Source organism: Arthrobacter sp. NyZ413, assembly GCF_049390645.1.
GTDB lineage: Bacteria > Actinomycetota > Actinomycetes > Actinomycetales > Micrococcaceae > Arthrobacter.
The window spans coordinates 4,172,673-4,228,298 of the sequence record NZ_CP155434.1; the positions used below are offsets into that span (position 1 = coordinate 4,172,673).

A 55,626-nucleotide genomic window follows, 5' to 3' on the forward strand; every position below is an offset into this window, starting at 1 on the left:
TCGGCGGGGCGAAGAACCACGCCATCATCCTGCCCGACGCCGACCTCGACAACGCTGCCGACCACGTGGCCGCCGCCGCGTTCGGCTCCGCCGGGCAGCGCTGCATGGCGATCTCCGTCGCCGTCGCCGTCGGAGACGCCGCGGACGCACTGGTGGGCAAGGTCCGCGAACGCGCCCTCGCGATCACGGTGGACAACGGCACCGCACCGGGTGCCGACATGGGACCGGTCATCACCCCGGCCTCGAAAGAGTTCATCCTCAAGACCGTCACCGAAGCCGAAACCGCCGGCGCGGCCATGGTCGTGGACGGCCGCGACCTCATCGTCCCCGGCCACGAGGACGGGTTCTGGGTCGGACCCACCGTGATCGACCACGTCACCACCGCGATGAGCGCCTACACCGAGGAAATCTTCGGACCCGTGCTCGTCGTGGTCCGCGTCGACACCCTCGAGGACGGCATCAAACTGATCAATGCCAACCCCTACGGCAACGGCACCGCGATCTTCACCTCCAACGGCGCCGCCGCCCGCAAATTCCAGCGCTCCGTGGACGTCGGCATGATCGGCATCAACGTCCCCCTGCCCGTGCCGGTCGCGTACTACTCCTTCGGCGGCTGGAAAGCATCCCTGTTTGGCGACAAGCACATCTACGGACCTGAGGGAGTCTCCTTCTACACCCGCGGCAAAGTCATCACCTCCCGCTGGCCCGAAACCCACCACGCCTCCGGCGCCTCCTACAACTTCCCCTCCAACTAACCCGGCATAAAGAGGAAGGCAGCGATAAATTCGCTGCCTCCCTCTTTGTCGTTTGTGCCACAGTTCGTTGCGCCACACGTTCAGGGGGCGTGGTCAGATCCTGGGCCTTCCAGCCCACCGCCGCGCCTTCAGTGCTGCGTGCAGTTCAAGCCGTATCGCCCCGCCCAAAGGATCGGCACCGATGAGCTGGCGGATCCTGCCAAGCCTGTTGTAAATGCTGCTCCGATGCAGGTGCAGCTTAGTGGCTACGTCCTGGACAGAACCGTCGCTGTCATAGAGCAATTCGAGGACGGGCAACAGTTCTCCGTTGCGGTCATGGTCCTCGAGGGCGCGGAAGTGGACAGATCCGGCGTCGTCCCAACCGCCCGGAGCCTGCAGGCGATCAAACAATTGGTAGATTCCCACCGAACGGCTGTCCACCAGCTCGCCAAGGGTCGGATCGACGGCGGCCGCCTGGGCCGCAAGTTTCGACTGCCGGTAGGCCGCGGCCATCTGGCGGACTACGGAGAACGGCTCGCTGATGCCCAGGATCACGCGATCGACTTTCCGTCCCGCCCGCTTCGCGAGCTCCAACTGGTAATGCACCAAGACTTGCGCGTGCTCAGCCCTGCCTCCCGTTTCGCGGAAAAGGAGCACTGAATGCGTCTCAGTGCCTGCGCTGAACAGCACCGAATCGACGCCGATGGTGGCCTGCAGTGCGGCCGAACGGTGGGTCAGGGTGGCGGCGATGGGATCGGAGACTCCGCCGAGGTCGCCGGCGTCCAGCGCCGTGACCAACTGCCACGGACCCCGCCCTTGGACCTCTTTCCAACCCGCAACCCCGGAAACCGCATTGGATTCCCCGCCGCAGGCCGCCAGGAATTCCTGTTCTTTGCGGCGGCGGAACTCCGACTCCGCGGTGTTTGAGTCGAGCAAGAGCGCCGCAAGGAGGTCCAGCTCGTCCCGGACACCGGGCAATTCGGCGAGGATCGCCGTCGCGGTTTGCTCGTCAAGGTCCTGCTGGACCCAGAGGTAGCCGACGCGGAAGCCGCGCACCAGCAGCGGGACGCAAACGCGTCCAACCATGCCCAGTTCTTCGTTTGCCGGCACGACGACGGGACGCACCGCCGTCGCGATCCCGTGCGAAAGTTGCCACGCACTGACGTCCACGGGAACCTTCTTGCTCAACAGGAAATTCACGCGCACGCGGTCGGCATGGGACTGGTTGGAACTATAGGCGAGGAGGACGCCGTCGAGGTCTTCCAAGGAAAGGCCGCGGCCCAGCTTGAGCGCGACGTCCTCGACGATCTTCTCCACATCCTGCTGCATGGGGCAAGGGTACTTTGCCAAACGGACATCAGGCGACACCTGACGCTCCGCAGCTCGACAAATGTCGATCCGGGAAAGGCAAAAACCCCGGAATTACGCGGATTTCTGCGCAGGCGAACAGCCCGTTTCCTGTCGCTTGGCTCACAGCGGATTTATTCTGGAACCACAGTCCCCGCACGGAAAAAGGCCGACAAAGCCTTTCGAACATGGAGCCCAAAATGATCATCGGTGTCCCCAAAGAGATCAAGAACAACGAATTCCGCGTCGCCATCACGGCCGCCGGCGTTCACGAGTTCCGCACCCACGGCCACACGGTGCTGGTGGAGCGCGGCGCAGGCCTTGGCTCCGGTATCACCGACGAGGAATACGCTGTTGCCGGCGCCGAAATGGTGGCCGAAGCCGACGACGTCTGGGCACGTGCGGACATGGTCATGAAGGTCAAGGAACCCATCAAGGCTGAATACCACCGCTTCCGCAAGGGCCTGATCCTCTTCACCTACCTGCACCTGGCGGCCGAGCCCGAACTGACACAGGAACTCATCAACTCCGGCGTCACGGCCATCGCTTACGAAACCGTGCAGGAAGGCCGGACGCTGCCGTTGCTGGCACCCATGTCCGAGGTCGCGGGCCGCCTGTCGGTGGTCGTCGGCGCTTCTTCCCTCATGGCGCCGGCCGGCGGCAAAGGAGTCCTGCTGGGCGGCGTCCCGGGCGTCCGTCCCGCGAAGGTGGTTGTCCTCGGCGCCGGCGTGGCCGGAACCAACGCCGCCGCCATGGCCCTCGGACTCGGCGCCGACGTTACCATCATGGACATCAACATCAACCGCCTGCGCGAACTCGACGCCCTCTACCAGGGCCGACTGAAGACGGTGGCCTCCAACAAGTACGAGATCGAGAAATCGGTGGTCGACGCCGACCTCGTCATCGGTTCCGTGCTGATCCCCGGCGCCAAGGCCCCCAAGCTGGTCACCAACGAACTCGTCTCCCGCATGAAGCCCGGCTCCGTGCTGGTGGACATCGCCGTGGACCAGGGCGGCTGCTTCGAAGACACCCACCCCACCACCCACCAGGAACCCACGTACAAGGTCCACAACTCGATCTTCTACTGCGTCGCCAACATGCCCGGCGCCGTTCCGAACACTTCCACGTACGCACTGACCAACGTCACCCTGCGCTACGCCGTGGCACTTGCCAACCTCGGGGTCAAAGCCGCGTTCGACCGCGACCCCGCCCTCGCCGCAGGCCTCAACATCGCAGGAGGCCACGTGGCACACCACTCGGTATCCGAGGCGCACAACCTGCCCCTCGTCGCCGACTGGCACAACCTGGTTTCCGCCTAGGTTTCACCCGAAAGGGCCCGACGGCGGGGTGCGGCTTCCACGAGAAGCGGCACCCCGCCGTCGGGGTTTAAGTGCGGGCCGGTCGGGTTTCAATGCGGGCCGGTCGCGCCTTAAAGTTGGCGTCCGCGCCTGTCCCAGGCAGCTCGACGGGCCTCTTCGGCGTCCCCAAAGCGTTTGTCGTGATGGCGGACGAGGAGTAGCCAGGCGAGGCCTGCTCAAGGAGCCATGAGAGCTCCAAGCGAGACGTAATCGGCGAAGTCCCAGGACCACCGGATGTGGGTGAAGAGTAATCCGCCGCCGTTCTTTTGTCGGGGCCCGTCGCTTGATTCCAGTTCCGTCGCTTGATGGTCCGGCATGGCGAACAAGAACTGCGCCGTTCGTGCGGGTCCTTTAATGTCGGGGGTCCGTGGAACGCTGTGGTTATGGACGGGAATGGGGGACCGGTTTTGCGGACGCGGCAGCACGGGACCCACCGCGCCTTCGGTTGTGGCTCGGGCTACGTAAGTCGACGACGTCGGCCGCAACCCCGGCGCTTGCGCGGCGGAATCTAAAAGAAGCTCCGGAATCTGAAACAAGAACCGTGGCGGGTCGGGCGGGGCTTATTTTGTCGGTGCCTTCTGGAAGGCTTTGGTTATGGACGGGATCGGGGGATCGGTTTTGCGGACGCGGCAGCTTCGGACCGGCGCGTACCGGGTGGTGGTTCGCATGACGCAGGTCGACGACGCCGGCCGAAATCCCGTCGCTTATGCTGCGGAATGTAAAGAAGCTCCGGAATCTGAAACAAGAACCGTAGTGGGTTGTGCGGGGCTTATTTTGTCGGTGCCTTCTGGGAGGCTTTGGTTATGGACGGGATCGGGGGATCGGTTTTGCGGACGCGGCAGCTTCGGACCGGCGCGTATCGGGTGGTGGTTCGCATGACGCAGGTCGACGACGCCGGCCGAAATCCCGGCGCTTGTTGCGGCGGAATCTAAATCATGAACCGGTTTTTCAAACAAGAACCGTCGCCGGTCGGGCGGGGCTTATTTTGTCGGGGGTCCGTGGGAGGCTTTGGTTATGGACGGGATCGGGGGATCGGTTTTGTGGACGCGGCAGCCTGCGACGGGGCGCGTACCGGGGTGGTGGTTCGCCTGACGCAGGTCGACGATGCCGGCCGCGATCCCGGCGCTTGTTGCGGCGGAATCTGAATCATGAACCGGTTTTTCAAACAAGAACCGTCGCCGGTCGGGCGGGGCTTATTTTGTCGGGGGTCCGTGGGAGGCTTTGGTTATGGACGAGATCGGGGGATCGGTTTTGCGGACGCGGCAGCTTCGGACGGACATGCCTTCGGGTGATGGTCCGCGTGATGCTGCCGTTCCTGCTGCCGGCGTTCGTGCTGCCGGCGTTCGTGGTGCCGGCGTTCGTGCTGCCGGCGTTCGTGGTGCCGGCGTTCGTGGTGCCGGGTCGCCGGTCGCTGCTCTTCCCGGGACGGATCCCGGTCCAGTTCCTGGTGCCGATGCCTTCGCCTTGATCGAGGCGGCGATCGCGGCAGTGACGGCGTTCCGTCCCGGCACCCACAACCCATCTGCCGACGCCGCGTTGGCCGCTACCGCTTTGGCCGGCACCGCCGGCACCGGCACCGCCGGCACGAGCAACCCCGGCAGTAGTGGCCCGGGCACCGGCAACCCTTTCGCCGACACCGCCGGCAGCACCGGGATTACCGGTGTCGCGGGGGTGGGGGCGGTGTTGATTGGTCAGTTGCGGTTGTTGGAGGATTTGAAGTCAGCGATCGCCGGGGCGCAGGCCCGGATCACCGTCGCGTTCGACACTGCCCAGCGCCGGACCCACGCCGGGCAGGGGGTCCCTGCCGCGGAGCAAGGCAAGGGCGTCGGCGCGCAGGTCGCGCTGGCCAGACGGGAATCCCCCGCCAAAGGCTCCCGCCTCCTCGGCCTGGCGAAGGCGCTGGTGGTGGAGATGCCCCGGACCCTGGCCGCCCTGGACACCGGACAACTCAACGAATGGCGCGCCACACTGCTGGTCAAGGAAACCGCCTGCCTCAGCGCGGAGGACCGGGCCGGGGTCGACGCCGAACTCGCCCCGGACACCGGAACCCTGCACGGCGCCGGAGACCGCGCCGTGACCGCCGCCGCACGGGCAGCCGCGTACCGGCGTGACCCGGGCACGGTCACCCGCCGCGCCGCCCGCGCCGTGACCGAGAGGCACGTCAGCCTGCGCCCGGCCCCGGACACCATGACGTACCTGACCGCGCTGCTGCCCGTGGCCCAGGGCGTGGCCGTGCACGCCGCCCTGACCCGGCACGCAGACACCCTCCGCTCCGGCGGGGAGACCCGCTCCCGCGGGCAAGTCATGGCCGACACCCTCGTCGAACGCACCACCGGCACCCGGGCCGGGATCACCGGCATCGACCTCCACCTCGTCATGACCGACCGCACCCTCCTCCAAGGCCACACCGAACCGGCACGGATCCCCGGCTACGGCATCATCCCCGCCACCTGGGCCAGAACCCTCCTCACCACCAACCCCGGACCCACCCAAACCAACCCCGAACCCGGACACCCCGGCGACAACAACGGCGACACCGGACCCGACACCGAAAACAACGGCGTCACCGAAACCGGGTCTGATGCAGGAGGCAGCACCGGACCCGGCGGAACCGGAGACAGGCAAGAACTCGGAGATAGGACCGGTCAGGCCGGGCACGAACCCGGTCCCGGGCGAAGAAACCGGACCGGAACCGGCAAAGACGGGCCGGACCACCGGACCAGACGCAGCCACCGGGCAGGCCAAGAACACAGCGCCAGTCACGAACACAGCGCCGGCCAGGAACACAGCGCCGGTCAGGAACGCGGTGCGGGGGCCGGGCACGCCGCGGCCGCCGAGGCGCTCCGCCCCGGACCGGGCAACCACCAGCCCGGGGAAGCAGAGTTCAAGGTCTGGTTGCGGCGGCTCTTCACCGCGCCCGGAAGCGGCGAACTCGTCGCCGCCGATTCGAAGGCCAGACTCTTCCCGCCCGGGCTCAGGCGCCTCATCCAGGTCCGGGACAACACCTGCCGCACCCCCTACTGCGACGCGCCCATCCGGCATCTGGACCACATCCTGGCCTGGCACCTGGGCGGAACCACCACCCAAAACAACGGCGCAGGACTCTGCGAAGCCTGCAACCACACCAAAGAACTCCCCGGCTGGACAACCCGCACCCGAAATCCACACCCCGGACACCGGCACACCTTCGAACTCCTCACCCCCACCGGGCACAGCTACCAAACAACAGCCCCGCCCCTGCCCGGCACACCCCACACCCCGGACACGGACCCCGACACCCAAATCTCACCCTTCGAAACCACCGCCCTCCACCACTGGGACGACCGGAACCACCACCACAAACCACACCACCAACCACAACTCCGCAAACCCGCCTAAAAACAGCCGGCCCGCCCAAAAGAACAGCCGGCCGCCTAAAAAGAACAGAACAGCCGGCCAGAAAACAACCAGCACGCCCAAAAACAGCGTGCACGGCCCCCTCCCGCACTGCATCAAGCTGCCAAGCACCGACCACTGCACTCGTCACCGCGCGGTATAAGACCCGACGGCGGGGGCGGCCTCCGCACGAAGCCGCCTCCCGCCGTCGGGATTGGGTTGCTACTTGGCGGATTGGGTTGCGTGTCCGCCGAACTGATGGCGGAGTGCTGACACCATCTTCATCGCGGGAGAGCTGTCCTCACGCGACGCGAAGCGGGCGAACAGGGCCGCGGTGATGACTGGCGCCGGAACCGCGTTGGCGATGGCTTCCTCCACGGTCCAGCGGCCTTCACCCGAATCTTCAACGTAGTCCCCGAGTTTCTCCAGGCCCGGATCCTCGTCAAGTGCTTTGACCAGCAGGTCCAGCAGCCAGGATCGAACAACTGTGCCCTTCTGCCAAGCGGCGAAGGTCCCGGGCAGGTCAGTGATGATGTCCTTGGATGCGAGAAGTTGGTAGCCCTCGGCGTAAGCCTGCATCAGGCCATATTCAATGCCGTTGTGCACCATTTTGGCGTAGTGGCCGGCGCCTACTCCGCCGACGTGGACGAAGCTATCGGCCCGTTCGCCTTCCGGGCGCAGGGCGTCAATGATCGGCAGCGCCCGCTCGATATCTGCGGCGGTACCTCCGGCCATCAGGCCGTAACCGTTCTGCAGCCCCCAAACACCGCCGGATACACCACAGTCCACGAAGTGAATGCCCTTGGCCGTGAGCAGTTCGGCATGCTTCTGGTCTTCAGTGAACCTGGAATTGCCTCCGTCGATCACCATGTCGCCGCGGTCAAGCTTCTCGGCAAGCTCGCTAATGGTTGCACCCGTGATGTCCCCGGCAGGTACCATCACCCAGATAATCCGAGGGGCCGGCACTTTCGTGAGAAGGTCGTCCACCGAGGCGACGTCGGTGACGTCCGGGTTCCGGTCGTAGCCGGTTACCTCCACCCCGCCCCTGCGCAGCCGTTCTCGCATGTTGAAACCCATTTTTCCAAGGCCGATCAGTCCGATGTGCATCGCAATACTCTTTCCTGAGCTGGTAGTGGGACGATCACCGGATTCAGCGGGTTCGGAACATTCGGGCCGCACCGTCACTACTGGTTGGGGGTATACATGGTTTCGGTCCCCGGCTCTGCTTCGGGGCAGCGCCGGGGACCGAAGATTGTGGAACTGGTTTTTGCTGCAGGGGGTTATTTGCCGGTGCTGCAGTGTCCGGTGTCGGTGGTGGTGGTTTCCCTGGGGAGGTTCAGGGTGGGGTTTTGGTTGAAGAAGCCGTGGGGTTCGAGCATGAACCCGATGTTTTGCCGGGGCATGACGGGCCAGTCTTCCAGGCGGACGACGTGGTGCATGCCGAAGGTGTACCAGACGACCAGGTCTTGATCGACGATGTTCCGGTCGGCTTGGGTCCAGGCGGGCAGTCCGTCCCCGCCGGTGGACTGGTTGGGGTATTCCCCGGCCGGGAAGCGTTGTTCCCGGGTGTAGGGGGTGACCCAGAGGTTGTTGCGGGCGAACTGGGCGCGTTGGGAGACGTGGGCGCGGTCGTCCGCGGCGAGGGTGATCGCGTTGTCCGGGATCAGCCGGTACGCGACGGGTTCGTCCACGATGTTTTTCTTGGCGTGGTTGACGATTTTCCAGAACCGGTGTTTGGACGTGTCGGCCTTGCGGATGGCTGCTTGTTCGGTTTCCAGGAGCCGGTCCACGGCTTTGAACGCGGTGAACGTCGGGTTGTGTTCCGGGATCACGGTGTCGACTTCGTAGACGGAGTTGTTCACGCCGTCGACTTCGAAGTCCATCCGGACGTTGAAGATGTGCTGGTGGATCGGGCCGTACAGGCCGTCGTTGTTCAGGGTCTGGCCGTACGGGCTCTTCTGGTCCGGGTGTTGCCCGGCGGTGGACAGGATGCCGGTGGCCTTGACCAGGAACTCGATGGACCCGTCCAGGAACAGGTGCCAGTAGAACGCGTATTCGTAGTTCGCGACCGTGGCGATGAAGGAAATCACGAGTTTGCGGTTCCGGCGGGTCTCGGCCGTGCCCTCACGGAAGTCAAAGTGCTTCCACAAGATGGAGTCGTCTTCTTCGTGCATGCAGATCGCGTTCTCGATCGTGAGCGGGTTGCCCAGCGAGTCGGTGGTGATCCCGTCGAAGTACTTGATTTCCCCGGTGCAGTCACAGCCCAGGGTCAGGGAGTTGGCCATGTTGCCGATGTTGTACTCGCCCGAGTCGAACGCGTTCTTCTTCGCCTGTACCGGGGCCGGGTCCCCGTACGGGACGACCATCTCGGCCAGCGAGGCACGGTTGATCACCGGGCGGTCCACGCCCTGGTCACGGAACTTCAGCTGGTGCAGCACCAGGCCCTCGCGCGGGGTGAACCCGACCCGGAAGGACCAGTCCGCCCAGCGGACGTGGTTGCCGGTGACCGTGAACGAGGCCCCCTCGGGCTGGGTGATGGAGATCGGCTTCAGATCCGTCCGGGCTTCCCCGACGTACTTGGGCAGGTAATTACCCCGCGCGGCCGGGACCGGGATCGCCTCGTTGTCCTCAATCCTCGCGACCTGACCGGAGGACAGGTCATAGATCACCACCAGGTTCTCGATCGGGTGCGCGTACGGGGAATCATCCGGCTCGTCCCGGACGAACACCAGGGCACGCATCAGGCGCCGGCCCTGCGCGTCCTCACCGAACCAGCCCACGCTCCAGGGCTCGAAACACACCAGGTCCAGGTCCGTCAGGCCGCGCTTGGCCAGCGCCTCGATCACCCGCGGGTCCTTCTTGCAGTTGACCTCGCACTCATCAAACTCATCCAACATGAACGGCGGCTGCACCCCCTTGGCCAGCTGCGTCCAGGAGGACACCAGGCCCCCGTCCAGATCCACCACGGCCTCGAACGCGGACCCCGACGCACGGTCAATCAACACCGCATCCGCCTCACGCACCACCGCCGCACCGGCCCGCAACTCAGCCTTGCCCGGCTCCCGCAACTCCACACTGCCAAACCGGAACGACTCCGCAGCAGCCGGACCCTCCTTCAAAATAGCCACCGCACGCGAAATCTCCGCCCGCGACAAAGGATCCAAAGGATGCGCCGTACCCACGGCAGATTCAACCTCACTGTTGATGGTCATGCTTCTCCTCTAATAACCAGGTCCTGGAACAGGACGCGTTGATAGGTTCTTGCACAGGTCGAGCCTGGCTGCATACGTCGGGCTTGCTGTTCGGCTTGCAAGTGTCAGCGGGACCCCAGGCGGGCCGCCAGCGTGATGCCGGTCACTTGCATTCTTTCCATGAGGAAAAAACTACGTCAGCAAATTCACCTCGACGAGACTTTTGTGAAAATTTACGTGAGAAATTCAGATCGAGAAATTCTCGCTCCAGTTAACATGCTGGAAACATTCGAGAAACACAGCCCGGTATCACCGGGCGCGGCGCTAGGCGTCACCCAGAACGGCGCTTAGGCGACGATCTTCTCGCGGGTTTCGCCGAAGGGGACGCTCTCATGCAGGGCCAAGGTGTAACGGCCGGGTTCATGCCGGGTGACCAGGATGCCCGCGGAGCGCTGTGGCCGCTGGCGAAGCATGGCCTCGGCGTTGTCGAGCATTTCATAGAGGCGCCCCGCGTCGCTGACAACGACTTCGACGGGCTCTGCGACCAAACTAAGCATGATGTAACACCTTTTCTTCCGGGGATCAGGGGCCCCCAACTCACCAACCCTTGATACTGACGACCCAGGCTTCCGGAGCCCTCCTCGATGAAGGTTCCGACTGGCCCTCCACCGGGCCCGCCGGCGTGATCCCGGTCACCTGCATTTCTTTGTGACAACAAAACTACGTCAGGGAATTGATCGCGGCGAGGTTTTTATTGAATTTTTCGTGAGAACTTCCGGAGCCTATTTCCTCACCCGAATTAACATGTTGGAAACATTTGGAAACCATCCCCGATGCTAACGTTTTGCATCTCGGGCGGGCTTGTGTCCCACATAAGCAGCGCGACCTGCCCACCGGAGGAAAGTTGGTACCCAGTGTCTGTCCGCGTCGATCGCTTCATTAAGCCCCGCTCCCCTGTGGAAGGGCTAAGCCGGCGGAAATTGTCCTTCCTGCCCGTCTTCGCCCAGGCTGTAGCCGGCGTCGCACCCGCCGGGGCCATGTCCGTCATTCCCGCCTTGGTCTTTCCGGGCCTCGTTTCCGGATCCGCGGGACCGAACCTGCTAATGACTTTCGGAACGGCGATGGCGGTCATCGTGCTGGTGTCCTTGTCCCTCAGGCCGATGGCTAAAAGGATGGCTGCCGTCAGCGGGTTGTACAGCTACACCGCGAAGGGACTCGGCCCCGTACCAGCCATCACCGCCGGATGGTCTGCAATGTTCGGTTATGCCCTCGTAGCCATGGCGAGCCTTCTTGTCGTAGGCACCTACACGACGGAACTCTTCAGCAACCTCGGGATTCCGATAACGAACCCCGGCGTCCTCGTGGTGCTGATCGTCCTTGTCTCCGGCGGCGCCGCCACGTTCCTCATGGTGAGGGGAGTCCATGTTTCGGCGTGGATCACTTTGCTGATGGAATCCCTCTCCATCGCTGTCCTCGCCGTCCTCATGATCGTCTACTTCGTCCTCAACGCCCCCAAGCTCAGCCTCGGGAGCGCTGTGGCGTGGAACGGCAACTTCGACTCGTTGGCAATTGGAGTGGTCGTGGCCGTGAGTGCGTTCGTGGGATTCGAAAGCCCCACCACACTGGGCGGGGAAGCCTACAAGCCGTTCATCAGCGTGCCGCGGGCCATCACCTGGACCCCCATCCTGATGGGAACCCTTTGCCTTCTCGCTGTGACAGCCCAGGACGCTGCCCTCAAAGAAGCTCCCCTGAACGTCACAACCAGTTCCACTCCCCTGTCAGGCCTGTTTTCACAGACGTCCGCGGCGTTCGCGGCGGCCCTGGACCTGGGAATCGCCGCGTCCTGGTTTGCGTGCTCAATCGCGTCCGTCAATGCGCTAGTCCGAATCCTCTTCTGCATGGGAAGGGAGGGCGTAGCGCCGCGAAACGTCGGCCGCACGCATCCGGTCTTCCGCACGCCTTCGTCGGCCATCTTGACCGTCATGCCGGTGATCGTGCTTGTCCCGATCGTCATCATTGTCTCGGGAGCGAGCCCCACCGAAGGACTAGTGAACCTCTTCATCCTGGGCGCCTACGGGTACCTCGGGTCCTACATCCTCGCCAGCGCATCCATGCCGTTCTTCCTGCGCCGGATCGGCGAGGCAACGTTCGGTAACTGGGTGCTCGGCGCGGCAACTTCGCTCGCACTTGGGGCTCTTTTTTGGACAGCGGCAAGCGTGTCCCTGCGGGCGGGCAACCTGCAGACCGTTATCTACGTCGCGGTGCTCCTCGCGAGCGTCATATACGCGAGGCTGCTCCATCGCCGCTCGCCGAAACGGTTGGATTCCGTGGGTGTCTACGACGAGCCGCGGGAATCCGATCTTTTCCACGGCCAGCCCAATCCCTGACCCTCGGATGAAATCTACGGTTTGACGGGAAGACTCGGCAGGAGGTTCGACGGAACCGGCTGCGGCAGGGTAATTCCCGGACCCGGAACCACCGGCGACGGAACAGTGATCGGCGCCGGTTTGGCCTTGGAGATGTCGTCCAAGCCTTTGTGAAGATTCGAGGGCGTACCGGGCGTTGTGGTTTCCGAAGTCGACCGCGGCCCGGGCTGCTCACTGCTCCGGGGAGCGTCCGGCGCAGTCGGCGTCGGTGCCGGCGTGACCGCCGAGTTCGAATCCCCCGCAGGCGTCAGGCGAGAATCCGAAGGCGTCACCGGCGTCTGCGGAGCCTTGGCACCCGAACCGGGCACAAACTGTGAAACCACGGTTCCCACAACGGTCTCCAAGTGTTGAATCGTGCCCGGGATGCCGCCGTCGGACGCTGCGGCGGCGGTGGCACCCGCCGCCAGGGATGCGGCCACGGCCAATGCGGCGATTCCGGCACGGCGCTTACGACGACGGCGCGCGGCCAGTTCGTCGAAGGGCGCGGCTTCGGCGGTGGAAGGGTGGGTTGTGGCAGCTTGGGCGGTCGGGCTCATCAGGGCGAGGACCGCGGCCGAGGGCCGGGGCCGGCTGCTCGCAAGGGCACGCAACTCCAGGAGCTCGTCGCGGATCTCGTACGCTTCGTCGAGTCCGGCCTCGGCAAGGAGGCGATCGATGCCTTCCTCTGCCTGTGATGCGGATTTTTCGCTCATGATGTGCCGTTCCTTAAGAGTGCGCGTTCTCTGAGTGCGCTCAATGCCCTACGCTGCAATTGCTTGACGGCCCCTTGGGACTTGCCCATGATGTCCGCTGTTTCTTCCACCGACAGGTCCGCGACGACCCTCAGGGCCAGGACTTCCCGGTAGTCGGTGCTGAGCTCGGCCAGTAGATCGGTGACGCCGAGGCCTCCGTCATGGCCGAACGCCTGGTCTTCGGCCGATGGCGCGCTGCGCGCATCCAGGTCTGGTTCGTAAGGCGCCGGTTCAGGGGCACGCTCGCGCTTCCGGTAATGGTCCACCATTCGGGCGTGCGCTATGGAAAAGAGCAGGGTTTTGGCCCCTTGGAGTCCTCCGTGCAAGGAACCGAGTTTGGGATAGAGGGCCAGGAAGACGTCTTGCGTGACCGCCTCGGGGTCGTCCACTCCGCGGGCTCGCAGGTAGCCGAATATGGGGCCGGAGAAGTTGTTGTAGGCAGCCGTGAAGAGCAGGGCGGGATCATTATCGTCCGCCTGCAAGTATTCATCAGCCAAAGGGTCAAGCACCCGCGACCCCTCCATCCCACGCAGCTCGGTCCTCATCCAGGCCAGGGAATCGACCGCCGCTGCCGTCTATTGCGTCGCGGGGCTCCTTGTCATCAAGCCAAGGAGCCCCGCCATTCCAGCGTAACTGTCGCGTTACTTCTGAACGGAATCGGCCGGCACCTTCACCGGAACGGTGGGGAGCTGGGAGGGCACTGCGGGAGTGGCCGGCACAGCAGGAACAGCCGGTACCGAAGGAACGGTGGGAACCGCCGGAACCGCGGGCTTGGCAACCGCGTTGGCGTTGGCGTCCGCGTTGGCGTTCGCGGAGACGGAAGCGCCGGCCACAACGGCTTCGCAGTGCGTCTTGACGTTCGCTTCGCCGCCGGCCGCGACAACCAGCGAGGAGAATCCGGGCACCTTGGAATCGGCCGTCAGGCCACCGTTGAGCAGCGCGGTGCAGAGGCCAAGGGCGTCGGGCGAGGTTGCCGTGGCTGCGATGTCGGCGGCTTTTGCCTTCGCGTCGTCAACGGCGTCGGTCGCTTTGGTCTTGGCATCGTTGACGGCGTCAGCGGCCTTTGCCTTCGCGGCATCCGTGGCGTTTGAGGCAGCGTCAGTCGCCTTTGCCGTTGCGGCATTTGCGGCGTCGGAAGCGGCGTCCGATGCCTTCGAGACCACCGGCGCCGGAGCCCCGACCAGTTCGTGGGCACCCTGCTGGAGTCCGCTCGGCAGTGCTCCGTTGAATGCGGCGACACCGGTTCCGCCAACTGCGACGGCTCCGGCGGCCAGGACGCCCGCGGCGACTTTGCTGGTGGCAAGGACAGTGAACAAGGACATGAGACCTCCGACAAACGTTTTTGGACTACCCCGGCCGCGGCTTGGTCGCGGCCGGATGATCAAGTGCGGACGTGGCCCGCACTCCCCTTACATCGTTGGCGGTCCCGGAGAAGTTACTCCGGTTTCAAAAAACTTTTAATGGGTTACGTCGCCAGGGCCCTCGCCTTTTCAATCAGCTTCAGTATTTCGACCGGGCCGGCCGGATCCACCGGGAGGGGCAAAGCGGAGGCGGCACCGCCGTCGTCGATCTTTTCAGCGAGGATCCGGTAGAACTCCTGGTAGGCACCGCGTTCGGTGGGAACGGTAGTCCGTTCGCCATCGACTTCCAGGATTCCGTAGTGGTGCGGATCGTCGACGCCGTAAGCCCCGGCCGTGGGCAGCCCGCCTGCCGCTATGAACGGTTCCTGCGGGTCGATGCCGTATTTCACGAAGCCGCCCTTGCTGCCCAGGATCCGGAATCGCGGGGCATGCAATTGGCTGTTGGCGTTGGCGGTGACGTGGCTGATGACGCCGGACTCGTGTTTCAGGACGAGGAAAACGTCGTCATCTGCCCGTTCCTGGGGCCGCCGACGCAGGATTTCGGCGTGGACCAGCTCGGCGGGACCGAACATCAGCCACGACAAGTCCAGCAAATGGGTGCCGAGGTCGAAAAGCAGCCCGCCGCCGTCGTCGGCTGTCGCTTGGGCCTTCCACTCCTTGCTGATGGCGGGCGCCCACCGTTCCATCGACGCTTCGCACCGCATGATTTCGCCTAGCGTCCCGGCGTCGAGCAGCTTTTTCACGGTCAGGGCATCGCCATCCCACCGGCGGTTCTGGTAGACGGTCAGCACGCGGCCGAGCCTCCCGGCCAGTTCGATCAGCTCCTGGCCCTGCGCACTGGTGACCGCGAACGGCTTATCGACGACGACGTCGAGCCCGGCTTCCAGCGCGGCTTTCGCAAGCGGGTGGTGGGTTGCGGGCGGGGTTCCGAGGATGACGAGGTCCAGCTGAGGAGCGAGTGCCAGGACGTCGTCGGGGGTGTCCACGAGCTTCACGTTGGGGTACCGGTGCAGCGCTTTTGCTTTGCGGCCGGCGTCCGAGGTGGCGATCACGTCGAGTGAATACGCGGGATTGCTTGCGATGAACGGCGCGTGGAAGACGCTGCCGGACAGTCCGTAGCCGACGACGGCGGTGCGGATGGGTGTGTGGGTCATGTCGCCACCGTACCCGGCCAGGACAGCGCCGCGAAGGGTTTTGTCAGCCATCTTTCAGGAGGCGCGTGACGAGTTCGCGCCATGAGGCCGCGAGTCGCTCCGGCGGAATTCCGTGCTCCCGGAGGGCGTGCAGTACCCGTTCCGGGTCGAGGGAGGCGCCGAGCGAGAGGGCCAGGAGCCAGGGGTCGCGGTCCAGTCCGGCTTCGCGGAGCAACATCTCGATGTGCCTGTGCCACAGCACAACGGGCGGGGCATCGTGGCGGTTTTGCGGAGAATGTTCCGAGGCGGCGCGGGCAAGTTCACCGAATTCCTCGACGAATTTGATGCGGGCTTCGCCAAACGCAATGAGCCGTTCGAGCGGCGGGGCTCCGGGGCCGAGCGGAGGCGGGCCAAAGATGAATTGGCGTTGGAATTCGGATTCGGAATCGCTCAGCAGCGTCATCATGAGTCCGGCCCTGCTGCCGAACCGCCGGAAAACAGTGCCCTTTCCGACGTCCGCCCTGCAGGCGAGCATGTCCATCGTGAACGCGTCCACCCCGCATTCGTTGACTAGCTCCCGCGCGGCGTGGAGGAGCCGTTCTCGGTTGCGCGCGGCGTCGCTGCGTTCCGTCGGCGCCCCGAACGGCAGCTCAGGCCTGATGGGGATGAGGCTCACAAAAAACATTCTAGACCCGGGAATATTAACCGGACTGTAGTCCGTTTAGATCTAACGAAGGCGGAAAACGCCTCAGAAACCGAGCGTCTGCGGCACGGGCCGCAGCCAGACCCAAGGAGTTCCCATGTCCAAGAACACCGTCCTCGCCCTTGTCGGCAGCCTTCGCGCCGATTCCCACAACCGCAAGCTCGCCGAAGCCATCCAGCTCAACGCTCCGGAAGGCGTGGACGTCCTGATCCACGAGTCCCTCGGCAACATTCCGTTCTACAACGAAGACATCGACGTCGAGGGCCAGGTTCCCGCCGAAGCCGCCGCCCTGCGCGCTGCCGCCTCCGCCGCGGACGAGATCCTCCTCGTCACCCCCGAGCACAACGGCACCATGCCGGCATCCCTCAAGAACGCGATCGATTGGCTGTCCCGCCCGTTCGGCGCAGGCGCCCTGGCCGGCAAGCCGACCGCCGTCGTCGGAACCGCTTTCGGCCAGTTCGGCGGCGTCTGGGCCCAGGACGAAGCCCGCAAGGCTGTGGGAATCGCCGGCGCCAAGGTCCTCGAAGACGTCAAGCTCGCCGTCCCCGGTTCCATGATCCGCTTCGCTGAGCTGCACCCGAAGGACGACGCCGAGGTTGTCGAGCAGATCAAGGGTATCTTCGAGCCGCTGACCGCTGCCCAGGAAGAAGAAGTCGCGGCCTGATTGCCGGACACGCCGGGGCGTCCGAGGCATTCGGGCGCCCCGGCCGCGTGCGCTAGCTAGCGCTCCCCGAACAACGCGTCCATTTCGGCGTAGCTGCGCGTTCCGGCCAGCTCGGACCAATTGCCGTCGCCGAGCACTTCCGCCGCCAGCCTGGCGACGGCCTCATAGGCGGCCCTCGCGGTACTGCCGCCGAGGCTGATTCGCCGCACGCCGGCGTCGTACAGCTCTCCCGGGGACGGCGAACCCAAGCCGGCCAGCGCATTCAGGGGCAGGTCGATCCGGCGGGACAGCTCGTGCAGGACGTGGAGGTCCGTCACCCCGGGAACGAAAACCCCGTCCGCGCCGGCTTGCTCGTAGGCCTCGGCCCTCCGCAGGGTTTCCTCGTAGGCCGCGTCCCCGAGGCTGCGCGACCAGTAGGTGTCGGTGCGCGCGTTGATGAACAAGCCAACGCCCGCGTCCTCGGCGGCCTGCCGGATCAGCGATATACGCTTCGAGTGTTCGGCCATGTCAGTGAGCGGCTTCTCGGCAGAATCCTCGATATTGATCCCGACGGCGCCCGCGTCCAGGACTGCGCGAATGGTCGCCTGCAACTCCTCGTCGGTTCGCCCGTACCCCGTCTCGATATCCGCTGTCACCGGAAGCTTGGTGGCGGAAACTATCCGCGACAGCGCTTCCATCGCGAGCTGCCGCGAAAGGTGGTCCCCGTCCTGGTACCCCATGCTCCAGGAGATTGCCGAGCTGGAGGTGGCCACCGCCGTCGCACCCGCTTCTTCGACCATCCGCGCGGACGCCGCGTCCCACACGTTCACCAGGACCAATGGCCCGTGCTGCGCCTCGTGGAGTTCCTTGAAGCGAAGGGCCTTGGATTCGAGTTCCGGATGCGTCGTCATGGCTCTATTCCAGCCGCCAGTTGCCCGAACGTAAAGCATGCGCCCTCCAATCCCCCGTGCTCGATGAAACATATGTTGCTCATTTGACAACTCTCGGGGGTATCCTTTCAGTGTGACCCACGAAACATTGGATGCCGGGCCGGAGCTGCCCGCGGAAGCAATTGACGCAATAGAGCGCGCAGCCATTGCCGCCCACCGCCACGAGGAACTCTTCTCGGAGCGCGCCGCCAACATCAAGCAGTCCGCAGTACGTGACGTGTTCGATATTTCAATGCGGCCCGGGCTCGTCTCCCTCGCCGGCGGAAACCCGTACCTGCAGTCCCTGCCCCTCGAAAAACTGGGCGACACCGCCGCGCGGATCATTGCCGAAGAAGGCATGACCGCCCTCCAATACGGGGGCGGACAGGGCACCGAGGAACTGCGTACCCAGATCTGCGAAATCATGGCTGCGGAGGGGATCATCGACGCCCGCCCCGGGAACGTGGTCATCACGGCGGGTTCCCAATCAGCCCAGGATGTGGCAACCAAGGTGTTCTGCAATCCGGGCGACGTTGTACTGGTTGAAAACCCTACATACGTGGGCGCGTTGAACACGTTCGAGGCGTACCAGGTCCAGGTAGAGGCCGTGGACATGGACGACGACGGACTCATCCCCGAACTGCTCGAGGCCAAGATCGCCGAGCTTCAGGCCAAGGGCAAATCGATCAAGTTCCTCTATACGATCCCCAACTTCAACAACCCTTCCGGAATCACACTCGCCCCTGCCCGTAGGCAGCGGATCGTGGATATATGCCGGAATGCGAATATCTTGGTCCTGGAAGACAACCCCTACGGCCTCTTGCGCTTCGACGGCAACCCGCTCGCACCGATGCGTGCCGCCAACCCGGACGATGTGATCTACATGGGGTCATTCTCGAAGATCTTCGCTCCGGGCCTGCGGATCGGCTGGGCCCTTGTCCCCGAACACCTGCAAAGGCGCTTCTACCTCGCGTCCGAGGCCGTCACGCTGTGCCCGCCCACCCTCAACCAGATGATCATCTCGGCGTACCTCCGGGACTACGACTGGCAAGGACAAATCGACACCTACCGGGCGCTCTACGAGGAACGGTGCAAGGCCATGCTGGCGGCCCTGGAGGAGTACATGCCTCCCGGACTGGACTGGACAAGGCCGGACGGCGGCTTCTTCGTCTGGGTTACCGTGCCCGAAGGCGTGGACACCTACCCTTTGCTCAAGAAGGCGATCGACGCTGGCGTTGTCTTCATCCCCGGCGCGGCGTTCACCCACTCGGACCAACCGTCCAACAAACTTAGACTGGCTTTCAGCGCAGTGCCGCCTGAAGCGATCACCGAAGGTATCCGGCGGTTGGCGCCAGTGCTGCGCGAGGCGATCAACGTTATGGACAAAGGAGTTTCAGCATGAGCGGAATCGTAGTAGTCGGCGTGGACGGCAGTGAGACCGCGATGAGGGCAGCCGAGACTGCGAAGGAGCTGGCCACCGCTTTGGGAGCGACCCTCCGCGTGGTGACGGCCTTTGACAAGAAGCGCACCGAAGTAGTGGAGAGCGGCGGCGACAAGTGGATCCTCTCGGATGCCGACGAAGCCGAAAAAATCGCACTCGACGTGGCTACCAAGCTCGCCGACGGCAAACTGGGCATCAGCTACACCGCGGCGTTCGGCAAGCCCGGCGAAGCCTTGATCCAAGAGGCGGAACGCATCGGGGCAGACCTGATCGTCGTCGGAAACCGCCGGATGCAGGGGCTCGGACGAGTGCTGGGCAGCGTCGCCAACACCGTTGCCCACAATGCTCCGTGCGACGTCTACATCGCCAAGACGGACGAACCCTAACCCTCTGAGTGGGGCCCGGCATATGGCGGGCCCCACTCGGACTTGACGGGAATCACGCGTCGTGGTGGGCGGTCTCACCCGGCCCAACGCCGTTTTTGGCCTTTGGGACAAGCGGACGCCCGTAAAATTGAAGAGGCCCCCAAGGGCGCGAGCCGCCCCAACACAACGACCCATAGGGGATCCTCTTGCTTGCTTTGCAACCGCGCCAGCGCGTCGGACACGACATCCTTCTTGCCCGTCACGGCCACCACATCAGTTCCATGCGTTTCGACCGCGCCAATGACCGCATTGTGGCAGTGCTCGACGACGGCTCCGTGGACACCGCGCCCAACCTCATCTCCCCGGCACTCAAAATGCCGGAGACGTTCCGGAGCATCCTGCGATCGGACTGGAAGCTGATCCTCGTTGCCAGCACCGCTATGTTGGCCATCGGAGCCCTGGCGATGATGCTGTCCTTCGGGATGATCGGCACCATGACCGACCAGCAGTTGCGCGACCTCGCGATCACCTACACCTCGTACTAGGCCAGCCAGCCTCGCAGGACCCACCACAGTCCTGCAATCACGATCCCGCCGAACAGCGAGCCGGCGATCACCTGGCCCACGGTGTGGTCACGAAGCACCACCCGTGACCACCCGACTGCGGGCACCAAGAGCAGCAACGGCCACCAAGCCGGGCCGAACATCAGCACTGCCATGACTGCCGCCGAAGATATTGCAGATGCATGCCCGCTGATTTTCCACACCAAGCTGACCGCGGCGAGCACCGCGATCCCGCCGATCAAGGCAAGGATCATCGCTGAGACGCTCACCGGAGCATGAACAGCGTTAAGCACCAGCAGGCCGACAAAAACGGACACCAGCGCAAGCATCAGAAGCGGCGCTCGATCCCTGCGGTTGCTGACATGGTGGTCGCTTAGCTTGCCTAGCCGCACCATGAGAAGGACGTAGGCGAGCGGCAGCAGGCAAACAAAGAATGCCGCGAGGAGCCCGTACCACATGGTCCCGGGGAATCCGGGTTCCACCGCCGGGCTGATCAGCAGCATCACCGATACCACTACTGGCGGCTGGAAGACCTCGGTGAGGACCCGGGCAACTTGGTGCCGGGTCCCCGAAGAGTTTCCGATCTCAGTCAAGCAGCAACGCCGGTTCTTCGAGGATCGATGCGACGTCCGCCATGAAGCGGGCAGAGAGATCCCCATCCACTACCCTGTGGTCGAACGAACCGCCCAGCGTTGTGATCCACCGCGGAATGACTTCCCCGTCAAGCACCCAGGGCTTCTGCTTGATGGTGCCGAACGCGACGATCGCGACTTCGCCCGGGTTGATGATCGGCGTTCCGGTATCGATGCCGAGCGCTCCGATGTTGGTGATGGTCAACGACCCACCCTGCATTTCCGCCGGCTGGGTCTTGCCGGCCCGCGCCGTGCTGGCAAGCTCGTTGAGCGCCAGCGCGAGTTCCTTGAGGGAAAGGTCCTGGGCGTCCTTGATGTTCGGAACCATGAGCCCGCGCGGAGTAGCCGCCGCAATTCCAAGGTTCATGTAGTGCTTCACATGGATCTCGGCACCGCCCTGGCCATCAGCGTTTTCCACCCACGCCGCGTTGACGCTCGGATTGCGCGCGGCGGCCCAGATGACGGCTTTCGAAAGGATGAGGAGGGGCGAAACTTTGATGCCCTCGAAGTCGCGGGAAGCCTTGAGCCGCTTCACGAACTCCATGGTGCGGCTCGCATCGACGTCCACGAAGATGCTCACGTGCGGCGCGGTGAATGCCGACTCCACCATCGCCTTGGCAGTCGCCTTGCGGACGCCCTTCACCGGAATCCGTTCAATCCGCTGCTCCTGCGGCTTCTTGGACGCACCCCAGAACCTGTCCGCGCGATCCACTTCCGCATCGCGCTGGGACTGGTAGCTGACCAAGTCTTCCCGCGTGACCTCGCCATGTGCACCCGTGGGAACAACATCCGCCAGGTCGATGCCCAGATCCCGGGCAATCTTCCGGACCGGAGGCTTTGCCAGGACACGGCTCACCAAGCCGGAAACTGTTGCGCTCAGGCCCGTGAAACCGGGGGCCTGAACACCGCCTTGCGCACCAGTGGGTGAAGGCGCGACGGTAGGGGCCGGGGTTGGGGGCGCGACGGCGGGAGCCGGGGTTGGGGGCGCTGGCGTCGGAGCCGGCGGTACTGCTGCCTCGCCGGTCGGCTGCCCGGATGAGGCGGGGCCGGTAGCGCCTTCGGGACGCTTGCGCGGGCGGCGCTTGACGGCGTCGGCTTTGGGGCCCGAGCCGACCAGCGGACCGCCTGCAGGACCGGCGTCGGAAGTGTCGCCGTCGGGCAGTTTGCCGTACATCGGTGACTCGGCTGCCGGCTGGGCAGGTGCGACGGCGGGCTGCGCCGGCGCGGCTGCGGGCTGCGCGGGCGCGGCGGGCGCCTGGACCGTTTCCGGTTCGCCGGACGCGCTGTCCGAAATGCCGATGATCGCTGTTCCGACCTCGACTGTGATTCCTTCGGCGACGAGGATCTCGGCCACGGTGCCCGCATAGGGCGAGGGCAATTCCACCAGGGACTTGGCGGTTTCGATCTCGCAGATGACGTCGTTGATTGCCACGGTGTCGCCGGCCTTGACCTTCCAGGAGACGATTTCCGCCTCGGTAAGGCCTTCGCCGACGTCCGGCAGGTTGAATTTCTTAACAGTCACTTTGGTCCTCGATTTTCGGCTGTCCCGCGGCCGGGGCGGCGGGTGCAATCAGGGGCGGCTAGTAGGCCAGGGAACGGTCCAGGGCTTCAAGGATCTTGTCGATGTCCGGCAAGTAGTCCTCCTCGACCTTCGCGACGGGATAGGGCATGTGGAAGCCGCCCACCCGGATGACGGGAGCCTCAAGGTGGAGGAAGGCACGCTCGCTGATGCGTGCAGCGATCTCGCCACCGAGCCCGCCGAACGTCGGCGCCTCGTGCGCGACAATCAGCCTGCCGGTCTTCTTGACCGAGCCGGTCACGGTGTCGAAGTCGATGGGGGAAAGCGAACGGAGGTCAATCACTTCGACGCTGTGACCGTCCTCTTCTGCGGCCGCAGCGGCCGCCAAGGCGACCGGGACCAACGGGCCATAGGCCACGATGGTGGCGTCCGTCCCTTCGCGCAGGACGTGCGCCTGGAACGGATCCGACGCCAACCCTGCGCTTTCGGTGTCGACTTCGCCCTTGAGCCAGTACCGGCGCTTTGGTTCGAAGACAATTACGGGGTCCATGCATTCGACGGCTTGCTGGATCATCCAGTAGGCATCGTGGGCGCTGGAGGGCGTAATGATGCGCAGGCCGGGAGTGTGGGCGAACAGCGCTTCCGGCGATTCCGAATGATGCTCGATCGAACCGATACCACCGCCGTACGGAATGCGGATAACCACCGGTGCCGTCAGCTTGCCCCCGCTGCGTGCGTGCATCTTGGCAAGCTGTGTGGTGATCTGGTTGAAGCCCGGGAAGACGAACCCGTCGAACTGGATTTCACAGATGGGACGGTATCCGCGAAGGGCCAGGCCGATCGCCGTCCCGATGATTCCGGATTCGGCCAGCGGGGTGTCCACAACACGGTCCGCGCCGAAGTCCTTGATGAGCCCGTCAGTCACCCTGTAGACGCCGCCGAGCGGGCCGATGTCCTCACCCATCAGGAGCGACTTCGGGTTGTTGGTCAGGGAAGCACGAAGGCCTTCGTTGATGGCCTTGGCAATAGTCATGGTGGTCATCAGTTGCCCGCCTCCTGCTCATCGTCGCCTTCGAAACCGGCGGAGTATTCCTCGAACCACGCGAGTTCCTCAGCCACCAAGGGGTGGGCTTCCGCGTAGACCCGGGCGAAGGATTCGCGGATGTCGGGTGATTGAAGGTTTTGGGTGGTAGCGCGGACATGAGCTGCCAATTTGTCTCCGTCAAGCTTGACTTGCTCGAAGAAAGCTTCGTCCGCCAGACCCTCGCTGCGAAGGTATTTCTCCAAGCGATCGAGCGGATCCTTTGCCCGCCAGGCGTGCTCTTCGTCAGACCCGCGGTACTTTGTTGGATCGTCAGCGGTGGTGTGCGCGCCTACACGGTACGTATAGGCCTCAATCAGCACAGGACCGCGGCCTTCACGAGCATGTTCGAGCGCCCACTCGGTGACGGCATGGACAGCAATGACGTCGTTGCCGTCCACCCGGATGCCTGGGAAACCGTATCCCTTGGCCCTGTTTGAGAGCGGGATCTTGGTTTGCACCTCGGTGGGAACGGAGATGGCCCAGTGGTTGTTCTGGCAGAAGAAAACCACCGGCGCGTTGTAGGAAGCAGCGAACACCATGGATTCATGGACGTCACCCTCGGAACTTGCGCCATCACCGAAGTAGGCGACAACGGCAGCCTTGGGCTCGTTGGCCCCGGAAGCCTCGGCGAGCTTTTGGTCCCGCTGGATTCCCATGGCATAGCCGACTGAATGGAGGGTCTGGGCCGCGAGAACCAACGTGTAGAGATGGAAATTGTTCTCCCGGGGATCCCAACCGCCATTCGAGATTCCGCGGAAAAGCTTCAACAATTCAGCGAGGTCAACGTTGCGGGTGAGGGCAACGCCGTGCTCACGGTAGGACGGGAAGATGTAATCCTGGCGCTGCGTAGCCCGGCCCGAGCCGATTTGCGCGGCCTCCTGGCCGGTCAAGGGCACCCACAACGCCAGTTCGCCTTGCCGTTGGAGGGCAGTGGCTTCCTGGTCGAAGCGGCGGACCTTTGCCATGTCTGCATAGAAGCCGCGCAACTGTTCCGGATCAAGCCGCTTGGCGTAGTCCGAGAAGACAGGATCCGTTCCAAGCTTTCCGTCCGGCCCCAGCAGCTGGATCATCTCGGCCGCGGGATCGCCAATGGCTTCCCCCGAGGAAGACTGCAGGTTCAGTCCCGTTCCGTCGATCCCGGGGGTGGGCGTTTGAGTTGAGCCCATTCCGTCTCCTTGCCTGCTGCAGCCAGTCGCTGAGCAATAATTCGCTGATATATGCCATTTAAGGAATGCATTCCGGAAATGGCATATCTTGGCTTTCGTCCCTTACTTTATCCGCAGTAGGTGGCGCTGGGGCATTTGTTAACCGCTAGGAAGCCCGTGGCGCTTTTGTATAGGACGCACAGAGTTCCAAGAACCGGGTATTGGCTTCGACTTCGCCGATGCTGACCCGCACGCCGTCGTTGCCGAAGGCCCGGACGGACAAAGCCTGCTCACCGGCCAATGCCGCAAACTCGCCGCTGTTCTCACCCAAATTCAGCCAGACAAAGTTCCCCTGGGCGTCCGGAACAAACCACCCGAGATCCCGCAAGCCTGCCGTCACCCGGTCCCGTTCCTCCACCAGGCTTTGTACCCTTTCCACAACCTGGTCGAAGTGCTCGAGCGATGTAATAGCCGCTCGTTCAGCAATCTGGGAAACCGCGAAGGGCGTGGCCGCGACGCGCAGATACTGCGTAAGTTCCGCCCCGGAAACGCTGTAACCGACGCGCAGGCCTGCCAATCCGTGGGCCTTCGAGAATGTGCGAAGGACTACGACATTTGGGTATTTGCGGTACAGCTTGATGCCATCCACCGCATTCCCGTCCCGGACAAACTCCTGGTAGGCCTCGTCAATGACAACGACCACGCCGGCCGGCACCGATTGGATGAACCGTTCAGTTTCCTCTGTAGTGAGGATCGGACCAGTGGGATTGTTCGGCGTGCACAGCAAGATGACCTTGGTTCGGACCGTCACTGCGGCCGCCATCGCCTGGAGGTCGTGGCGTCCGTCCGGAAGCAATGGAATCTGGACGCTTTCCGCCCCGGCCAGGCCAACGCAGATGGGGTAGGCCTCGAATGACCGCCAGGCATAGATGACTTCATCGGCCTTACCGTCGTGGTTCTGTCCGGCAAACGTCGAAAGAATCTGGGTCAGTGCGCCGAGGCTTCCGGCTCCCGTGACGACGTCGTCCGCCGGGATCCCCAGGAATTCTGCGAGCGCGGTGCGCAACTTGGTGGACAAAGGGTCCGGGTACCGGTTGATGTCCGACTGGTCGGCAATGGCGTCAAGGACTGCCGGAATGGGAGGCAACGGGTTTTCGTTCGAAGACAGCTTGAAGCTGGTCAGGCCCTCTATGGCCACGGGAGGCTTGCCGGCCACATATTTGGGGAGCCGGTCCACCACCGGCCGAGGGCGCACGCCTTCCGGTGCGTTGTCAGAAGAATTCATGAAACCAGCCTACTTGCAGGCCCGCGGCGGTCCTGCGGGCGAACTTCCCCGGAGCGGAAGACAGCAGCGTATGACAGCATGGGGCGCATGCGTTCATTCATTATGCGTGTCCTCATTAACGGGCTGGCGCTCTGGGTCGCCAGCTGGATTTTGCCTGGGATGGACATCACCACCTCGGCAACCACCAACGCAGTCACCAAGGCCGGGTTTGCGCAAGGCAGCGACGTCCTCGGCCTGATCCTGGCCTATCTCTTCATCGGGCTGATATTCGGCGTGGTCAACGCTTTTGTGCGCCCTCTGGTCAGCTTCCTTTCCCTGCCGATCACCGTCCTCACCCTCGGTCTGTTCACGATCGTCATCAATGCCGCCATGCTGTACCTGACGGCTTGGGTGAGCAGCTACACCCCGGTCCACCTCATCATCGACAGCTTCTTTTGGACGGCAATCATCGCAGCGATCATCATCAGCGTGATTTCCGTAGTCGCCAGCAAGATTTCGGGTGCCAACCGCCGATAATCCCTCATCTCCCTCCGGAGCGGGAGCGAATGTCGGAGGGCTTGGCGCGGGGCACTTTTTGCTCAGCGCGGGCCGCTGTGGGCTCAGCACCGACCACATCGGGCCCAGCACCTCTCGGAGCATGCAGGGCCGGGGCACGGCGGAGCTTGAATCTTTGCGATCTGACCATCCCGCCGACACCGAGCACGCCACCCAAGGCGGCCGTTGAAGCCACGAGCGAAGGATCAGTACTCTTCCGCACGAGTTCTGCCCCTTCGGCGTATCGTGACAGCTTGTGCTCAGGTCCTATCCCAGGATCTTCACCGGGCGCGAGGGTAACCGCATTCGTCAGGGTCACTGTGACCCTGTCCTTGGTGTCCGGATTCATTTTGCCGTCGGCTCCGGGCACCCAGTCGTTTTGATGCTCCATGTGCAGGCTCCCAATGCCTGCCTCAGGTGTGATCCCTCCGACGGGCGAGCCCGCTGTCACAACAAACTTGAGGTTGTACTGGGCGAGGAATGCTTTGTCCTGACTCAGGTTCATGGCATGGATTCCACCCTGGCTATGCCCCACGGCCACCACAACATCCCCGGCTTCCGCGCCTGCCTCGCGCAAGGCTTGGCGAATGGCTTGGCTGGTTTCGGCGGAGCCATAGCCCAAGGCTTCGACAATGCCCGCCTCGTCCAAGGGATTGTCGCCGCCGGGCTGCCCTCCAGGGTGGGCAGGCTGGGTGCCGGGAATCAGGACCACCCATGCACGCTGGCCGGCATTGTCCACTTGGAGCACTTCGATTTCTCCCTCCGAGCTGGACGAAACTTGGTCGAGTACCTTTAGCAAGCCGGGCGCCGACAGGTCGACATTCCTGGTACTTTCCTCGCCCCGGCTGACTGAAACGGCACGCGGCATCAAATGGGCGAGCCCGGGCGCCGCTGCAATTCCCCGCAGGATCCCCCCGGTATCGCTTGGTCCGACAGTGGCACCAACGGTTCCAGCTACGCCTGGTTCAAGGCCCAACATCAGTGCGAAGGCTTGAGGCAAATCCCTCATAACACCCTCGGTGGCATCGCGGTGCGGGAGACTGACGAGATCCGGGCCGGCCCCCAAGGCAGCCATTCCCAGGCCGATTCGCATCATGATGGCCGCGTGCGACTCTGCGTACTCGTACTCGCGGTGGCTCGCCCTGACATCGGTGGATATTTTCTGGAGTTGTTCACGGACCCGTGCGATTTCCCTGCCAGCGTCTCCCACGGCTGCGAACGCTTTGGTTCCGTTGTAGTAAGCGGAGGATTGGTGCGGCAAAAGGGCCAGGCTTAGGAGCGCGGCTTCCGATTCGACGGATTGGAGTAAACAGACGACGTCGTCCAGTGCGGACGCGCCCGAGAGCAATTCCTCGAACTGAAAGGACAGGCCTCCCACGCCGCCGCGAATGCGCAAGGGACCGTCCGATCCGGGCGCACGAGGCATAAGCGTCTCACCGGGGACACCGGGAGGAAGTTCGACCATTAGAGACCGTCCCCGGAGGAGGCGATGTCCTGGGCATGCTGAAAAGTCGCGGCAGCGGCATCACGCAAAGAATCGAGCCCTCGACGCAGCGAAACCGATTGCACGGCCAGTGTTGCCCGGTAGGCACGGCCGGCTGGCGACTCCCACTGTTCCAATTGGAGCTGTGCGAGCTTGGCAAGTGCGGCGTCCACCTGGTCTGCGGAGACGACCGCACGCCGGGCAAGTTGCTGGACTTGCTCACATTGTTGGACTCCCGCATTTTGTTGGAGGTCAAACCCAAAGGGGTCCGGGCTGGTTCCTGGATTGGCCATCAACGTGACACTCAAAGCGTTCCCCTCAATTTGTTGGATTGCTGTTGGCTCCGACGCTACGAGCGCCGCGTGCGGTCCGGAACCTCACGTGGGGGCTATGTGGACAAGTTCGGGAAATCCGGCTGTCGAGGAGGAGACAACTGCGTTGTGCACATACAAGAGAACCGCTTAATGGCGCAGGCCGAGTTCATGAAAGAATTGCCTCATGCCTGAAACCGTTGCCGCCGCTGTTACCCGTACGCCCTCCGGACGCTTGGCCCTTGCCGCCTCTCCGGAGCCGATCGCCCTGGGCCCGCTCGACGGCCGGTACCAGTCCGCCGTTGCAACCCTTGTCGATTACCTGTCCGAGGCCGCACTAAACCGTGACCGCGTGGCGGTAGAGGTCGAGTGGCTCATTCACCTGACCAGCAACAGCGTCCTCCCCGGTGCGGGCCCCCTGACCGCCGAACAGCAGGAAAAGCTGCGTGCCATTGTCACCGAGTTCGATGCCGCCTCGGTCGCGGAACTCGCCGAAATCGAGGCCGTTACGGTCCACGATGTCAAAGCGGTCGAATACTACATCGGACGCCGCCTGCCCGCCATCGGGATTGAAAACCTGACGGCAATGGTTCACTTCGGCTGCACTTCGGAAGACATCAACAACCTCTCCTATGCCTTGGGTGTCAAGGGCGCGGTCGAAGATGTTTGGCTGCCCGCCGCCACCGCCTTGGTCAAGCAAATCGAAGCGATGGCAGAGGCGAATCGCTCAGTCCCGATGCTGTCCCGCACCCACGGCCAGCCGGCGACACCCACCACGCTCGGCAAGGAACTCGCGGTTATTGCCCATCGCTTGAACCGCCAGTTGGATCGGATTGCCAAGACCGAATACCTGGGCAAGATCAATGGCGCCACCGGCACCTACGCCGCACATGTCGCTTCCGTTCCGGGTGCAGACTGGGAAGCCGTAGCCCGCTCCTTCGTCGAAAGCCTCGGCCTGACGTGGAACCCGCTGACAACGCAAATCGAGAGCCACGACTGGCAGGCTGAACTGTACGCTGACGTCGCGCGCTTCAACCGCATCCTGCACAACGTCTGCACGGACATCTGGAGCTACATCTCCATTGGCTACTTCCGCCAGATTCCGGTTGCCGGCGCCACCGGTTCCTCCACCATGCCGCACAAGGTCAACCCGATCCGATTCGAAAACGCCGAAGCCAACCTGGAGATCTCCAACGGACTGCTGGACACCCTCGCCGCCACTTTGGTGACTTCCCGCTGGCAGCGCGACCTCACGGATTCGTCCTCGCAGCGCAACATCGGAGTCGCTTTCGGACACTCGCTCCTGGCAATTTCGAACGTTGCCAAGGGACTGAAGGCACTGGATGTCGCAGAAGACGTCCTGGCTGCCGACCTCGACACCAACTGGGAAGTCCTGGGCGAAGCCATCCAGATGGTCATGCGCGCAGAGGCAATCGCCGGCGTGGAAGGCATGGAAAACCCGTACGAGCGCCTCAAGGACCTCACCCGCGGTCAAAGGGTCGATGCTGACCGCATGCAGGAGTTCGTCTCGGGACTGGGTTTGTCCGCGGAGGCCGAAGCGCGGCTACTCGCCCTGACTCCGGGCAAGTACACGGGCATCGCGAACCGGTTGGTCGACCACCTGAAGTAAGCAGCTATCGGCGGGCCAGGTGTGAAACCCCGGCCCGCCACCGCGGAGATGGCCGACTCGACGTAAGAAATCGACGTAAGGAACTGTGTCAGCATGAGGCTTTTGCTTATACGCCATGGACAGACTCCCGGCAATGTCCTGGGTCAATTGGATACGGCTTTCCCTGGGCCGGGATTGACCGAGCTCGGCGAACGCCAAGCCGCGGCGCTCCCCCGTTCCCTCGGCAGCCAGGACATCACGGCGATCTACGCGTCCTCGCTCATCCGAACCCAACTGACAGCTGCCCCGCTCGCGCAGGCTTTGAGCCTTGAACCGATCGTGTTGGATGGCATCCAGGAAATCGACGCGGGCACGTTGGAAAAGCGGACCGACCACGAAGCGCATCACATATACATGAGCACAGTCTTCGACTGGACAGAGGGCAAGCTTGACGCTCGCATGCCCGGCGCCGGCGATGGCCACGAGTTCTTTGACCGCTATGACGCAGCTATCGCCAAAGTGGTTGCGGCAGGCGACGAGACAGCCGTCGTGGTGAGCCACGGGGCTGCAATCCGGTGCTGGGCGGGCAGCCGCGCCACCGATGTGGACAGGGACTTCGCGGCCGCGCACCAGCTGCAGAACACCGGCATCGTTGTCATGGAAGGCGACCCCGAGTCCGGCTGGCGCCTGCTGCACTGGGATCAAAGCCCCGTTGGCGGCTTGGCTTTGGCCGACCTCACCGCCGAAGATCCGACCGGCGAGACAGTCGAATAGCGCGGCCTGCCGCCGCCCGCGACCCTCAAGCGGCCTGACACCGCCCTCAACCCGCGGGCCGTACGTATTTCTCCGGACGCTTACGCGCAGGAAACACGGCAGTAACCACCGCTTCCTAGGCTTGAGATGCATAACCCCCTTCGGCGAAAGAGGTTCCGATGCAAACCAATCCGCGACTCAACATCAGGCAAGTTACGTGGGCAAACCCCGTCGGGGCTGACCTTCGGGCGGCGCAACAGGCGGAATTGGACGCGCGCTTTGGCACCTCGGACCACGAAGCCGGCCCTGCGCCGTCGGAAGCGGATACCGCCGTCTTCGTAGTGGCTTACGAAAAGTGCTCGGGCCAGCCCCTCGGATGTGGCGGCCTCAGGATCCTGGACGCCGAGACCGCCGAAATCAAGCGTCTCTATGTCGTTCCATATGCCAGGGGTTCGAGGGTTGCCAGTTCCATTCTTGCCGCCCTCGAAGCACAGGCCCACGCCCACGGGTTCAGCGTCATCAAGGCGGAAGCGGGATCAGCACAATCGGACGGCCGGAGCTTCTACGAAAGCGCGGGCTTCGCGGCAGTGCCCAACTTTGGACCGTACGTCGGGGCTGACAACTCGCAGTGCTATGCCAAACCGATCGATTCACGCAGCGCAGCGCACACGGCAATGGCCTGAACCGCGTTATTCGTAGCTGCGGCCGCCTTGTCCCAAGTGGGCGCGGTTGAGGGCTTCGATTTCCTCATCGCTCAGCTCGTCGAAGCTTCGGGCCTCATGCTTGTCACTCCGCGAAAACCGCACGAACATCAGGATGATGAGGGGAAGGTCCACTGTCTCGGCGAGGAACCACATGAGGTCACCGGCGAGTTGCTGGTCCCGCAAGGGTGACGGGAACCAGCCGGGTTGGTTTCCGAGGACCGAGGATGCGCCGTCAAGGATTCCAGGGCTAAGCCGCATCAGCACGCCGGGCACAGCGTCCGCGAGCAGCTCGATGAACACGAAAATGAACTCGACCACAATCAACGAGCCCGTGCGCCCGGCGCCGTCTTCCATGATGGGAACCGACATGAAGAGCCCCATCACGGGCACCACCACGGTCAGGATGACATCGGCGGCCGGATTGGTACGGAGCACGTAGAAGAAAGGCGTCAGGAAGATCGTGAACATCGCCAGGCCCAAGAGCGCCGCCACGAGCGTGTTGCTGAGCATGCGGACGAGCCGATGCCCGAGGACCGCCTCTACACGCGCCGCTCCAGCGGACCCCAAGGTCTGCCTTGCCAAGGTCAATGGCTTGCCGAGCCCCACCAGCAGCGGAACCACGAACAAGTAGGACGTCACCTTCAGTGTGAAGGCCCACCGGAGGTCGTGGCTGTACGCCCCCGGGAAACCGAAGCTGAGCGCGGCAAAGCTGCCCAGGCCCAGGACAAAGAAAGCGATCGAATTCCAGAGGGGCCAGCGGAGATTCCGACGCCTTGCCGCAACGAGGCCCTTTGAATAGAAAAATGCCGCAAGCACAAGGATGATCAGCGCGGGCCAGTTCATCGTCCATGCACCCAGGACAACACCCAACGGTGGCATGGTCACCGCCCCCGGCCGGAAGGCAACGGGGAAAGCTGTCCAAGGATCGGGGCAGCGAGCACCCAAGCACGAGGCCGGACGGTCAGTCCGAAGCAGGGATTATCGAATGTCATGGCTTCCTCCAGCGCGTTCCCGGCGTGCCGCATGGTGCGCGAATCGGCGTGTGGTGCTGTGCCCTGGACCGGGTGCACCCTATCCATGTTACGGAGTCGCGCAAACCATGGCACACCGCGGAAGACGCAGGCCCCCAACTCCGCTAATCTCGCCATATGGAAAAGGCTGACATCACATTCCGGACCCGCAAATGGATTCGTCCGGAGGACCTCAATGCCAACGGCACGCTGTTTGGTGGAAGCCTGTTGAAATGGATCGATGAGGAAGCGGCGATCTACGCCATCCTGCAGCTAGGAAACGGCCGGGCCGTGACCAAGTACATCTCCGAAATCAACTTCGTCAGCTCGGCCGTGCAGGGCGATTTGGTGGAAATGGGGTTGACCGCGGTCCGCTTCGGTCGGACATCGCTGACGATGCGGGCCGAGGTGCGCAACATGATCACGCGCCAAAGCATCCTGACCATCGATCAAATCGTATTCGTCAACCTCGGCGAGGACGGTCGCCCCGAACCGCACGGTTACACCGAAATCACTTACGACCGCGACCGCATCCCCACGCACCACCTGACGCAAGCGCTCCCCCAAGACTGAACGCCCGACGTCGGGCACTCACCTAAGATGCCCCCGGAAACGGGTGCTGGCGGCCGCGAAAATCGCGGCCGCCAGCCTATATTTTCCGGCGACGGGAGTGTGTGCCGCCGGAAACTTCGGGTCGCCTCCGCGAAGCGAGGCGGAGGCGCTTCAGCGCCGGTCGAAGGTGAGGCCGCCGGGAACCTGGAACGTGGGCATCAGTTCAAGCATGCCGACGTTGACGTGGCGCGGGGTTTCGATCGCGTAGTCCAGGGCGTTGACGATGTCGTCGGTGGTCAGCGATTCGTAGCCTTCGTAGTAGGTCTTCCATGCCTCTTCCATGGCCTCGGGGCTTCCGCCCATGTTCCGGCCGAAGATTTCGGTCTCGACACGGCCCGGGCAGATCTCGGTGACGCGGATGCGCTTTCCGACGGTGTCGTTCCGCAACTGCCGGGAAATCTGGTGCACTGCCGCCTTCGTGGCGTGGTAGGCGGTGTGCCCGTAGAAGTTGTACAGGCCGGCGATGGAGCTGATGTTCACGACGTGGCCGAGGTCGCGCTCCACCATGCCGGGCAGGACCAGGCGGGTGAGCTGGAGCAGGCCGCGCAGGTTGACGTCGATGAGTTCGTCAATGTCCGCCTCGGAAGAGTCCAGGATGTTCCCCGGCCGGGAGACACCGGCGCAGTTGACCAGGACATCCACCTTCAGTTCGCTCACGACGGCGGTCAGCGCGGCGGTGTCGGTCAGGTCGACCACGTGCGGGATGGCACCGGTTCGTTCGGCCAGTTCGGTGAGGCGCTCCTCGTTGCGGGCCAGCGCATGGACGGTCAGGCCCCGCTTGGCAAGGCGCTCGGCGATCGCGGCACCCATACCGGTCGACGCTCCGGTGACGAGGGCGGTGTTGTAATCGGAAAAAGACATCGAATCTCCAAAGGTGGGACAGGGGCGGGGGCCCGGTGGAATTACTTAGGCGTCGCGGAGGGGTTCGTGGGCGCGGTTATTAGCTGCATGCCGCAACCGGTAGGTCCTGCCACTGGGGCCGGCATCCGATCCCGAGTAATCCGAAGACGGTGTTGACGGATTCGCGGAGGGTTTCCAACTGGGCCCGCGAGCGCCGGTGGGCGGCAATTGCCTCTCCCACGCTGGTTTTCCTGAAACGTACTTTGTCGCCTGGCCGGGCTTGGGCAAGCACATCCAGGCCCATGCTGGTGACGACGGCGAGGACCGGATATCCGGCCGTGACGCCGCGTCCCCGGTGCAAGACGAGCAGTTCTTCGCGGGAGGGAACCTCGACGGCGCCCACTGGCACGCCGCGCGAGAGGACTTCGCCGCTTGAGGTTCTTTCCGGGAGTTGTCCTCCGAGCCTCAGGCCGATGTGGTTGCTTCGGCCGCTGACGGCGTATTCCGAGGTGAACAGCAATTCCCCGGATTCGCCGAAGTCTTCCACGTCGGGTCCATCAGTCACGTCCACGAGCAATTGCGGGCCCATGTCCGGCCGTTCTAGGCCGAGCCTGAAGAGCGGAAGGTCGAAGTACGGTTGGCGGACGGGAACCACGCTGCGGCGGGTCAGGAGTTCAGTTCCTTCCCTGAGCTGGAGGCCGAATCCCACCACAGTGTCCGGAGCGCAACTGCCCAGCAGGGTGGGTACCTCAACTGAGCCGTGGACGGCCAGGTAGGCGCGGAGTCCCCGGTTGATTGCCCGGATCGATACCGTTTCCCCGGCGCGGACGGATACGGGTTCCCATTGGCTGCAGGGACGGCCGCCCACCGTGAGGGTGAGCGGCGCTCCCGTGACCGCGATCAGGATGTCCGACTCAGCCTTCATCCTGAAGTCGAGGGCAGTGACCTCGATGAGCGGTTCGTTGTCGAGGTTGCCCGCCAGGATGTTGGCCGCCCTGGCCGAGTACTGGTCCAGGGCACCGTTAACGGGAAGTCCGAAGCGCGGACCGCGGGTCCGGCCGAGGTCCGTGACCACCGAGTTGCCCGGTTGCTGGATGAGGATCTTTCCGCTCATTGCCGTGGCTCCAGTTCCTGGCCGACGTACTTGTCGAAGTCCGCGGCGTCGATCTGACGGAAACGGAGGATGTCGCCAGGCTTATAGGGCACCAGCGGTTCGCGGCGGATGTTCAACACGGTCAATGGAGTCTGGCCGAGGACGCACCAGCCGCCGGGAGCCACAGCCGGGGCAATCACGGCCTGGCGGCCAGCGACGGACACAGCTCCGGCGGGGACGCTGAGCCGTGGATCCTTGAGGCGTGGAACAGGCTGGGGAAACGCGGGGCCGTCCATCATGGGCGAACCGGCCGGAGCTCCCAGGCAGCGCACGGTGTAGGTCTTCTCCGTATGGAGGCGGATGACTTCTTCCGTGGTGATCCCCTGGTATTCGGCGACGCGTTCAAGGTCCGGGCCGTAGCTTCCCCCGTAGACAACAGGAACGTCGAATTCACGGGGTGCCGGCGCTGCTCCTGCCAGGCTCCCGATTTCGAGGAGGCCCAGCTTGACGAACGCGCGCACTTGGCGGGCCGAGACGAGGATGGGATCGAATTCCACGAGGACGGAATCATAGGTGGGTACCGCGCCGTGGAGGCCTTCGGCGCCGCAGTCCTCGAGCCAGTCGGCGAGGCGGTGAACCGTCAGCCAGTTGTCCTCGCTCGCGTTTGAGAGCGCAACGACGCGGAGGGCGGAATCTCCGGATTCGTAGATCTCGGTAGGAACCGAAGGGGACATGTCAGGCCGCCTTCCTCTTGGCATCCATGACCTCGGCGAGCGGGGCGATGCGGACGCCAGCCGAAATGAGTTCCGAACGGATCAGGCGGGCCAGTTCGACCGCGCCGGGGTTGTCGCCGTGAAGGAGGACGGTGTCAGCGGAGATATCGAGGTCGGCGCCGTTCGCGCAGCGGATCTTGCCTTCGCAGACCATGCGGACTGTCCGCTCGACGATCTCCGAAGGATCGTGCAGGACCGCTCCGGGCTGGCTGCGCGGGACAAGGGTGCCGTCTTCCTGGTAGGCGCGGTCGACAATTCCGACGACGGCGACGTCCAGTCCGGCGTTTCGCGCCGCCTTTGCCAGTTCGCCCTCTTGGGCGACGACGATGAGTTCTTTGTCAACGCGGACCGCTGCCTCGGCGACTGCCGCCGCGTAGTCGGGGCGTACTGCGACGAGGTTCCCAAGCCGTCCGTGCGGTGCGATGTGGGTGACTTTGGTTCCGTGGAAAGCGGCGAAACCGGACAGGGCGCCCAATTGGTAAAGCACGTCGGTACGGACCTCGTCGGCGGTCAAGCCCATGTCCCTACGGCCGAATCCACGGAGATCGGGAAAGCTCGGGTGTGCGCCGATGCCTACTCCGCGCCGAACGCACTCGGCGACGGTCGCGTCCATGATGTCCGGATCGCCGGCGTGGAACCCGCAAGCGATATTGGCGCTTGAGACAATGTCCAGGAGATCGAGGTCGCTGCCAATAGTGTAGGCACCGAATCCCTCACCAAGATCTGCCACAAGATCAATTGTCGGGTTCACGTGTATCTCTTTCCGTTTTTCTGCGATGCGGTGCCGTCAATTCACAATCCCTGCCAGGAATTATTCGAATATCCGGGATGCGGGCGCTAATGCGATTTTCGTCAGCCTGCTCGAATTCTTTCTAGAAGTCTCGCACCCCGGGGCTGCCCCGCACAAAGACCTATTCGCTATCACGGGATAGCCCAGGGTTATGACGCCAACCACACGCTCGGGTGGTTAGCGTCATAGCGTCCGCTTCCCAAGCCATTGCCTGCTCGGCGATGATGTAATTTCTTATGTCATGTAGGTCCGATGGGGGCGTACAGGAAGGCAGGCCCATGGACACCCGGAAGCTCTCGTACTTCGTGAAGATTGTCGATTCGGGAAGCATCACCAAGGCAGCCGCGGCCCTGCACGTCGCGCAGCCTGCCCTCAGCCAACAAGTCTCCTCGCTGGAAACCGAACTGAAGCAACGCCTGCTGATCCGAAGCAAGCAAGGAGTGGAACCGACAGCCGCCGGGCACACCCTGTACCGGCATGCCCAGACCATCCTGCGGCTCGTGGAACAAGCACGGCACGACGTCGCTACATCCGGGGCCGCACCCTCGGGCCGGGTGTCCATCGCGATCGCGCCCTACAGCATGGCCTCAAGCCTGACGCCGCAGATCATCCGCGAAGTGGGCCAACGCTATCCGGACATCGTGGTACACCTGACGGAAATTTTCGGCGGCATACTCAGCGAGGCAATCAAGAACGGCCGGCTGGACATGGCGCTGATCTACGAGCCCGGGAAAATCCGCGGCGTGCAGTTCACCACCATGATCGTGGAAGACCTCCACTTGGTGACCCACCAGGACGTCGACGTCGCCCACGGGCATTCGACCGTCACGCTCGAAGAAGCCAGCAGCTTGGGACTGTTCCTTCCCGAGAAGAACCACACCCTCCGCCAGCTCATCGAGAAGGGCCTCGACGAGCAGGGGCTGGAGTTGCGGCTCGTGGGCGAAGTGGAATCGGTACCCTCGCTCGTCCGGCTCATCCGGGCCAACCTCGGCGCGACAGTCTTGCCGAAGTCCGCCGCAGACGCACTCTTCCCGGACGAAGACTTCAAGGTCCTGCGGATTGTGGAGCCCGCGCTCCAAAGCAAGATTGCGCTGTGCACCCCGGACCACGAGCCGCTCTCAGAGGCAGCCTCGGCCGTCCTCATGGTGCTCAAGGAAATGCTCCAGCAGCAGCTGATGAGCAAATATGCGGCCGACTCCCCCGAGCCCTGACCCATCCATAACAATGGCTTATCCGTACAGTCGTGTTTGGTCTTATTCAGCGGCGTTTTAATTTCCTAGGATCGAATTAGCAAATAATTCGAAAAGAGGTCCGCGGATTCCGTGGATCCGTTCAAAGGAAACTTCGGTGAAAAAGATCGGCCAAACCAGCTGGATTTCGCATCCCACCCGCGGATCATTGACCGCGCGAACCGGATTCCACTGCCCCAGGAATGGCTTCTGGCGCCCGCTGGGTAGCCTGGTGGAGCCGCTTTTCGTTTTCGAAGGAAGCATCATGCCCACCCATGCGGGAAACAGCATCGAGTGGCACTTGGTCGACGCCCAAGGACACTTCGGACTCGACTGAGGTTCCTCGCCACCCGGCAAACCACGCAAGGCGCCCTGCCATTGGCAAGGCGCCTTTTTCGTGTCCGGAAGCCTGTTGCTTCCGGAACCGGCGGAACGCCAGAAGGCCGGCCACCGCGTTCGGTGACCGGCCCGCCGTCGTACTGTTAGTCTTCGACCAGGAGGCCCTTGGCCTTGAGCTTCTCCGTCAGGCCGCACAACTCGATTGTGGTTCCGCCTGCGTGGTACTGCTTGATGAGCTCGCGTTCAGCGTCGTCGCGCGCCTGCGAAAGGGCGATGACGTCCTCGGCTTCTTCACGCCGCACCACTACGACGCCGTCAGCGTCACCGCGCAGGATGTCGCCGGGGTAGATGATTTCGTCGCCGAAGACCAGCGGGTGGTTGATGGGGCCGAGGGTTTCCTTGACCGTGCCTTTGATGCAGGTGCTTCCGGAGAAGACGGGCAGGCCGAGTTCGATCAGGTCCTGGGTGTCGCGCACGCCGGAATCCGTAACCATCGCGGCGATCCCCTTCGCCTTCATGGCGTTGCCCAGTACGTCGCCGAAGATGCCGGCGTCGGAGAATTCCTGCGCGCCAACGAGCACAACGTCGCCGGCCTGGGCGTAGTGGATGGCAACCTGCAGCATGAGGTTGTCCTGTGGCGCACACCGGACGGTGACCGCCGGGCCGCAGAAGGACATCGAGCGGTCGATCGGCTTGATCTTCGAGCTCAAGGCGCCTTTGCGACCCTGGGCTTCATGGATGGTTGCCGAGGAGAACGCGGCGAGGCGGCTCACGACGTCGGCATCCGGCCTCTGGAACTTGGTCTTGACGTGGATCATTTCCTGCATCTTTCTTCTTTTCTGTCCGCTGGGCGTTAGTTGAGGGCGCTGACGGCGTTGCGGATCGCGTCCACGCCGGCGTTGATGGTCTCCAGCGACGTGGCGAAGGAGATCCGGAAGTAGGGGCCGAGTCCGTAAGCGGAGCCTTGGATCACGGCAACCGAAGCTTTGTTCAGCAAGTACAGGGTGAAGTCCTGGTCGTTCCCGATGACGCTGCCGTCCGGGGCCGTCTTGCCAATGACTCCGCTGCAGTTCACGTAGGCGTAGAAAGCACCGTCGGCGGGCGCCACTGACAGCCCTTCGATGGCGTTGAGGCCCTCGACGGCGGCGTCGCGGCGCTTGCGGTAGACCTCGACGCTGTCGCGCACGAATGACTGGTCGCCGTTGAGGGCAGCGGCGGCAGCCGCCTGGCTGATCGACGACGGGCACGACGACGTCTGCGACTGCAGCTTGTTCATGGCGGCGATCAACGGGGCCGGCCCGACGCCGTAACCAAGGCGCCAGCCGGTCATTGCGTAAGCCTTGGACACGCCGTTGACCAACAGGATGCGGTCCCGGAGCGCGGGCACCGCGGTCACGAGGCTGGTCACCCGGCCGTCGCCGAAGTGGATTTCGTCGTAGATCTCGTCGGTCAGGATGTAGACATGCGGATATTCCTCGAGGACCGCGCCCAGCGCCTGCAGTTCTTCGCGTGTGTAGACGGCGCCGGTCGGGTTGGACGGGGCGTTGAGGATCAGCCACTTGGTCTTGGGAGTGATGGCCTCGCGCAGGGCGTCCGGCGTGAGCTTGAAGCCGGCCTCCTCACTGCATGGAACAATCACGGGAGTCCCGTCATTGGCGAGGACCATGTCCGGGTAGGAGACCCAGTACGGTGCCGGGACGATGACTTCGTCGCCTTCGTTGAGTGACGCCATGAGAGCGACGTAGAGGACTTGCTTCGCTCCACCGCCAATGGTGAGCTGGTTCGATTCGTAGCGCACGCCGGTGTGGCTTTCGATGCGGCGGAGGATCGCTGTCTGCAGTTCCACCGTTCCGGTGACGGAAGTGTATTTGGTTTCTCCCGCACCGATCGCGGCGATCGCGGCCGCCTTGATGTGCTCCGGTGTATCGAAATCCGGTTCTCCGACGGTCAGGTCGATGATCGGAATGCCTTCAGCTCGAAGTTCGCGGACGCGGGCGGCGGCCGCGACGCTGGCTGAGGACTTGATGCGGGTGACCCTCGACGCCGGCAGGTAGTCGGACATTGTCTCCTCCAGAAACATGGAACTCAGGATTCGCTTACCGAATCCCCCATTTCGAGACTAGGGACTGCAGGACGCTGTGGATAAGACATAATGTGCGTGGATTGATAAGCGGACCTTATGACGAGTTCGCGTTTTGGGCGCTTCGGGTGCCGAATCGTCGAGTTCCCAACCCAAATGGGCATCTTCCATGCACTTTGCTTATGGGTTCACGCGGTATTGGTATTTCCGCCGGGCAGTGCGAGCTGCCTAAATTCGACTGATCAACCGTTCCCGCCAACTGCGCATGCAGAGTCCGAAAGGAAGCCAATGCCAGCCCATTCCGGGTCAATCCAGGCTGGACCAGTCCAACGCCGGTCGGCCACCGGAAGGTATACGTACCGCGCGAAGGCACGGTCCCAGTCCACTGCCAACAAAGAGCACGCCAAGCTGACGGACGCCCTCGCAGCACATCGGCAGCTCCTCACACACGCCTCGAGCGCCATCAGGACACTGACTTCAGCGCGAAACGAAATGATCGCCCAGGCCGTGGCCGACGGTCTCACCCTCGCGACCCTTTCCGCGGTGACCCGGGAGAACCTCCGTAGCGTCCGAACCATCGCATTGGCTTATGACGAACTGCATCCGAGCGGAATTTCCCGCAACGCCCATCTGGAGGCACTGATGGCCAAGAGCGAAGAACTTTTGGGCGCGGAACGCCACCGGGACCAGATCCTCGAGCGCAGGGAGGCCCTGATCCTGATGGCCTTCCGCACCAAGGCCTGCGACGACATCGAACTCGCTTCCCTGACAGGCCTGACGCCGGACCACATCCGCCGTACTACCCGGAAGGTCCGGCAGACGGGCAGCTAGCCGTTGATGATTTGTGGTGTGCCGAGGTGTTTGAGGCCTTCGGTGCCGAATTCGAGGCCGTAGCCGGATTGTTTGGCGCCGCCGAAGGGGATGCGGGGGTCCACGGCGCCGTGTTTGTTGATCCACACGGTCCCGGCCTGCAGCCGGGCGGCGACGTGGCGGGCTTCTTCGGGGTTCGGGGACCAGACGGAGGCCCCGAGCCCGACGTCGAGGGCGTTGGCCATTTCCACTGCGTCATCGACGGTGCTGTAGCGGATGATGGGCAGGGCGGGGCCGAATTGTTCCTCGGTCACGAGCGGGTTGGTGTTCTCGATGTCCGCGACGAGGGTGGCGGGGTAGAAGTTGCCGGGCTGGTCCGGGTCGGGGTTGCCGCCGGTGAGGATGCGGGCGCCGGCGTCGCGGGCGGCGTCCACGAGGCGGGTGACGATCTCGTATTGGGCGCGGTTCTGCAAGGGTCCGAGGACGTTGTTTTCGTCCAGGCCGATGCCCATGGGCATGGACCGGGCGACGGCGGTGAGCTCTTCACAGACGGCCTCGTACAGGGAGTCGGGGACGTAGAGGCGTTTGAGGGCGGCACAGGTTTGGCCGGTGTTGATGAACGCGCCCCAGAACAGGTCCTGCGCGATCGCTTTGGGGTCGGCGTCGGGCAGGATGATGCCGGCGTCGTTGCCTCCGAGTTCCAGGGTGAGGCGTTTGACGGTGTCCGCGGAGGAGCGGATGATCGCCTTGCCGGTGGCGGTGGAGCCGGTGAACATGATTTTCCCGACCCCCGGGTGGGTGGCGAGGGCTTCGCCGACGTCCCGGCCGCCGGAGACCACGGTGAGCAGCCCCTCGGGGAGTTCCTCGTTGAGGACCTTGACAAGGGCGAGGACGGACAGGGGCGTGTGTTCGGAGGGTTTGACCACCACGGTGTTGCCCATGCGCAGGGCGGGGCCGACCTGCCAGACGGTGATCATCATGGGCCAGTTCCAGGGCCCGATCGCGCCGACGACCCCGATCGGCCGGTAGTGCAGCACGGCCCGGGTGGCGCCGTCGTCGACCACTGTTTCCGGTTCCAGGGGTGTGGTGGCGGCGGCGCGCAGCCACGCCGCGCACGCGCCGACTTCGAAGCGGGCGTTCGGGCCGTTCAGCGGCTTGCCTTGCTCGCGGGAGAGCAGCCGGGCGAGTTCCTCGGCGGAGCGTTCGACGGCGTCGGCGGCCTTGAGCAGCACCGCGGACCGGGCCTCGTGCCCGGCCGCAGCCCATCCCGGCTGCGCCGCAGCCGCGGCCGCCACCGCGGCATCCAGGTCCGCGACCGTGTGCACCGGAGCCTGGCCCACCGGCTCACCGGTCGCCGGATCAAAAACAGTGCGGGATTGCTGCCCGGGCCCAGCTGCAACCGAAGCCAACAACGAATCGTACGTCTCCAAGAAAAACTCCTAGTGCTTGTGGGTGTCTTGCGGGTATTCGGTGGTGTTCAGCACGCTGAGCCGCGAGTTGAACGGCAGGATCACGGGTTCGCCGGCGGGATCGTCCCAGCCGAACATTCGCCCGATCGAGCGCTGTTCGCGGAGGTCGATCAGCAATACGGCCTCGACCGTCATGACCTTTTCCGTCCAGAAGAAGATGTAGAGATCCTCGGCCACGTCCCACATCATGCAACGGTCTGTGTCGGCGAGCCCGGCCTCGCCGCCGCGGACGCAGTTCCACGTGAAAGTCCCGGGGTTCAGGTAGATGTGCTCGTAACTTTCCACATCGCTGTAGCGGTAGAAGATCCGCTTTCCAACCAGCCCTGAGGAGCGCTCGTGGGCGGCGTTGAAATCGGTAGTGCTCCGGATCCTGCCGTCCACAGTGACGAAGCGCGAAATGCCCGTGGTGACTGCTCCGGTGTTGCGGTCCCAGACGATGGTGACGTTCTCGCCGTCGACGCCTTCGCCCCGGACGAAGTCAATGATGAAGATGCCCGGACGCGCTTCGATGGCCTTGTACGCGGCCGAGCCGCCGTCCCATGCGACCGTCGCCGGGTCCTTGAAGACATGCTCGACGGCGGTCCCGCCGTGTGTTGGGATGCTCAGCGTTGTGCCGGCGAGCGCAGGAGAGGCCGGGAGGGTTTGATCGCCGAATCCGTCCAGCATCGCGGACACCGGGGGCCACTGGTCTTCGGGGATGTAGTCCTGGATATCGGTTGAAGTCATGGTTGAGTCCTTTTCGAGTTCACGCAGGGCGTGTCTTGGGGTGTTAGAGAATTTCGGCGGCGTAGTCGATCGAGGGTTTTTGGGTTCCTCGGGCGAGGCCTGCCACCACGACGATCGGAATGCCAAGGAGGAGCCAGCGTGCTATTCCGCCTGCGCCGCCCAGGAGCGCGTCGTAGTTGTCCAGCGTCAGGTACCCGATGACGATGAATGCCAGGAAGGACAGTGATGGGGCGATGACTGTGACCCATAGATTGTCGCGGATGCGGTTCCTGGCGAAGAACACAACGATGGCGGCTGATGTGAGCAGCAGAATGGTGATGAAACCCGCCGTTCCCAAAGCCACGAACCAGGAGAAAACGGTGGCGATGGGGTCGGCTCCGGCCAGGAGGAACACGGTGATCACGCCCAGGACCACGATTGCGTTGACCAAGCCGGCGAAGGATGGCGCTCCCGTCCTGGAAACCGAAGAGAGCTTGGCAGGCAGTGCGCCGGCACGGCCGAGGGCAAAGAGGTACCGGGAGAACATGTTCGACAGGCCGAGGAGCATGGCAACGAAACTTGTGACAACAAGGACCTGCATGGCGACGCTCAGCCACGGACCGGCGCTGGCATTGGCGAGGTCGAAGATTATGCCGGAGGGATTTCCGGTTGCCTCAGCCTGGATGTGGTCGATGCCGATCGAACCGCTGATGGCCCACGTGGACAAGGTGTAGAAGACTCCGACGAAGGCGATGACCAAGTACGCTGCCCGGGGAATGGTGCGACGCGGATTCTTCGCCTCTTCGGCGAAGACCACGGTCGCCTCGAAACTCGTGAAGCAGGCGAAAGCGAACAACATTGAGATGCCCAGCCCGGGGCCGAAAACACTCGAGGCCGTGAAGCCTTCGAACGTGAAGATTCCCCATCCCTTCTGGGCAATAAGGGAAACAACGAGCGCGCCGACCACGAATGTTTCACCGAGGATGAGCACTCCGAGCACTTTCAGGCTTGCGTCCACGCCCCGCATCGTCAGTCCGGCGGTCAAAGCCAGGACCACGATGATCCACACATAGACGGGGATGCCGACGCCGGTGAGGCTTTGAACCAGCTGTTGGGCGAACACTCCGAATTGGGACCACAGCCCGATCTGGAGGCTGAGGTAGGTAAGTATCGCGACGCCGGCGCCGGCCGTGGCCCACTTGTTGCCGAGTCCCTTGGCAATGTAAGCGACGAAGCCGCCGGCGTTGGTGATGTGGTGGCTCATTCGGAGGTATCCGACCGAGAAGAGCGCTACCAGGAGGGCGGCGAGGGTGTAAATCACCGGGGTTCCGGGGCCGCTCGCCGAGAAGAGGACTGGGCTTGCTCCGACGACGGCGGCCATGGGCGCCGCTGCGGCGATGGAGAAAAACGCGATGGCCAGGACGCCGAGTTTGTTCGGTCGCAACCGGACTGCCGATGTCTCCAACGCGGGCTCTGCTAATCCGACGCCGACTGCGTCTCGTGGTTCTTGATTCAAGGGAGGCTCCTCTTTCGGAAGCTCAAAAGGCGGAATAGCCGATGCTGGTGAGGTAATGAAAGCCCTGCCGTCGCGCATCTTTGCAGCGATCTCGCGGGACCGGAAGTGCTCTTGAGGCCTTCCGTTTTAGGTCATCAGCCGGGACGGTGATCCCGGCCACAAGAAGAACTATACGTTTGTTTAGTTTTGGATGTCAATGGGTCTCTGCAAACAATCGGACGAAGCTAAACTCGGCTTATGGGCCAGCCTTCGCGGAAATTACAGTATGGAGACGGCCGCGAGGCATTGCTCGCGGCCGTGATCGACGTCGTCGCCGAGAAAGGGCTGAGGGGTGTCACGTACCGCGCCGTGGCGGCCCGGGCCGGAGTGAACCACACTCTGGTCACGCACCATTTCGGTTCCATCGAAGGACTCCTGGCCGCAACCATGGAATGGGCCGTCCAACGCTCCATCCAGGAGACCGGGCTGGCCGGGATCGCCGATTTCGATGAAGGCTTCGCCGATTCGCTCATGGCGACGGTATCCGCCGAGCCGGAACTGCAGCTGTTCCAGTTCGAAATGCTCCTGGAGTCCAGGCGCAACCCGAAGATCCTGCCCATGGTGGAAGGGCTTTACGACACGTATGTGGAAGCCGTCGAAGAGGCGTTGGCGCAGCGCGGCCTCGATACAAGCGGCGAAGCCTCCCGGGCAATCTTCGCCGCCTTGGACGGTTTGATGCTTCAATTCCTGACGATCACCAGCCCGGCGAAGGTCAGGTCGGCCCTGATCCAGGTGGGAAGACTCGTTTCCGGGCTCCCGGATACCCCTGGTGATGCACCGAACCCCGCAGCCACGGAAGGCTCCTAGGCCGGGGAATCATCCTGGATGGCGCGTGCGGCCTCCAGACCGCTCTCGATGGCGCCGTCGATGAAGCCTCCCCAGCCGTTCGCGAAATCGGAACCCGCGAATAACAAACGCCCCTGTGGTGTTTGGAATGCGGCCAACGCCTCGCTGAGGAATCCGGGTCGGTGCATGGGCCACGTCTCTCCCGAAAGAGGATCCGCCGTCCAGTCATGGCTTGCGACCTCCAGCACCTCCTGGCCGGGCACGAGCAACTCGAGTGCCGCTTGCACCTGGGACAAATCCGTCGTGTCCAGCCGCGAAGCGTCGGGGCCGAATGCCACCAGGATAGTGTCCCCATCCGCTTGGTACTCCGTCTGGGCAAAGTTGAGCGGCCAGTCGGCCGAACCCAGCGCGACAAAGGGCTGCGGCGTTCCTTTGACCTTGATCCAGGCCTTGATTCCTTTGGAGACCTGCCCGTCGGAGATGGCCTTGCGGCTTGATTCCGGAAGCGGCGGTTCAAAGGATACGCCCGGCAGCGCTCCGAGCGGGAGGGTGCAGACCACATGGTCGGCCTGGAAAATCGAACCGTCGGCCGCTTTGACGATGGCGCCGTTTTCGCCATGCTCGACGGCGACGACGGTCGTGTTAAGCCGCACGTCGGAACCGGCGGCTATTTCCTGCAAAAGGGCCAGGGTTCCGCCTTGGAGCTTGTACGTGGCGCAGGCTTCGAAGCAGATCTTCCAGTCCCCGTTGGTGAGCGCGACCCAACGGAGCGCCTGGGTGAACGCGGCATCCTCGATAGGACCGTTGAAGTTCAAGGCCCAGAACGATTCGAGGATATCCTTCGAGTAATCCGCGATGCTCAAGTCCGCGATCTTTTTCGCCAGCGACGTCGCATCGACATCACTGGCGCCCAGATGCGCGAGGGGCGAGAACGGCTCAGGGAAGTACAGGCGCGAGTCCTCCATCAACTGGCTGATTGAGGCATCGATCTCGTTCAGGAGTCGTTCCGGGCTGCCCTGATGGGCCTTTCCGCCCGCCCACCAAAACGCGGTTTCCGGGACCGGGCTTTGCACGGTCCCGATCCCGTACCGTTTCATCTCTGCCCAGACATAGGGCTGCGTCCAGTGCACCCAGGTTCCGCCGATCTCGAGCGGCCGCCCCAGCCGGGTATCGAGCCACGTGCGCCCGCCGATGCGGTCCCGGGCTTCCACGACAATGACGGATCGTCCGGCTTGGCGCAGTTCGCGTGCGGCAGTGAGTCCGGCGAAACCAGCTCCGATGATAACGACGTCGGCGCGTTCAGGCTGGCGTTCCGGCTGGCCTTCGCGCTGGTCTTCAGGCTGGCGGGTGTTTTCAATCATGATCAAGCCTCTGGTGATTCTCAGCGGGTTCAGGAGTAGACGAAGAACTCAGTGGTGGCCTCAACGACGGTCCAGCGGGTGCGTGCTCCCTTGTTGAACGAGGCCGCCGATCCTGGCTTCAGGTCGAAGCTGTCACCGTCGATGACCTCAATATGCAGATGCCCCTCGATGATGTGGATTGTTTCGTCGGCCTCGATCAGCAGCTCGAACGGAGCCGGGGCTTCTTCGGGCGTGACGTGCCAGAACCCGGCGGACAGGGCAGGACGATCGCCGTCGCCTGGCCGGCGCACCCATTGCACCTGGCCAAGCTCGAACGGCTCGTATTTTTCGGTGTCTAAGGCGTCATGGATGGTGAATTCGAGTTCAGGCGTCGGGGTGGACATGGCTTCTCCATTGCAGTCGAGGGACAGAATTAAGCAATTGCTTAGTAGTGCTGCGTGTCACATCTAAGCATCTGCTCAGTTCTGGCGTCAAGACCCGCTAGACTCGGATCCATGGGAGAGCACGTCAGCGGAGGCTATGGCACAGGCAAAGAAGCCCTGCTCGCCGCAACGGTCCACGTCGTGGCACGGAAGGGGCTGCGAGGACTGACGTATCGCGCCGTCGCAGAAATCGCGGGCGTCAACAACTCCCTTGTGGCGCACCACTTTGGAAGCCGCGATGCATTGATCGAAGCGGCCTTGGATTGGTCAGTCAACCGCTCGATCGGATTGTCGGGACTGGAGAACCTGCCCGCCAATGAAGAGGAATTTTGCGGCAGGCTCATGGCACTTATCCGCGAAAACCCGGACATCCAGACCTTTCAGTACGAAATGATCCTGGAGGCGAGAAGGCGCCCGGAACTCGCACCCGCAGTCCGGCGCCTCTACAAAAGCTACATTTCCGCGATCTCCGCGGGGCTTGGACACTTGGGAATCAGCGGTGAGACAGGCGTGGCCCAGGCCGCCTTCGCGGGGCTCGACGGGCTTGTCCTCCAGCTCATTGCAGGCATGGACGAAGACGGGGTGGAGCGATCCATCCGGGTCCTGTGGGCGGCGCTGGCCCGGGCTACCGAGACCCCGGCCAGTTCAGTGCGGCCGTGATCCCGGAGCCGGTCACATCATCGGTTCCTTCTTCGCCGGAGGCGTCCGGCAGCTGAACAGTTCCTGGGGCCCGTTTCTCCGCTCGATGAGCACCGTCAACGAGCGGGCCGACGGCGGCATCGGCTCATAATGCTGGATGGACCGCGCACCGACATTCCAGATGCGCTTCACGCCAAGCACGTGGTCCTTCTCATCCGTGACAAGCAAGGGCGGGCTCCCCTGGCCTACCATAGGCCTGCGCTTCCAGCACAAGCTGACAACGGTTGCATGCTCCCAGAATTCCACTGCGGTCACGAAGAACTCGCGTCCCTCGTCGTCTCTGAACAGCCCGGACTGCGGGACGTAAACCGCCCGAAGTTCATATTCAAGGCGGGCTGGACGGCCGTCAGTTGGCTGATGCTCAAAAGCTGCGGCTTCTTGTGGGTTGACATCTGGTTGCGTGGACACGACTTGCTCCGTTGAATTATGGACGGTCCCCTCCTCGACCGCCCCCGGGCGGACCCGGGGTAACCTCCAATGTAACGCCGTCCACGCATCCCCGAAAGGGGTAGGGCCGCGAAGGCCCCCCTGCAATTCCGCTCAGTAGCTCGACGGCGCGCGGCCCGCCCCCGGCGCCGCTGTTCCGCCGTCGGGCACTTCCGGGACGAATGCGGCGGCGAGTGCTTCGCTACCGCGGGCGAGGAGTGAAACGTCGGCGCCGACGAGGACGAAGGAGGCGCCGGCGTCGAGGTAGGCGTTCGCGGTGGCGGCGACGAAAGCGTTGACGCCGGCCGGTTTCCCGGCTGCCGCGGCGGCGGCGAGGCAGTGCTCGACGGCGGCGCGCACTTTGGGGTGTTCCTGCTGGCCCAGCAGGCCCATGGACGCGGCGAGGTCGGAGGGGCCGAGGAAGATGCCGTCCACGCCGTCGACCGCAAGGATCTGCTCGACGGCGGAGACCGCGGCTTCGGATTCGATCTGCACCGTGAGGCTGATGGTTTCCGACGCGCGGGCCAGGTAGTCCGGAACCCGGTTCCAGCGCGCGGCGCGGGCCAGCGCCGAACCGACACCCCGGACCCCGTGCGGCGGGTAGCGGATCGCGGCGACGGCGGCCTCTGCTTCCGCTGCCGAGTTCACCATGGGGATGAGCAGGTTCTGCACGCCCAAATCCAGGTATTGCTTGATGAGCACGGCATCGTTCACGGGCGGGCGCACCAGAGCCTGCACGGGGTAGCCGTGCACGGCCTGGAGCTGGGCCAGGACCGATTCGAGGCCGTTGGGGCTGTGCTCGGCGTCGATCAGCAGCCAGTCCAGTCCGGACCCGGCGCAGATCTCGGCCACGAGCGGGCTCCCGGAGCACACCCACATGCCGGCCAGCGGGCGGCCGGCATGTGCGAGTGCTTCAGGGAAGGTCGGGCCTAGTTGAAATGGCACGTCACTGCTCCCAAGGGTCCGTAGTCGGCGTGGACGGTATCGCCCTTGTACACCCAGAGGGGGCGGGTGAAGGAGCCGGCGAGGATGATGTCGCCGGCTTTCATCGAGTCCCCGTGCGCGGCGATCTTGTTGGCGAGCCAATGCACGCCGTTGGCCGGGTGGTCCAGGACGCCGGCGGCCACCCCGGTTTCCTCCACGGTCTGGTTCTTGTACAGGATCGCCGAGACCCAGCGCAGGTCCACCGCGTCGGGTTTGACCGGACGGCCGCCGAGCACCATGGCGCCCATCGCGGCGTTGTCCGAGATGGTGTCCACGATGGTCCGGCCCTCCATTTCGATCCGCGAATCGAGGATCTCCAGGGCCGGAACCACGTAGTCAGTGGCGTTGAGGACATCGAAGATCGTGCAGCCCGGACCCTTGAGAGCGTCCTTGAGCACGAACGCCAACTCCACCTCCACCCGCGGGTGGGTGTACCGGTCCCAGTCCACGGTGCAGCCCGTTTCCAGGACCATGTCATCGAAAATCGCGCCGTAGTCCGGCTCGGTGATGCCGGTGGCGGCCTGCATGGCTTTGGACGTGAGTCCGATCTTGCGCCCCACCAGCGTGCGTCCGGCTTCCTCGTTCCGGCGGCGCCACAACTGCTGCACCGCGTAGGAATCCTCCACGGTCATCTCCGGGTAGCGGGCGGTCAGCCGGGGCACCGGTTTGCGGTTCCGGCCGGCCTCCACGAGCTCGTCGGCAATGGCCTCGATCGTCTTCGCGTCCAGCATCGGCTTAGACCTGCGCGCCGAGCTTGAAACCGACCGGTTCGGCACTGGCCGCAGCGCCGTCGTCGTCGGTCTTGCGGGTGTAGGAGAAGCCGTCGGCGCCGATCGTGACGGCCATTTCGGAAGCGTCGGTGCGTTCGATGACCGGCTGCGGGTTGCCGTCCAGGTCCAGGACGAGGGAGGCCTCGGTGTACCAGGACGGGACCACGGGGTTGCCCCACCAGTCGCGGCGCTGGTTGTCGTGCACGTCCCAGGTGACCGTGGGGTTGTCCGGGTCGCCGGTGTAGTAGTCCTGGGTGTAGATCTCGATGCGGTGACCGTCCGGGTCCAGGATGTAGAGGTAGAACGCGTTGGACACGCCGTGGCGTCCGGGGCCGCGTTCGATCCGGTCGCTGATGCGCAGGGCACCCATCTTGTCGCAGATCTGGATGATGTTGTGCTTCTCGTGCGTGGCGAACGCGACGTGGTGCATGCGCGGACCGTTGCCGCCGGTCAGGGCGGTATCGTGCACGGTCTGCTTGCGGTGCATCCACGCGGCGTACGTGACGCCGTCGGAATCCTTGATGTCTTCGGAGACGCGGAAGCCGAGGTCCTCGAGGTACTTGCGGCCGCGCGGCACGTCCGGGGTGACCTGGTTGAAGTGGTCCAGGCGGACCAGTTCACCGGCGGAGTAGAGGTCGTAGCGCTGGGTGAGGCGCTCGACGTGCTCCACCTCGTAGAAGAATTCGTAGGGGAAGCCCAGCGGGTCCTCCACGCGGACGGAGTCGCCCACGCCCTTGGTGAAGCCTTCCTTGCGGCGCTCGGTGCGGCAGCCCAGTTCCTTGTAGTAGGCCTCCGCGGCGTCCACCTCGGCGGGGGACTTCACCCGGTACGCGAACGCTGCGACCGCGGCGATCGGGCCCTTGCGCAGGACCAGGTTGTGGTGGATGAACTCCTCGAAGGAACGCAGGTAGATCGTGTTCTCGTCCTCCTCGGTGACGTGCAGGCCGAGCAGGTCCACGTAGAACGCGCGGGACTTGGCCAGGTCCGTGACCACGATCTCCATGTAGGCGCAGCGGACGATGTCCGGGGCAGGGACGGACGGGGTGGGGATCGGGCCGGTGAAGGTGTTGCTCATGATGGTCTCTCTTCGTTGAAAGGCTTGGAGTTTGTGTACAGATCGGACCCCTTAAGACGGCTTTTAAGGGTGGTTATCTGTACACAAACTCGAAGGGATGGGTTAGCTGTCGCTGGTTTCTGCAGCGTCTACGACGTTGCCGAACTTGGGCGAGTGGGCTTCGTTGAGGGTGATCTGCACCGATTGCTGGGTGGTGTAGAAGTCCACCGAGCGGTAGCCGCCCTCGCGGCCAAGACCGGAAGCCTTGACGCCGCCGAACGGGGTGCGCAGGTCGCGGACGTTGTTCGAGTTCAGCCAGACCATGCCCGACTCGATGCCGTGCGCGAAGTTGTGGGCGCGCTTCAGGTTCGACGTCCAGACGTACGCGGCCAGGCCGTACTTGGTGTTGTTCGCGAGCTCGAGCGCCTCGTCGTCGGTGTCGAACGGCGTGATCGCGACGACGGGACCGAAGATTTCCTCCTGGAAGATCCGGGCGTCCGGTGCGACGTCGGCGAACACGGTGGGTGCCACATAGTTGCCGGTGGGGAAGCCATCGGCGCGGCCGCCGCCGGCCAGGAGCCGGCCCTCGGACTTGCCGATCTCGATGTAGCTCATGACCTTGTCGAAATGGTTCGGGTGCACGAGCGAGCCGACCTCGGTGGCGGGATCGCTCGGCAGGCCCACCACGATGTTCTTCGCACGCTGGGCGAAGCGGGCCACGAAGTCGTCGTAGATGTCGCGCTGCACGAGCACCCGGCTGCCGGCGGTGCAACGCTCGCCGTTCAAGCTGAACACACCGAAAACGGTGGCGTCGAGCGCGGCCTCGATGTCGGCGTCGGCGAAAACGACCGCCGGGCTCTTGCCGCCAAGCTCGAGCGAGAGGCTCTTGAACTGGGGAGCGGCCGCCGTCGAGATCGTGGCACCGGTGGAGCTGTCGCCGGTGAAGGAAACCAGCGGCACGTCCGGGTGCTTGACGAGGTAGTCGCCGGCGACACTGCCTGAACCGAAGACCAGGTTGAAGACACCGTCCGGCAGGCCGGCTTCGCTGAAGATCTCCGGCCACAGTCCGGCCGAGAGCGGGGTGTAGCTGGCCGGCTTCATGACCACGGTGTTGCCGGTGGCGATCGCCGGGGCGAGCTTCCACGATTCCTGCATGAACGGAACGTTCCACGGCGTGATCAGAGCGGCGACGCCGATCGGCTTGCGGTTCACGTAGTTGAGCTGGCGGCCAGGCACCTTGAACGCGTTGTCTTCCTGCGCCACTATCAAGTCGGCGAAGAACCGGAAGTTCTCGGCAGCGCGGCGGGCCTGGCCCTTGGCCTGGGTGATCGGCAGGCCCGAATCGAAGCTCTCGAGGAGGGCCAGTTCATCGTCACGGGACTCGACGATATCGGCAATCTTGTGCAGCACGCGCGAACGCTCGCGCGGCAGCATCTTCGCCCACGGGCCTTCCTTGAAGGCCCGCTTCGCGGCGGCCACAGCAAGGTCCACGTCCTCCGGCTGGGCAGCGGCAACGGTGGCGTAGTTCTCGTTGGACACCGGATCCAGGACATCGAAGGTCTTACCGCCGATTGAATCGACGAACTTACCGTCGAGGTAGTGCTGGATGTGGGTAGGAAGGTTCTCGGGGATGTTGTGCTGGGTGGTTTCAGTTTCGGTGGGGGCAGTCATTGTTGAAATCCTTCGTGGTGGTTGGCTTGCGCACTATTACTTGGCTTGGGCGAGGTACGCGTCCAAGGTGGCGGTACGGTGCCGGCGTGCTGCTTTTTCAATGGTGTCGGCGTCTTCTCCTGCTTCAATGAGCTGCAGGAGCGCCTCGTGTTCTTCGACGGATTCCCGTGCGCGGCCTGGGATGAAGCGGAACGTCGAGGCCCTCAGCGAGGCCAGCCGGTTCCATCCCCGGTGCACGAGGTCCAGGATGTGCGGATTGGGGCAGTGTTCAAAGAGGACGCTGTGGAAATCCTGGTTAAGGGCGGTGAAGCGGACCGGGTCGAAGTGTTCCAGGCATTCGCGCATCTCCTCGTTCACCGCCCGCGCCCTCGCAATCGCTTCCGGATCGATGAGCGGTGCGGACAACGCCGTCGCGGCACCTTCCACGATGCTTAGGGTCTGCATGGTGTACAGGTACTCGATGGGATCGATCCCGGACACCGTGGCGCCGACGTTGCGCTCGAACTTCACGAGCCCTTCGGCCTCCAGGCGCCGGATGGCTTCCCGGACCGGGACCACGCTCACGCCCAGGTCCTCCGCGATCTTGGCCAGCACCAGACGGTACCCCGGCGTGTAGGTGCCCTCCACGATGCGGGCCTTCACGGCGGCATACGCCTGTTCGGATTTGCTCCCGGTTTTGCTCTCGACGGCGGTGTCAGTCACCTTGGGCTCCTTCCGGGCTTCCGGCCCATCCTTCGTAGCGGGCACGCCACTGGGCGTTCATAGGGAAAAGTCCGTCCACGCTGTTGCCCTGCTCGACCATCTGGAAGATGAACGCTTCCTCGCGCTCCTGCTCGATGCATTCATCCACGAGCTCCTCCGCGATGCACGGGGGAACCACCACGATGCCGTCCGAGTCGGCCACGATGATGTCCCCGGGCTGAACAGTCGTCCCGCCACACGCGATGGTGATGTCCGTGTCCCAAGGGACGTGGCGGCGGCCAAGAACCGCGGGGTGTCGGCTGGCGAAGTAGGTGGGGATGTCCAGATCAGCCACGGCTGAGTAGTCCCGCACGCCCCCATCGGTGATGATCGCCACGGCACCCCGGACCTGCGCACGCAGCGCGAGGATATCGCCCACAGTGCCTGTGCCTTTCTCGCCCCGAGCGTCCATCACCAGGATGTCGCCTTCATTGACGGATTCAATCGCCCTCTTTTGTGCGTTGAATCCGCCCCCGTGGGTCTTGAACAGGTCCTCGCGATTGGGGACGTAGCGCAGCGTCCGGGCGAGCCCGACGACACGCCGGTCCGGGCGGGTGGCCTGCAGGCCGTCGATGCTGACGTTGTTCAGTCCGCGCTTGCGCATCTGGCTGGACAACGTGGCCGTGGCAACGGATTCGAGCTTCTTCTTCAACTCGGGCGTCAAGACCGGTACGACGGCGGGAAGTCCGGCCGCTTCACGCGAACCGTAGGCTTCCTCCCGCTGGATGTCATCAGTCCGGGGCCGGGCACCAAAGTCCGCGAACGCCGTCGTACCCTCCGTCACCGTGGTGGTGAGCCGGCCCGTGCCGAGCCCGCCGCCGGTGACCTCGATCTCGACGACGTCCCCCGGCTTCGCGACCGACGCGCCGGCCGGGGTGCCGGTCAGGATAACGTCGCCCTCTTCCAGGGTCAGCAGCTGGGAAAGGTCCGCGACGAGTTGCGCGAACGGGAAGAGGAGGTCCTCGGTGGTGTCGTCCTGGACGAGTTCGCCGTTATGCCAGGTGCGGATCCGCAAGCCGGCGGGGTCGACGTCGGACGCCGGAATCAGCGCCGGACCCAACGGCGTGAACCCGTCCCCGCCCTTGGAGCGGAGGTTGGAGCCTTTGTCCGCGTAACGGAGGTCGTAGACGCCCAGATCGTTGCTGGCGGTTACCCACTCAACATGGCTCCAGGCGTCCTCGATACCCACGCGCCGGGCAGGCTTTCCGATGATCAGCGCGATCTCGCCCTCATACCCCAGCAGTTCGCAACCAGCCGGACGCTCCACCGTTGAGCCGCTGTGCGCCAAGGAGGACGATGGCTTCAGGAAATACGACGGCTGTTCCGGGGTACGGCCGCGCTGAGCGGCACGGCTCGGGTAATTGATGTGCACCGCGATGACCTTGCGGGCCGCGGCCAAGAGGTGGTCGGTGACCTGTTCCACATGGACTCCTCATCGAGTACGAAATCGTATACGAAAACTATGGCGCGGGAATCGCGGTTCGTCAACCCCCTGGTTTTGAGTGGGCTGGGGTGTTCCGAGCCTTCCCCACGCACCCCCGGAAACCCCGGTCTTGTCACCCACATCACACGTGGCGTACAGTGTGAACAGAATTTGAAGTTCAAATAAAGAATTTTCAGTTCTATATTTGAACACTACACAATGAAGTGAGGAAATCCCGTGCAGTTCCACCACCATGGCTACGTATCCGGCGACCCGCGCGTCCAGCCGGCTGCCGGCGTCGGAATCAACCGCCCGGCGGACCTTCCGGACGAGGTCGACGTGCTCATCGTCGGCAGCGGACCGGCGGGCATGCTCACCGCGGCGCAGCTCTCCCAGTTCCCCGGCATCACCGCCCGCATTGTCGAGCGACGCCCAGGCAGGCTCGCGATCGGGCAGGCCGACGGCATCCAGGCCCGCAGCGTGGAGACTTTCCAGGCCTTCGGATTCGCTGAGCGGATCATTGCGGAGGCATACCGGATTACCGAGATGGCGTTCTGGAAGCCGGATCCCGCCGACCACGCGAACATCGTCCGTGCCGCCCGCGCCGTCGACGACGAAATGGGCA

56 protein-coding genes (2 of these 56 running past the window's edge) are annotated in these 55,626 nt (G+C 63.9%); 20 read left to right on the top strand and 36 right to left on the bottom strand.

Translation table 11 applies throughout. The features are described from left to right. Positions 1 to 755, top strand: the 3' portion of a protein-coding gene (locus tag ABCW42_RS19450) for a CoA-acylating methylmalonate-semialdehyde dehydrogenase (RefSeq protein ID WP_423184954.1). It extends 760 nt beyond the left edge of the window; only the last 755 of its 1,515 coding nucleotides appear in the window; the start codon falls outside the window, past its left edge; it ends in the stop codon at positions 753 to 755. A gap of 93 nt (positions 756 to 848) precedes the next feature. Here the strand turns inward: ABCW42_RS19450 and ABCW42_RS19455 are convergent, their stop codons facing one another. Beyond that, positions 849 to 2,063 carry a PucR family transcriptional regulator gene (locus tag ABCW42_RS19455; protein ID WP_423182725.1) on the bottom strand — a complete coding sequence of 405 codons (1,215 nt, stop codon included), beginning with the start codon at positions 2,061 to 2,063 and terminating at the stop codon, positions 849 to 851. A 218-nt stretch (positions 2,064 to 2,281) separates the two neighbouring features. Here ABCW42_RS19455 and ald point away from each other — a divergent pair, with 218 nt between their 5' ends. From ald to ABCW42_RS19470, 3 genes are all read left to right on the top strand, one after another. After that, positions 2,282 to 3,400 (top strand): alanine dehydrogenase, encoded by a 1,119-nt coding sequence (gene ald / locus ABCW42_RS19460; RefSeq protein WP_133207093.1) that lies wholly within the window; start codon positions 2,282 to 2,284, stop codon positions 3,398 to 3,400. Positions 3,401 to 4,730: 1,330 nt separating this feature from the next. Next, the gene (locus ABCW42_RS19465) at positions 4,731 to 4,907 is read left to right on the top strand and encodes a hypothetical protein (protein WP_423182482.1); all 177 of its coding nucleotides are present in this window, start codon (positions 4,731 to 4,733) and stop codon (positions 4,905 to 4,907) included. A 215-nt stretch (positions 4,908 to 5,122) separates the two neighbouring features. Next, on the top strand, positions 5,123 to 6,817 hold the full coding sequence (locus tag ABCW42_RS19470; protein WP_423184955.1) for a DUF222 domain-containing protein: 1,695 nt from the start codon (positions 5,123 to 5,125) through the stop codon (positions 6,815 to 6,817). 219 nt (positions 6,818 to 7,036) lie between these two features. Here the strand turns inward: ABCW42_RS19470 and gnd are convergent, their stop codons facing one another. The 3 genes from gnd to ABCW42_RS19485 form a co-directional block, all read right to left on the bottom strand. After that, positions 7,037 to 7,921 (bottom strand): phosphogluconate dehydrogenase (NAD(+)-dependent, decarboxylating), encoded by an 885-nt coding sequence (gene gnd, locus ABCW42_RS19475; RefSeq protein WP_423182726.1) that lies wholly within the window; start codon positions 7,919 to 7,921, stop codon positions 7,037 to 7,039. Positions 7,922 to 8,094: 173 nt separating this feature from the next. Next, complete coding sequence (locus ABCW42_RS19480) at positions 8,095 to 10,026, bottom strand: primary-amine oxidase (protein ID WP_423182727.1); 1,932 nt, start codon at positions 10,024 to 10,026, stop codon at positions 8,095 to 8,097. A 326-nt stretch (positions 10,027 to 10,352) separates the two neighbouring features. Then, positions 10,353 to 10,562 carry a hypothetical protein gene (locus ABCW42_RS19485; RefSeq protein WP_133206771.1) on the bottom strand — a complete coding sequence of 70 codons (210 nt, stop codon included), beginning with the start codon at positions 10,560 to 10,562 and terminating at the stop codon, positions 10,353 to 10,355. 423 nt (positions 10,563 to 10,985) lie between these two features. Here ABCW42_RS19485 and ABCW42_RS19490 point away from each other — a divergent pair, with 423 nt between their 5' ends. Further along, a complete protein-coding gene (locus ABCW42_RS19490) occupies positions 10,986 to 12,392 on the top strand; it encodes an APC family permease (protein WP_423182728.1) in 1,407 nt (468 codons plus the stop codon). A gap of 14 nt (positions 12,393 to 12,406) precedes the next feature. Here ABCW42_RS19490 and ABCW42_RS19495 read toward each other — a convergent pair whose 3' ends face one another. From ABCW42_RS19495 to ABCW42_RS19515, 5 genes are all read right to left on the bottom strand, one after another. Beyond that, a complete protein-coding gene (locus ABCW42_RS19495; protein WP_423182729.1) occupies positions 12,407 to 13,123 on the bottom strand; it encodes a hypothetical protein in 717 nt (238 codons plus the stop codon). Beyond that, complete coding sequence (locus tag ABCW42_RS19500) at positions 13,120 to 13,671, bottom strand: RNA polymerase sigma factor (RefSeq protein WP_423182730.1); 552 nt, start codon at positions 13,669 to 13,671, stop codon at positions 13,120 to 13,122. Before ABCW42_RS19500 ends, ABCW42_RS19495 begins: the two co-directional genes overlap by 4 nt. 132 nt (positions 13,672 to 13,803) lie before the next feature. Next, positions 13,804 to 14,484, bottom strand: coding sequence for a hypothetical protein (locus tag ABCW42_RS19505; RefSeq protein WP_423182731.1), 681 nt, complete (start codon positions 14,482 to 14,484; stop codon positions 13,804 to 13,806). A 143-nt stretch (positions 14,485 to 14,627) separates the two neighbouring features. After that, on the bottom strand, positions 14,628 to 15,677 hold the full coding sequence (locus tag ABCW42_RS19510) for a Gfo/Idh/MocA family protein (RefSeq protein ID WP_423182732.1): 1,050 nt from the start codon (positions 15,675 to 15,677) through the stop codon (positions 14,628 to 14,630). A gap of 43 nt (positions 15,678 to 15,720) precedes the next feature. Next, entirely contained in the window at positions 15,721 to 16,332 is a 612-nt protein-coding gene (locus ABCW42_RS19515) for a TetR/AcrR family transcriptional regulator (RefSeq protein ID WP_423182733.1), read from the bottom strand. Between the two features lie 124 nt (positions 16,333 to 16,456). On the opposite strand from ABCW42_RS19515, the gene ABCW42_RS19520 reads away from it, so the two are divergent. Continuing rightward, on the top strand, positions 16,457 to 17,023 hold the full coding sequence (locus ABCW42_RS19520) for an NAD(P)H-dependent oxidoreductase (protein WP_423182734.1): 567 nt from the start codon (positions 16,457 to 16,459) through the stop codon (positions 17,021 to 17,023). Between the two features lie 56 nt (positions 17,024 to 17,079). Here the strand turns inward: ABCW42_RS19520 and ABCW42_RS19525 are convergent, their stop codons facing one another. Then, on the bottom strand, positions 17,080 to 17,913 hold the full coding sequence (locus ABCW42_RS19525) for an isocitrate lyase/PEP mutase family protein (RefSeq protein ID WP_423182735.1): 834 nt from the start codon (positions 17,911 to 17,913) through the stop codon (positions 17,080 to 17,082). Positions 17,914 to 18,025: 112 nt separating this feature from the next. Between ABCW42_RS19525 and ABCW42_RS19530 the strand changes: the two genes are divergently transcribed. From ABCW42_RS19530 to ABCW42_RS19540, 3 genes are all read left to right on the top strand, one after another. Next, complete coding sequence (locus ABCW42_RS19530) at positions 18,026 to 19,333, top strand: PLP-dependent aminotransferase family protein (protein ID WP_423182736.1); 1,308 nt, start codon at positions 18,026 to 18,028, stop codon at positions 19,331 to 19,333. Continuing rightward, positions 19,330 to 19,758 (top strand): universal stress protein, encoded by a 429-nt coding sequence (locus tag ABCW42_RS19535; protein ID WP_423182737.1) that lies wholly within the window; start codon positions 19,330 to 19,332, stop codon positions 19,756 to 19,758. Before ABCW42_RS19530 ends, ABCW42_RS19535 begins: the two co-directional genes overlap by 4 nt. Positions 19,759 to 19,943: 185 nt before the next feature. Continuing rightward, positions 19,944 to 20,282 carry a hypothetical protein gene (locus ABCW42_RS19540; RefSeq protein WP_133206760.1) on the top strand — a complete coding sequence of 113 codons (339 nt, stop codon included), beginning with the start codon at positions 19,944 to 19,946 and terminating at the stop codon, positions 20,280 to 20,282. Here the strand turns inward: ABCW42_RS19540 and ABCW42_RS19545 are convergent. The 5 genes from ABCW42_RS19545 to ABCW42_RS19565 all read right to left on the bottom strand — a co-directional run bounded on the left by ABCW42_RS19545 (position 20,279) and on the right by ABCW42_RS19565 (position 25,965). After that, the gene (locus ABCW42_RS19545; protein WP_423182738.1) at positions 20,279 to 20,893 is read right to left on the bottom strand and encodes a phosphatase PAP2 family protein; all 615 of its coding nucleotides are present in this window, start codon (positions 20,891 to 20,893) and stop codon (positions 20,279 to 20,281) included. The genes ABCW42_RS19540 and ABCW42_RS19545 overlap by 4 nt on opposite strands. Continuing rightward, positions 20,886 to 22,454: a dihydrolipoamide acetyltransferase family protein gene (locus ABCW42_RS19550; protein ID WP_423182739.1), complete on the bottom strand. Its 1,569-nt coding sequence runs from the start codon at positions 22,452 to 22,454 to the stop codon at positions 20,886 to 20,888. Before ABCW42_RS19550 ends, ABCW42_RS19545 begins: the two co-directional genes overlap by 8 nt. Before the next feature lie 58 nt (positions 22,455 to 22,512). Then, positions 22,513 to 23,493 (bottom strand): alpha-ketoacid dehydrogenase subunit beta, encoded by a 981-nt coding sequence (locus ABCW42_RS19555; RefSeq protein ID WP_423182740.1) that lies wholly within the window; start codon positions 23,491 to 23,493, stop codon positions 22,513 to 22,515. After that, on the bottom strand, positions 23,493 to 24,701 hold the full coding sequence (gene pdhA, locus ABCW42_RS19560) for a pyruvate dehydrogenase (acetyl-transferring) E1 component subunit alpha (RefSeq protein ID WP_423182741.1): 1,209 nt from the start codon (positions 24,699 to 24,701) through the stop codon (positions 23,493 to 23,495). Before pdhA ends, ABCW42_RS19555 begins: the two co-directional genes overlap by 1 nt. Before the next feature lie 145 nt (positions 24,702 to 24,846). Continuing rightward, entirely contained in the window at positions 24,847 to 25,965 is a 1,119-nt protein-coding gene (locus tag ABCW42_RS19565; protein WP_423182742.1) for a histidinol-phosphate transaminase, read from the bottom strand. An 87-nt stretch (positions 25,966 to 26,052) separates the two neighbouring features. Between ABCW42_RS19565 and ABCW42_RS19570 the strand changes: the two genes are divergently transcribed. After that, positions 26,053 to 26,481 carry a phage holin family protein gene (locus ABCW42_RS19570; protein ID WP_423182743.1) on the top strand — a complete coding sequence of 143 codons (429 nt, stop codon included), beginning with the start codon at positions 26,053 to 26,055 and terminating at the stop codon, positions 26,479 to 26,481. Between the two features lie 4 nt (positions 26,482 to 26,485). Here the strand turns inward: ABCW42_RS19570 and ABCW42_RS19575 are convergent, their stop codons facing one another. Both ABCW42_RS19575 and ABCW42_RS19580 read right to left on the bottom strand, forming a co-directional pair. Further along, entirely contained in the window at positions 26,486 to 27,964 is a 1,479-nt protein-coding gene (locus tag ABCW42_RS19575) for a hypothetical protein (RefSeq protein ID WP_423182744.1), read from the bottom strand. After that, positions 27,964 to 28,275: a hypothetical protein gene (locus tag ABCW42_RS19580; RefSeq protein WP_423182745.1), complete on the bottom strand. Its 312-nt coding sequence runs from the start codon at positions 28,273 to 28,275 to the stop codon at positions 27,964 to 27,966. Before ABCW42_RS19580 ends, ABCW42_RS19575 begins: the two co-directional genes overlap by 1 nt. Before the next feature lie 205 nt (positions 28,276 to 28,480). Between ABCW42_RS19580 and purB the strand changes: the two genes are divergently transcribed. From purB to ABCW42_RS19595, 3 genes are all read left to right on the top strand, one after another. Beyond that, on the top strand, positions 28,481 to 29,923 hold the full coding sequence (gene purB / locus ABCW42_RS19585) for an adenylosuccinate lyase (protein ID WP_423182746.1): 1,443 nt from the start codon (positions 28,481 to 28,483) through the stop codon (positions 29,921 to 29,923). A 93-nt stretch (positions 29,924 to 30,016) separates the two neighbouring features. Continuing rightward, positions 30,017 to 30,676 carry a histidine phosphatase family protein gene (locus ABCW42_RS19590; RefSeq protein WP_423182747.1) on the top strand — a complete coding sequence of 220 codons (660 nt, stop codon included), beginning with the start codon at positions 30,017 to 30,019 and terminating at the stop codon, positions 30,674 to 30,676. Positions 30,677 to 30,834: 158 nt separating this feature from the next. After that, complete coding sequence (locus ABCW42_RS19595) at positions 30,835 to 31,338, top strand: GNAT family N-acetyltransferase (protein WP_423182748.1); 504 nt, start codon at positions 30,835 to 30,837, stop codon at positions 31,336 to 31,338. A gap of 6 nt (positions 31,339 to 31,344) precedes the next feature. Here ABCW42_RS19595 and ABCW42_RS19600 read toward each other — a convergent pair whose 3' ends face one another. Then, a complete protein-coding gene (locus ABCW42_RS19600; protein ID WP_423182749.1) occupies positions 31,345 to 32,238 on the bottom strand; it encodes a cytochrome c oxidase assembly protein in 894 nt (297 codons plus the stop codon). 269 nt (positions 32,239 to 32,507) lie between these two features. Here ABCW42_RS19600 and ABCW42_RS19605 point away from each other — a divergent pair, with 269 nt between their 5' ends. After that, positions 32,508 to 32,942, top strand: coding sequence for an acyl-CoA thioesterase (locus ABCW42_RS19605; protein ID WP_423182750.1), 435 nt, complete (start codon positions 32,508 to 32,510; stop codon positions 32,940 to 32,942). Between the two features lie 150 nt (positions 32,943 to 33,092). Here ABCW42_RS19605 and ABCW42_RS19610 read toward each other — a convergent pair whose 3' ends face one another. The 4 genes from ABCW42_RS19610 to ABCW42_RS19625 form a co-directional block, all read right to left on the bottom strand. Then, positions 33,093 to 33,842: an SDR family oxidoreductase gene (locus ABCW42_RS19610; protein WP_423182751.1), complete on the bottom strand. Its 750-nt coding sequence runs from the start codon at positions 33,840 to 33,842 to the stop codon at positions 33,093 to 33,095. Between the two features lie 79 nt (positions 33,843 to 33,921). Then, positions 33,922 to 34,935 (bottom strand): biotin-dependent carboxyltransferase family protein, encoded by a 1,014-nt coding sequence (locus tag ABCW42_RS19615; RefSeq protein ID WP_423182752.1) that lies wholly within the window; start codon positions 34,933 to 34,935, stop codon positions 33,922 to 33,924. Further along, on the bottom strand, positions 34,932 to 35,648 hold the full coding sequence (locus tag ABCW42_RS19620; RefSeq protein ID WP_423182753.1) for a 5-oxoprolinase subunit B family protein: 717 nt from the start codon (positions 35,646 to 35,648) through the stop codon (positions 34,932 to 34,934). Before ABCW42_RS19620 ends, ABCW42_RS19615 begins: the two co-directional genes overlap by 4 nt. 1 nt (position 35,649) lies before the next feature. Beyond that, the gene (locus ABCW42_RS19625; RefSeq protein WP_423182754.1) at positions 35,650 to 36,438 is read right to left on the bottom strand and encodes a LamB/YcsF family protein; all 789 of its coding nucleotides are present in this window, start codon (positions 36,436 to 36,438) and stop codon (positions 35,650 to 35,652) included. 317 nt (positions 36,439 to 36,755) lie between these two features. Here ABCW42_RS19625 and nac point away from each other — a divergent pair, with 317 nt between their 5' ends. Next, a complete protein-coding gene (gene nac, locus ABCW42_RS19630; protein WP_423182755.1) occupies positions 36,756 to 37,688 on the top strand; it encodes a nitrogen assimilation transcriptional regulator NAC in 933 nt (310 codons plus the stop codon). Between the two features lie 136 nt (positions 37,689 to 37,824). Further along, positions 37,825 to 38,043 carry a hypothetical protein gene (locus ABCW42_RS19635; protein WP_133204862.1) on the top strand — a complete coding sequence of 73 codons (219 nt, stop codon included), beginning with the start codon at positions 37,825 to 37,827 and terminating at the stop codon, positions 38,041 to 38,043. A 145-nt stretch (positions 38,044 to 38,188) separates the two neighbouring features. Here ABCW42_RS19635 and ABCW42_RS19640 read toward each other — a convergent pair whose 3' ends face one another. Together ABCW42_RS19640 and ABCW42_RS19645 are read right to left on the bottom strand one after the other, a co-directional pair. Then, positions 38,189 to 38,872: a 4-carboxy-4-hydroxy-2-oxoadipate aldolase/oxaloacetate decarboxylase gene (locus ABCW42_RS19640; RefSeq protein WP_423182756.1), complete on the bottom strand. Its 684-nt coding sequence runs from the start codon at positions 38,870 to 38,872 to the stop codon at positions 38,189 to 38,191. A gap of 26 nt (positions 38,873 to 38,898) precedes the next feature. After that, positions 38,899 to 40,107, bottom strand: a complete 1,209-nt coding sequence (locus ABCW42_RS19645) for an aspartate transaminase (protein ID WP_423184956.1) — start codon at positions 40,105 to 40,107, stop codon at positions 38,899 to 38,901. A gap of 306 nt (positions 40,108 to 40,413) precedes the next feature. Between ABCW42_RS19645 and ABCW42_RS19650 the strand changes: the two genes are divergently transcribed. Continuing rightward, entirely contained in the window at positions 40,414 to 40,956 is a 543-nt protein-coding gene (locus ABCW42_RS19650; RefSeq protein WP_423182757.1) for a hypothetical protein, read from the top strand. On the opposite strand, the gene ABCW42_RS19655 is transcribed toward ABCW42_RS19650, so the two are convergent. Genes ABCW42_RS19655 through ABCW42_RS19665 form a run of 3 tightly spaced genes read right to left on the bottom strand, consistent with a single transcriptional unit; the run spans position 40,953 to position 44,625 of the window. Next, positions 40,953 to 42,365, bottom strand: a complete 1,413-nt coding sequence (locus tag ABCW42_RS19655) for an aldehyde dehydrogenase family protein (protein WP_423182758.1) — start codon at positions 42,363 to 42,365, stop codon at positions 40,953 to 40,955. The two genes, ABCW42_RS19650 and ABCW42_RS19655, sit on opposite strands and share 4 nt — an antisense overlap. Before the next feature lie 9 nt (positions 42,366 to 42,374). Beyond that, positions 42,375 to 43,130: a MoaF C-terminal domain-containing protein gene (locus tag ABCW42_RS19660; protein WP_423182759.1), complete on the bottom strand. Its 756-nt coding sequence runs from the start codon at positions 43,128 to 43,130 to the stop codon at positions 42,375 to 42,377. Positions 43,131 to 43,173: 43 nt separating this feature from the next. Continuing rightward, positions 43,174 to 44,625: an APC family permease gene (locus tag ABCW42_RS19665; protein WP_423182760.1), complete on the bottom strand. Its 1,452-nt coding sequence runs from the start codon at positions 44,623 to 44,625 to the stop codon at positions 43,174 to 43,176. A 237-nt stretch (positions 44,626 to 44,862) separates the two neighbouring features. Here ABCW42_RS19665 and ABCW42_RS19670 point away from each other — a divergent pair, with 237 nt between their 5' ends. Beyond that, positions 44,863 to 45,471, top strand: a complete 609-nt coding sequence (locus tag ABCW42_RS19670; protein WP_423182761.1) for a TetR/AcrR family transcriptional regulator — start codon at positions 44,863 to 44,865, stop codon at positions 45,469 to 45,471. Here the strand turns inward: ABCW42_RS19670 and ABCW42_RS19675 are convergent. Further along, the gene (locus ABCW42_RS19675) at positions 45,468 to 46,811 is read right to left on the bottom strand and encodes a flavin monoamine oxidase family protein (RefSeq protein ID WP_423182762.1); all 1,344 of its coding nucleotides are present in this window, start codon (positions 46,809 to 46,811) and stop codon (positions 45,468 to 45,470) included. The two genes, ABCW42_RS19670 and ABCW42_RS19675, sit on opposite strands and share 4 nt — an antisense overlap. Before the next feature lie 29 nt (positions 46,812 to 46,840). Further along, the gene (locus tag ABCW42_RS19680; protein ID WP_423182763.1) at positions 46,841 to 47,194 is read right to left on the bottom strand and encodes a cupin domain-containing protein; all 354 of its coding nucleotides are present in this window, start codon (positions 47,192 to 47,194) and stop codon (positions 46,841 to 46,843) included. Between the two features lie 111 nt (positions 47,195 to 47,305). Between ABCW42_RS19680 and ABCW42_RS19685 the strand changes: the two genes are divergently transcribed. Next, complete coding sequence (locus tag ABCW42_RS19685; protein ID WP_423182764.1) at positions 47,306 to 47,893, top strand: TetR/AcrR family transcriptional regulator; 588 nt, start codon at positions 47,306 to 47,308, stop codon at positions 47,891 to 47,893. A 12-nt stretch (positions 47,894 to 47,905) separates the two neighbouring features. On the opposite strand, the gene ABCW42_RS19690 is transcribed toward ABCW42_RS19685, so the two are convergent. The 7 genes from ABCW42_RS19690 to ABCW42_RS19720 all read right to left on the bottom strand — a co-directional run bounded on the left by ABCW42_RS19690 (position 47,906) and on the right by ABCW42_RS19720 (position 55,001). Then, on the bottom strand, positions 47,906 to 48,340 hold the full coding sequence (locus ABCW42_RS19690) for a hypothetical protein (RefSeq protein ID WP_423182765.1): 435 nt from the start codon (positions 48,338 to 48,340) through the stop codon (positions 47,906 to 47,908). 132 nt (positions 48,341 to 48,472) lie between these two features. Further along, entirely contained in the window at positions 48,473 to 49,303 is an 831-nt protein-coding gene (locus ABCW42_RS19695; protein ID WP_423182766.1) for an HpcH/HpaI aldolase family protein, read from the bottom strand. Further along, entirely contained in the window at positions 49,288 to 50,073 is a 786-nt protein-coding gene (gene hpaH / locus ABCW42_RS19700; RefSeq protein WP_423182767.1) for a 2-oxo-hept-4-ene-1,7-dioate hydratase, read from the bottom strand. The genes ABCW42_RS19695 and hpaH overlap by 16 nt, the downstream gene beginning before the upstream one ends. Before the next feature lie 4 nt (positions 50,074 to 50,077). Next, entirely contained in the window at positions 50,078 to 51,187 is a 1,110-nt protein-coding gene (gene hpaD / locus ABCW42_RS19705; protein ID WP_423182768.1) for a 3,4-dihydroxyphenylacetate 2,3-dioxygenase, read from the bottom strand. A gap of 102 nt (positions 51,188 to 51,289) precedes the next feature. Next, positions 51,290 to 52,837 carry a 5-carboxymethyl-2-hydroxymuconate semialdehyde dehydrogenase gene (gene hpaE, locus ABCW42_RS19710; protein ID WP_423182769.1) on the bottom strand — a complete coding sequence of 516 codons (1,548 nt, stop codon included), beginning with the start codon at positions 52,835 to 52,837 and terminating at the stop codon, positions 51,290 to 51,292. 36 nt (positions 52,838 to 52,873) lie between these two features. Next, positions 52,874 to 53,539: a GntR family transcriptional regulator gene (locus ABCW42_RS19715; RefSeq protein ID WP_423182770.1), complete on the bottom strand. Its 666-nt coding sequence runs from the start codon at positions 53,537 to 53,539 to the stop codon at positions 52,874 to 52,876. Beyond that, positions 53,532 to 55,001, bottom strand: a complete 1,470-nt coding sequence (locus ABCW42_RS19720) for a fumarylacetoacetate hydrolase family protein (protein ID WP_423182771.1) — start codon at positions 54,999 to 55,001, stop codon at positions 53,532 to 53,534. The genes ABCW42_RS19715 and ABCW42_RS19720 overlap by 8 nt, the downstream gene beginning before the upstream one ends. Positions 55,002 to 55,238: 237 nt before the next feature. Between ABCW42_RS19720 and ABCW42_RS19725 the strand changes: the two genes are divergently transcribed. Next, positions 55,239 to 55,626, top strand: partial view of an FAD-binding monooxygenase gene (locus ABCW42_RS19725; protein WP_423182772.1) — the 5' portion only. 1,511 nt of this gene lie beyond the right edge of the window; the window shows 388 of its 1,899 coding nt (coding positions 1-388); the start codon lies at positions 55,239 to 55,241; the stop codon falls past the right edge of the window.

Coding starts and splice junctions, on each gene's coding strand:
- ABCW42_RS19605 (WP_423182750.1), top strand. CDS start 32,508: ATGGAAAAGGCTGACATCACATTCCGGACCCGCAAATGGATTCGTCCG.
- ABCW42_RS19485 (WP_133206771.1), bottom strand. CDS start 10,562: ATGCTTAGTTTGGTCGCAGAGCCCGTCGAAGTCGTTGTCAGCGACGCG.
- ABCW42_RS19615 (WP_423182752.1), bottom strand. CDS start 34,935: ATGAGCGGAAAGATCCTCATCCAGCAACCGGGCAACTCGGTGGTCACG.
- ABCW42_RS19480 (WP_423182727.1), bottom strand. CDS start 10,026: ATGACCATCAACAGTGAGGTTGAATCTGCCGTGGGTACGGCGCATCCT.
- ABCW42_RS19455 (WP_423182725.1), bottom strand. CDS start 2,063: ATGCAGCAGGATGTGGAGAAGATCGTCGAGGACGTCGCGCTCAAGCTG.
- ABCW42_RS19620 (WP_423182753.1), bottom strand. CDS start 35,648: ATGTCCCCTTCGGTTCCTACCGAGATCTACGAATCCGGAGATTCCGCC.
- ABCW42_RS19505 (WP_423182731.1), bottom strand. CDS start 14,484: ATGTCCTTGTTCACTGTCCTTGCCACCAGCAAAGTCGCCGCGGGCGTC.
- ABCW42_RS19535 (WP_423182737.1), top strand. CDS start 19,330: ATGAGCGGAATCGTAGTAGTCGGCGTGGACGGCAGTGAGACCGCGATG.
- ABCW42_RS19670 (WP_423182761.1), top strand. CDS start 44,863: ATGGGCCAGCCTTCGCGGAAATTACAGTATGGAGACGGCCGCGAGGCA.
- ABCW42_RS19525 (WP_423182735.1), bottom strand. CDS start 17,913: ATGACGACGCATCCGGAACTCGAATCCAAGGCCCTTCGCTTCAAGGAA.
- ABCW42_RS19510 (WP_423182732.1), bottom strand. CDS start 15,677: ATGACCCACACACCCATCCGCACCGCCGTCGTCGGCTACGGACTGTCC.
- ABCW42_RS19610 (WP_423182751.1), bottom strand. CDS start 33,842: ATGTCTTTTTCCGATTACAACACCGCCCTCGTCACCGGAGCGTCGACC.
- ABCW42_RS19570 (WP_423182743.1), top strand. CDS start 26,053: ATGCGTTCATTCATTATGCGTGTCCTCATTAACGGGCTGGCGCTCTGG.
- pdhA (WP_423182741.1), bottom strand. CDS start 24,701: ATGGGCTCAACTCAAACGCCCACCCCCGGGATCGACGGAACGGGACTG.
- ABCW42_RS19580 (WP_423182745.1), bottom strand. CDS start 28,275: ATGGCCAATCCAGGAACCAGCCCGGACCCCTTTGGGTTTGACCTCCAA.
- ABCW42_RS19645 (WP_423184956.1), bottom strand. CDS start 40,107: ATGTCCGACTACCTGCCGGCGTCGAGGGTCACCCGCATCAAGTCCTCA.
- ABCW42_RS19520 (WP_423182734.1), top strand. CDS start 16,457: ATGTCCAAGAACACCGTCCTCGCCCTTGTCGGCAGCCTTCGCGCCGAT.
- ABCW42_RS19640 (WP_423182756.1), bottom strand. CDS start 38,872: ATGCAGGAAATGATCCACGTCAAGACCAAGTTCCAGAGGCCGGATGCC.
- nac (WP_423182755.1), top strand. CDS start 36,756: ATGGACACCCGGAAGCTCTCGTACTTCGTGAAGATTGTCGATTCGGGA.
- ABCW42_RS19595 (WP_423182748.1), top strand. CDS start 30,835: ATGCAAACCAATCCGCGACTCAACATCAGGCAAGTTACGTGGGCAAAC.
- purB (WP_423182746.1), top strand. CDS start 28,481: ATGCCTGAAACCGTTGCCGCCGCTGTTACCCGTACGCCCTCCGGACGC.
- ABCW42_RS19575 (WP_423182744.1), bottom strand. CDS start 27,964: ATGGTCGAACTTCCTCCCGGTGTCCCCGGTGAGACGCTTATGCCTCGT.
- ABCW42_RS19600 (WP_423182749.1), bottom strand. CDS start 32,238: ATGCCACCGTTGGGTGTTGTCCTGGGTGCATGGACGATGAACTGGCCC.
- ABCW42_RS19565 (WP_423182742.1), bottom strand. CDS start 25,965: ATGAATTCTTCTGACAACGCACCGGAAGGCGTGCGCCCTCGGCCGGTG.
- ABCW42_RS19675 (WP_423182762.1), bottom strand. CDS start 46,811: ATGATTGAAAACACCCGCCAGCCTGAAGACCAGCGCGAAGGCCAGCCG.
- ABCW42_RS19680 (WP_423182763.1), bottom strand. CDS start 47,194: ATGTCCACCCCGACGCCTGAACTCGAATTCACCATCCATGACGCCTTA.
- ABCW42_RS19495 (WP_423182729.1), bottom strand. CDS start 13,123: ATGAGCGAAAAATCCGCATCACAGGCAGAGGAAGGCATCGATCGCCTC.
- ABCW42_RS19660 (WP_423182759.1), bottom strand. CDS start 43,130: ATGACTTCAACCGATATCCAGGACTACATCCCCGAAGACCAGTGGCCC.
- ABCW42_RS19590 (WP_423182747.1), top strand. CDS start 30,017: ATGAGGCTTTTGCTTATACGCCATGGACAGACTCCCGGCAATGTCCTG.
- hpaH (WP_423182767.1), bottom strand. CDS start 50,073: ATGCTGGACGCGAAGACGATCGAGGCCATTGCCGACGAGCTCGTGGAG.
- ABCW42_RS19685 (WP_423182764.1), top strand. CDS start 47,306: ATGGGAGAGCACGTCAGCGGAGGCTATGGCACAGGCAAAGAAGCCCTG.
- ABCW42_RS19465 (WP_423182482.1), top strand. CDS start 4,731: ATGGTCCGCGTGATGCTGCCGTTCCTGCTGCCGGCGTTCGTGCTGCCG.
- ABCW42_RS19555 (WP_423182740.1), bottom strand. CDS start 23,493: ATGACCACCATGACTATTGCCAAGGCCATCAACGAAGGCCTTCGTGCT.
- hpaD (WP_423182768.1), bottom strand. CDS start 51,187: ATGAGCAACACCTTCACCGGCCCGATCCCCACCCCGTCCGTCCCTGCC.
- gnd (WP_423182726.1), bottom strand. CDS start 7,921: ATGCACATCGGACTGATCGGCCTTGGAAAAATGGGTTTCAACATGCGA.
- hpaE (WP_423182769.1), bottom strand. CDS start 52,837: ATGACTGCCCCCACCGAAACTGAAACCACCCAGCACAACATCCCCGAG.
- ABCW42_RS19650 (WP_423182757.1), top strand. CDS start 40,414: ATGCCAGCCCATTCCGGGTCAATCCAGGCTGGACCAGTCCAACGCCGG.
- ald (WP_133207093.1), top strand. CDS start 2,282: ATGATCATCGGTGTCCCCAAAGAGATCAAGAACAACGAATTCCGCGTC.